This window comes from Oscillospiraceae bacterium (genome assembly GCA_035380125.1).
Classification (GTDB): Bacteria; Bacillota; Clostridia; order Oscillospirales; family JAKOTC01; genus DAOPZJ01.
In genome coordinates this window covers 1-48,838 of record DAOSWV010000025.1, presented here as the reverse complement: position 1 = coordinate 48,838, position 48,838 = coordinate 1, and the positions used below count along the sequence as shown (strand labels likewise).

Here is a 48,838-nt window from a genome sequence, read left to right as displayed (position 1 = left end):
TAGGGCTTTGCCCGTCTATGAAAAACCCCCGGTTTTACCGGGGGATATTTATTTTCTATAAATTACAGATTCTGCATCACATATTCGGCAAATTCCGCACAGGTTGCACCGGTGTCACGGCCTGTGATTTTCAGCTTTTTATCGGTGAACATACAGAAGTCGAGTGCTTTGGAAAGCCGGTCGGATTCCGCCTGATAACCGATGTGTGAAAGCAGCATCACTGTTGCGCGCAGCATGGAGCAGGGGTCGGCATATTGGGCGCGTCCCTCGTCAACCATACGGGGCGCCGAACCGTGGATAGCCTCGAACATGGCGTATTGCTTGCCGATATTGGCGCTGCCCGCAGTACCCACACCGCCTTGGAATTCGGCGGCCTCGTCGGTGATGATATCGCCGTAGAGATTGGGCAGAACAAACACTTGAAAATCGGTGCGGCGTTTTTCATCGACGAGTTTGGCGGTCATGATATCAATGTACCAGTCGGTCACGCGGATATCGGGATATTCCTTGGACATCTCCTGACACAACCGCAGGAACTTGCCGTCGGTGGTCTTAATCACGTTGGCCTTGGTCACAATAGCGACATGGTTCAGGTTGTTGTTTTTGGCATATTCAAACGCAAGGCGTGCGATGCGTTGGGTACCCTGTGTGGTTGTCACGGCAAAATCGACCGCGAGATCGTCGCTGACGTTGACGCCGTTGGAACCGAGCACATATGACCCCTCGGTGTTTTCGCGGAAGAAGGTCCAGTTGATGCCTTTATCAGGTACTTTGACCGGGCGGACATTGGCAAATAAATCGAGCTCTTTGCGCATTGCGACGTTGGCGCTCTCGATATTCGGCCACGGATCGCCGGCTCTGGGGGTTGTGGTCGGACCTTTGAGGATGACATGGCATTTTTTTAATTCGGCCAGCACGTCATCGGGAATGGCTTTATTGACTTTAACGCGGTTTTCGATGGTCAGCCCCTCAATGGTTCTGATTTCAACCTTACCCGCGGCGACAGCCGGCGCCAGAAGCCTGCGAAGGACTCTCTCGGATTCGGCGGAAATGGTCGGGCCGATCCCATCTCCTCCGCAGACTCCGATGATAATCTTATCGAGTTTGGAATAATCGATGAAATCCTGATCAGATTTCATTCGTTCGACTCTTGCAAGCTGCTTTTGGAGCAGTTCTTCAAATTTAGCACAGGCGTCTGTAATAGGCATTTTAAATTTCCTCCGTGTTTTTATCTGGATTTATTTTCTGACGGTGCTTTTTGACTGCAGAAGCAGATAAGTGGTGCCGTCAGCATCGAGCATCTCGTAAAACGTCAGTGTGATCTCGGCGGAGTTGGTCAGATCGGTTGTGACGGTATTCCCGGTGATAGCGGTCTTGATATCGGCAAGAGAGTTGTTATAAGCATCTTCCGTCGTAAAAATATCACGGTAGGCGTTGAAAACAGCGGTATACAGACCGTTTTCATCAACGGAGAGGGACTCGAGCCGATAATAGTGAGAATAACTCGGAAGCACAAAATCCGCATAGAGGATATTGTTTCCGCTGTTATAGATGAAGCCCGAGATATTGCTGGTGTAATTGATCTGAACACCGAGATATTTCTGCAAACTGCTCTGCAGTTCGAGGAAGTCAAACAAATACATTGAAGCGATCGTAGTTTGGGAATGCTGTAAAAATTCCGTAATACCCACTGCATAATTAACCAATTCGTTTGCGTTTAATTGACTAGGGGTTTCGAAATCGGTGAGAGGGAGGGTCTGAGAATAAAAACGCGACAGAATATCGTAATATTTCTCCCGAAGTTCGGTATTAACGGTAAAAACGGAAGCACCTGAAACCGGTGCTGCCTGACTGGATACCGCAGAGGGATCAATGGCGGGTGCGGCGATTTTATCCTCGGATACGGTTGAAGATTCCGATTCTGTGCTGACCGCAGAAGAACTTGTCTCGGATGAGGATTGTACAGATGAACTCTCTTCGGAAGACGATGTATCGCAGCCATAAAACACGCTTGTTGTCAAAATCACAACCAACATGGTACAAAATAATTTTTTTAACATGAGATTACCCCCTGACTTTGGATGTGTGATTGAGAAGACCGCCGTCAACAAGCAGTTCAATATCACGTTCGATGAAAGATGGTTTTAATGTGATGCTGGAGTGATTGGTTTCGTTAATCATTGTAATCGGTTTCTTTGCAAGGAGTTCCTTTTTACAGTTCGGCAGAGAAAGAACATCCCCCTGCGTAATCTTGTCATAATCCTCCGGGTCAGCGAATTCCAGGGGTAAAATACCGGAATTGATCAAATTGTCACGGTGCATCCGCGCGAAGCTTTTGGCGATCACGGCCTTGATACCCAGATAGAGCGGAACGAGTGCCGCGTGTTCCCGGGAAGAACCCTGTCCGTAGTTTTGTCCGCCGATAATGATGCTTGTACCGAGTTCTTTGGCGCGTTTCGGGAACTCGGGATCAACCTGAGAAAAACAAAATTCCGACATCTTCGGGATGTTGGAGCGGAACGGCAGGATTTTTGCACCGGCAGGCATAATATGGTCGGTTGTGATGTTGTCGCCGACTTTAAGCGCAACGGTTGCCCGCAGGGATTCCGAGACCGAAACGGCTTTCGGCAGTGCTTTGATATTGGGACCTTTGACAGTCGAAAGAAGTGCCGCGTCTTTTTCGCTTTCGGGTTTTTCAATCATATTGTCATCGATCAGAAAATGCTTCGGCATCTCAACGGTAGGGTTGAAGTCCAGTTCGGTCGGATCGGAAAGCACGCCTTTAATTGCTGAATAAGCCGCTGTCTCCGGGCTGACCAGATAGACCTGTGCGTCTTTGGTACCGCTGCGTCCTTCAAAATTCCGATTGAATGTACGTAGCGAAATACCGCCGGAATTCGGCGATTGGCCCATACCGATGCAGGGTCCGCAGGCGGATTCAAGGATGCGCGCACCGGAGGCGATGATATCAGCGAGCGCACCGTTTTGTGCCAGCATCGTCAGAACTTGCTTGGAACCGGGGGCGATTCCGAGCGAGACCGTCGGGCTGACGGTCTTGCCTTTCAAAATCTTCGCCACCGTCATCAGATCGGTATAGGAGGAGTTGGTGCAGGAGCCGATTAGAACCTGATCGATTTTGATTTTGCCGATCTTTTCAACAGTTTCGACATTATCGGGGCTGTGCGGTTTTGCGGCAGACGGTTTGATTTTAGAGAGGTCAAGTTCAATGGTCTCATCATAAGCTGCGTCTTGGTCGGCGGAGAGTTCCGTCCAATCCTGTTCGCGATTCTGTGCTTTTAAAAATTCTAGGGTAATCTCGTCGGAGGGGAAGATAGAAGTGGTAGCTCCGAGTTCCGCACCCATATTGGTGATTGTGGCACGCTGCGGAACCGAGAGGGTTTTGACGCCTTCGCCGCTGTATTCGATAATTTTTCCCACGCCGCCTTTGACGGTTAAGATCCGTAAAATCTCAAGAATGACGTCCTTTGCGCTGACAAAGGGGCGCAGTTTTCCATTCAAAACGATGTTAACGAATTTAGGCACAACGATGGTGTATGCGCCGCCGCCCATGGCGACTGCGACATCCATACCGCCTGCACCGATGGCCAACATTCCGAGACCGCCGCCGGTGGGCGTATGGCTGTCGGAACCCAGAAGAGTTTTTCCGGGGACGCCGAATCGCTCCAGATGCACCTGATGACAGATGCCATTTCCGGGGCGGGAATAGAGCAGACCGAATTTTTTAGCTGCGCTGCGGATAAATGCATGGTCATCCGCGTTTTCAAATCCGGTTTGAAGGGTGTTATGGTCGATATAGGCGACCGAGAGTTCGGTTTTTATGCGATTTACGCCCATAGCTTCAAACTCAAGGTAGGCCATTGTACCGGTTGCATCCTGCGTCAGCGTCTGATCAATATGAATTCCAACGCGGTTTCCCGGTTTCATTTCACCATTGACAAGATGGCTCGATATGATTTTCTGTGCAACGGTATAACCCAAATAAAACACACTCCAAACGTGATAAAATACTTCAAAATTATAACTGCGGTCCGTCGTTTTGTCAATACGCCGGAAATGTGATTTCAGTATAAAAGCTGCATGTGACAAAATCTTGATAAAATGATGAAAGAACCGAGACCGGCTAAAATAATAAAAAAAGACCAAACCCATAAAATAAAAATAATACCTTCACAAAATCTTCGCAAAGTGTTATTATTATGTATACAATATGACCGGAGGAGGATTTGTCATGAGCAATATTAATATTTTAATCGCAGACGATGAGGTGCGCATCCGCAAACTGCTTGCGGATTTTCTGCGCAAAGACGGATATATGGTGGTTGAGGCAAACGACGGGGAAGAGGCGCTTGAGAAGTTTTCTTCGAATAAAATCCATTTAATCATTCTCGACGTTATGATGCCCAAAATGGACGGTTGGGAGGCGCTGACCCAAATTCGGAAAATCTCCAGCGTCCCGGTCATCATGCTCACAGCCAAAACGGAGGAGTATTATCAGCTCAATAGCTTTCGTCTGGGCGTCGACGACTATGTCCCGAAACCCTTTTCACCGGGCGTCTTAATGGCAAGGGTAACAGCTTTACTCCGCCGCAGCGGTGCCATTAACAATTCCAAAAAAGTCTTCGGCTTATTGGTCATTGATGACGCCGCCAGAAAGGTCACTTTAGAAGGCGAAGCAATTGATTTGACGCCGAAAGAATACGATATGTTGAATTTCCTGGCTTCCAATTCGGGGATTGCACTTTCCAGAGAACAAATTCTCAATTCGGTGTGGAGCTTTGACTATTTCGGCGATCTGCGCACCGTGGACACTCATATCAAGCAACTGCGTTCCAAACTCGGCTCCTATGCCGATAAAATTTGCACCGTAAGAGGAATCGGATACCGATTCGAAGTCGAAAAAGATGCTTAAAAGAAGAGGTCAATAAGGATGCTTAAAAGCATACGCGCAAAACTCTATATTCTGTTTATATCCATAGTGTCGCTGCTTGTCCTATTGACGCTTTTACTCAACACTATTCTTTTACCCAAATACTATCAGTACCAGCGTGAAAGTGTTTTGCGCGAATGTTATGTTGATATTGCCAACGCCATATATGATCGATCAACAGACATGAAATTAAAACTTGGCGCTATTGAAAGCAAAAGTGGTGTTCGAATCTTTATCTCTGACAAATATTACAGAATTATATATGGCAATGACAACACCTATATGTTTCAATCGGCAAGCGAAGTTATATCCAGAAAAGAAGCTTTTTCTGAAGATACAACATCTGACGGCATTGATACCCAATACACGATAATCGAAATGCGATATGATAATAACACCGATTTGAAATATCTGACTTTGTCGGGATTTTTGGAATATCAGGATGATTATTATTGTATTTGGATTGACACAACCGTTGAAGCGATCAATGACAGCGTCCGGATTTCCAATACGTTTTTGATCTATAGTACGTTATTTACCATGGTTATGGCCGGTGTGGCATTTTATTTCCTTTCCACCAGATTTGTTAAACCGATCCAAGAGATTAATACCGTTGCCAAAAAGATCACAGTGCTTGATTTTTCCGATAAACTCGATGTCGGTTCAAAGGATGAGGTCGGGCAATTGGCTGACAGCGTCAACCATCTGTCGTCCCAACTCGAAGCGACGATTACGGATTTACAAAGAGCCAATATGCAGCTGAAACTCGATCTGTTAAATCGCGACAAAACCGATAAAATGCGAAAAGAGTTTATCTCCAACGTCTCGCATGAGCTGAAAACGCCGCTGGCGCTGATTTTAGGTTATTCCGAGGGATTGAAAGTAGGCATCAACGAGGATGACCGGGATTTCTATTGCGATGTCATTCAAGACGAAGCTAACAATATGAGCAAATTGGTTTCACGGCTGCTGTATGTGTCGCAGTTGGAATCCGAGGCCATGAAACCGGATATGTCCCGCTTTGAAATTAACGCATTGATTAATACCGTTCTTGAAACATTAAAAATACAGTTTGATGAAAAGCATATTAAACCGGTTTCGAATTACGAATTCGAAGGGGAAATTTACGCTGATATCGATCAGATTCGTCAGGTCGTAACAAATTATCTGACCAATGCCATCCACCACTGCGGGGGTGAGATGAAAGTGACGATCAAAACCGAACGTACCGATGCCGGCAGGTTGAAAGTGACTGTTTTCAACACGGGAGAACATATTCCCGAGGAATCGCTGCCCCATGTCTGGGAGAGTTTTTATAAAGTGGACAAAGCCAGAACGCGGGAATACGGCGGAACCGGTTTGGGTCTTTATATCGTCAGCCAGATTATCTCTAACCACAACGGCACCTACGGTGTTGAAAACGTCGAAAACGGCGTACAGTTTTGGTTTGAACTTGAAGTTTAAAGAAATAAAAAGTGACCAAGGAATCCCGGTCACTTCGAATTATACCTCCGGTTATGCCGGGAGTTATTTATTTCCAAAGAATCGGCTGAATTTGTTTTCCTTCGAGCGAGGATTCCAACGCCGGAATCATCATAGAGAAAATTGCTACAACGGAACGCGGCTTTTTTTCCGGATTATCCTGTGCCATCGGGATAAAATAGATGTTTTTTGCGTTCAGCAGCAGGCCGATGTTTTTAGCGCTCCCGGAAAGCGCGTCGTTGGTCGAAACCCCGATCAGCAGCGGTCTTTCGTTTCGAAGATGTGCTTTGGCAGCCAGTGTGACCGGTGTATCGGTAATACCGAGAGAAATTTTCGTCAAGGTATTACCGGTACAGGGCAGGATCAACAGGATATCCAGCAGCTTTTTCGGACCGATAGGTTCAGCTTCACCGATGCTGTTGATAATGGTTCTGCCGCAGATCTCTTCGATTTGTTTTCTAAAATCCTCCGCCTTTCCGAATCGCGTGTCAATGGAAGCGGCGTTGAACGACATGATCGGGATAATCTCACGACATTTTTCGCGTAGTGCGACCAGACATTCCAGCGATTGGGCGAAGGTGCAAAACGAGCCTGTCATCGCAAAGCCGACGACGGCGTCCGAAAGTTTCATTTTCTCACCTCACAGGTGTTTTCAAGAAATTTCAATATGGTTTGATACAAATACCCGGCCGCCGAAATCGGCGCAGTTTTGCCGGGCAAGGAGAGCGCCCAAATCGTCTTTCGCCCGAGCTGTACGGCTGCTGTAAAATCAATGCCGCCCGGCTTTGATGCCAGATCGACAAACAGGCAGTCGGATTTCGAAGCGGCGAGGATCTCTTTTGTGAGGATGACAGCCGGAACAGTGTTGACAACTGCGTTCATACTTTTGATCGCAAGCGGCAAGTCATCATACTTTACAGGGTGAATCCCGTGGACTTCCATCCAGGCCAAATCCGAATCCTTACGTGCGGCGGCACTGACCGTTGCACCGAAGAATTTTAAATACTCCGCCAGCGTTTTACCAATTTTACCATATCCGGTTATCAGGATATTACAGCCGCTGATCGTCTTTTTTAATTCGGAAATCAATATGCCGATACAGCCTTCAACGGTCGGCAGCACAGTGAGAATTTCAAGACGTTCGGAGGTATAGTAATCAATGGCCTTCAGCCCGGCGCTTTGGCATTTATCCAAAAACCACTGCGGCAGCAAGCCGCCCAAAATCAATTGATTTTTATGTAGCTTGAGCAGCAGTTCATACAAGGTCGGTATCTGTGAAATATCCGCTCCGGTACGTTTGAGATAGGGTTCCGACACATTGATGTGAGAGCCGTTGCTGACTGCGGGCAGGGGTAAAATCAACACATCGCAGTCGGTGACCGTATTAAAGAAGTCGGCGTCGGCGTTCTCGTGAAAAACGCCCGTCACATCGTATCCGTCTGTTTTGAATTTATCGGTCAGCAGTTCAAATCTTTTATCGCCCCCGATGACGGCGATTTTCGTTTTCATGTTCATCGCATCTTCCTCCCGGATTGATACCACATATTATGACCCGGCCAAAGATCGTGTGATTGAAATCTGCTGTAGGGCGGTGTATAATTTTATGGGGGTGAGATCATGACCGAACTCGGAAAACCGGTGCTGACGGCATTGATGCTGTTGGAGCAGGCGGGTTATCCGTCCTATGTGGTGGGGGGATGTCTCCGTGATCTGTTGTTGGGAAAATCTGCGCAGGATTATGACCTTGCCACCCCGGCTGCACCGTGGCAAACACTTTCTGTTTTCCATGGTTATACCTGTTTTCGACAGGGTGAGAAGTTCGGCACCGTCGGCGTTTTAATCGACGGAGAAAAACTTGAAATCACAACTTTCCGAAGCGACATCGGGTATGCCGACAATCGCCATCCCGATCAGGTCGTTTTTTCGGACAGTATTTATGAGGATTTGTCCCGGCGGGATTTTACGGTCAACAGCATCGCCTGCGGGCTCGACGGTCAAATGATTGATCCGTTCGGCGGCGAAATAGATTTAAAAGACAAATTGCTGCGGGCCACCGGTGATCCCGCAATCCGGTTTAACGAAGACGCACTGCGTATTCTGCGGCTGTTCCGGTTTGCGGCACAGCTTGGGTTCAATATCGAACAATACACGTTCGAGTCTGCCGTTCATTACCGAAAAAAACTTACGGCGATTCCGAAAGAGCGGATTACCGCCGAATTTCTGCGGCTGCTTTCTTATGACTGTGAAAAAACGTTACAGCTGATGTCCGACAGAGGTGTTCTTGAGGTGATTGGCATCGGTAAAATTGAAAACGCAACGCCGATACAGACCGCCCCGAATGACCCGATACTTCGGCTTGCGGAGCTGATTTATCTTTCCGAATCCGACTCTAAAATTGTTTGTTCCGCTTTTAAACTCTCTAACATTCAAAAACAGCTTTTAAACACGTTCTTGTCTGAGTTTTCAAGTGCTCCGTATCAAAGTAAATCGGCGTTTAAGCAAAGATATGGGGCGCTTTTACCCGAGCAGTGGAAAAAACTGATACAGGCGAAGATGATACTGGGACAAGACGTTGGGGATATTTCAGCTTATATCGACCAAATCGAACAAAATAACGAGCCGTATCTATTATCTCAATTAGCGCTGAACGGGGACGATTTGAGTCAAATGGGATATGAGGGCAGGGAAATCGGGAAAGCATTAAAAAAATGCCTTGCGTATGTTTTGGAACATCCTGAGAGCAATACAAAAAGCAAATTGACGGAATTTATAAAATGAAAGAAAGAGATTTGTCATCCCGAGTGAAGCATTGTTCGTGAAGCAAAGAAGAATCTCTGCCTGATAAAAGTTAAGGCGCTGACTAAAAAGTCAGCGCCTGCATCTGTCATCCTGAGCAAAGCGTCGTAAGACGCGCAGTCGAAGGATCTCAGATTTATCAAGTTTTAAACGTTGAATTAAAATAATTTATTTTGTTCCGAAAATCCGGTCGCCGGCGTCGCCGAGTCCGGGTACGATATAGCCGATGTCATTGAGCTTTTCGTCTACACAACCGCAGTAAATCTGTACGTCGGGATGCGCGGTTGCAAGGCGCTTGATGCCTTCGGGTGCGGCGATGATCGACATAAACTTGATCTGGCTGCAGCCGCGCTGTTTGATAAATCCGATCGCGGCTTCTGCGGAACCGCCGGTCGCGAGCATCGGGTCGAGAACGATGACGATGCGGTTTTGGATATCGTCGGGAAGTTTACAATAATATTCATGCGGTTCGAGGGTTTCGTGGTCGCGGTAAAGGCCGATGTGGCCGATCTTGGCTGACGGAACCAACGCCAAAACACCGTCCACCATGCCGAGACCTGCCCGCAAAATCGGGACAAACGCCAGTTTTTTGCCGGAGAGCGCTTTCGCCTTGGTCTCTGCCATCGGAGTTTTAATCGAGATTTCTTTCAACGGGAGGTCGCGCAGCGCCTCATATCCCATCAGCATTGCGATCTCGCTGATCAATTCGCGAAACTCCTTCGAGCCGGTGTTCACCGAACGCAGAATCCCGAGTTTATGGTGAATCAAAGGATGATCCAATACCGTCACATTATTAAACATAGCTACACGCCTCCTATCAAATTGTCGAAATTATAACAAAAAAGCACCATTCTGTCAATGTAAAATGCGTATATCGCCAAAATAAGTCAGATGCGTGTATCGAGCTTTTCCGCAAGGGCAGGGTAGAGATCAAAAAATGTCCCGTCGTCGAGCATCTTGCGGATATCGGTGAGCAAGCGGTTATAAAAATTCAGATTATGAATCACCGCAAGCCGCATCGCCAGCATCTCCTGCGCTTTGAACAGATGGCGCAGATAGGCACGCGAGAAATTTCGGCAGGTATGGCAATCGCAATGGGCATCGACGGGCGAATCGTCATTCTCATATTTGGCGTTGAACATGTTGATAATGCCTTCCGAGGTGAACAGATGTCCGTGCCTTGCGTTGCGCGACGGAAGCACGCAGTCGAACATGTCGATTCCGCGTGCGACGGCATTCAGAATATTGCCCGGTGTGCCGACGCCCATCAGATAGCGCGGTTTTTCGACCGGCATATGCGGCGTGACCGTCTCGATGATGTCATACATCACTTCCGCGGGTTCGCCGACCGCAAGTCCGCCGATGGCAAGCCCGTCCGGATTAATATCGGCAGTTGATTTCATGTTTTCAATGCGCAGGTCTTTGAAAGTCGCACCCTGATTGATTCCAAACAGCATCTGGTTTTTATTGACTGTATCGGGCAGTTCGTTCAGGCGTGTGAGTTCGATTTTACAGCGTTCTAGCCAGCGTACGGTACGCTCGCTCGAGGCCTTGGCATAGTCATACTGCGCGGGGTTTGCAACGCATTCGTCGAACGCCATGGCGATGGTCGAACCGAGATTGGATTGAATTTGCATACTCTCTTCAGGTCCGATGAAGATTTTTCGCCCATCGATATGGGAGGCGAAATATGCCCCTTCTTCTTTGATTTTACGCAGTTTTGCCAGTGAAAACACCTGAAAACCGCCGCTGTCGGTCAGAATCGGATGCTGCCAGCGAGTGAATTCTCGAAGGCCGCCCGCATTTTTAACGATTTCGTCTCCGGGACGCAGATGCAAATGATAGGTATTGCACAGCATCACCTGACAGCCGATCTGTTCAAGGTCAAATGCATCCAACCCACCTTTGATCGCCGCCGCGGTGGCCACGTTCATAAAGCAGGGCGTCTCAAAGCTACCGTGCACGGTCTCAAAATGGCCTCTGCGCGCACTTTCTACAGTTTTATTGACCTTAAACTCGTTTTTCATTCTTGTGATTCCTCTCGGATTATATAAATAAGCAGGCGTCGCCGAACGAATAAAAGCGGTATTCTTGCTCAATGGCATGCTGATAGGCCTTTAAAGTGTTTTCTCTGCCCGCGAATGCCGATACCAGCATAATCAAGGTGCTTTCGGGGAGATGAAAATTGGTGATCAGTCCGTCAATGACGTCAAATTGATAGGGCGGGTAGATAAAAATATCTGTAAAGTCGATATCATTTACAATCATGCCGTGCTTTTTATAAACCGATTCCAGCGTTCTGCAGCTCGTTGTTCCGACCGAAATCACACGTCCACCGGCCTGTTTTGTGCGGTTTATCGTATCTGCGGCTTGTCTGGGCAATACATAATACTCCGTATGCATCAAATGCTTTGTAATGTCATCTTCCTTTACGGGTCGGAATGTGCCGACGCCGACGTGAAGGGTGAGATAAGCAATTGAAACGCCGCTTTCTTCAAGCGTTTTCAACAATTCCGGGGTAAAATGAAGTCCCGCAGTGGGTGCGGCGACCGAACCGAGTTCGCGGCTGTAAACGGTTTGATAACGATCGGGATTATTCAGATGTTCGTGAATATAATGAGGCAGGGGCATTTCGCCGATTTTTGCGAGCAATTCCATAAAATTGCCTTCGTACGAAAACTCGACCAGACGATTTCCGTTTTCGAGCACTTCCAAAACAGTTGCGCGCAGTTCGCCGTCTCCGAAAATAAACTCCGCGCTGGGAATTGCCTTTTTACCGGGTTTGGTCAGCACTTCCCAGATGTCATTACCTCTGTCACGAAGCAATAAAAACTCGATTTTCCCGCCGCCCGTGGCTGTTTTTCCGTAAATTCTCGCGGGTAAAACTTTGGTGTCGTTCAGAACCAGACAGTCACCTTTATTCAAAAAATCACCGATTTCATAGAAGCGGCGATCTTGATAATTCCCCGAATTTTTATTGACAACCAGCAATCGGGAAGCTGATCGGTCGGCAATGGGTGTCTGTGCAATTCGTTCAGGCGGAAGGTCATACCAGAAGTCATGTTTGTGCATTTTAAGCCCCGTTTTCCGTTTGACATTGATGCGTATAGATGTTAAAATACTGTCAATCAAAATATTGGCCGCATATACTGTTTTTGCGGCGCGCTTTGATTATACAACACCCTATCAAAAAATACAACCAGCAGCGGAATTTGGAGGAAACACATGAAAACCTATCGAGTGGGCATTTTGGGATGCACCGGCATGGTCGGACAGCGGTTTTGCTGTCTGCTGGCCAAACATCCATATTTTAAAATAGCGGCTCTGGCCGCCAGCCCCCGTTCCGCCGGCAAGAAATATACGGATGCGGTTGCGGGCCGCTGGGCAATGACCGGTGAAATCCCCGCCGAAGTCGCGGATATGACTGTGTTCGACGCATCCGATATCAAGACCGTCACCTCGATGGTCGATTTCGTGTTCTGCGCGGTCGATATGAAAAAAGACGAGATCAAAGCGCTTGAGGAGGCCTATGCCAAGGCCGAGTGCCCTGTGATTTCAAACAACTCGATCAACCGTATGGTTGACGATGTGCCGATGATCATTCCGGAATTAAACCCTTACCATGCCGATATCATTCCGTTCCAGCGAAAACGGCTCGGAACGAAACGCGGTTTTATCGCAGTTAAATCCAATTGTTCCATCCAGAGCTATATCCCTGCTTTGATGCCGCTTGACCCTGTTTACGGATTGAAAGATGTCTTGGTCTGCACCTACCAGGCTATTTCCGGTGCGGGCAAGACCTTTGAAACCCTCCCGGAGATGGTCGATAACGTGATCCCGTATATCGGCGGCGGCGAAGAAGAAAAGAGCGAGGTGGAACCGCTCAAAGTCATGGGTTCGATTATCGACGGTAAGATCGTTCCGGCTGCGAACATCAATATTACCGCGCAGTGTATTCGCGTACCGGTCACCGACGGCCATCTTGCGGCGGTATATGCGCGTTTTGAAAAGAAGCCGAATATCGAAGAAATCAAAAAGATTTGGCATGAATTTACCGCAGAACCGCAAAAGTTGAATCTGCCGTCTGCGCCGAAACAATTTTTGCACTATTTCGAAGAGCAGGATTATCCGCAGACAAAACTGCACCGCGACCTCGAAAACGGCATGGCGGTCTCAATCGGCCGTCTGCGTGAGGATTCGCAGTATGATATCAAATTTGTCGGACTTTCCCATAACACCCTCAGAGGAGCGGCGGGCGGCGGCGTACTGTGCGCCGAACTGCTCTGCGAAAAAGGGTATATCTAGACCGTAGGGAGCGACGCCCTCGTCGCTCCGTTCCGAAAATCTACATAGGAGTGATATACTTGAAGAAGCTTATATTTAAAGGCTCCGGCGTCGCGATCGTTACGCCGTTCAATGCGGACGGCAGCATCAATTTCGATGTCTTTGCCCAATTAATCGAATTCCAAATTGCCAACGGCACCGATGCGATCATTGTCTGCGGTACAACAGGCGAATCTGCAACGCTCTCCAACACGGAACAGGCACAGTGCATTGAATTCGCCGTAAAGCAGATAAACGGACGGGTACCGGTGATTGGCGGCGCAGGCACCAACTGTACTTCGCATGCGGTGGAACTTGTCAAAACAGCTGCTGCTTTAGGTGTCGACGGCCTTTTAAGCGTGACTCCTTATTATAATAAGACCACGCAGGAGGGACTTTACCGCCATTTCACAACGATCGCAGACGCTGCCGGCAACGTTCCCGTGATCGTCTATAACGTCCCGTCCAGAACGGGATTAAATATCCTTCCCGAGACCTATGCACGGCTGGCCAAACATCCGAATATCAATTCCATCAAAGAGGCAAACGGAAATCTGCCCGCCGTCATCAAAACCCTCGATCTGTGCGGTGATGACATCAATATCTACAGCGGCGAAGATCCGGTTATTGTTCCGATGCTCTCTGTTGGCAGCGTGGGCGTGATCTCGGTGCTGTCGAATATCTGCCCCAAAGAGACGCACGATATGTGCGCACTCTGGTTTGAGGGAAAAACCAAAGAATCCGCAAAACTCCAGATCAAATACAGCGAACTGATTGCGGCGTTGTTCTGCGAAGTCAATCCGATTCCGGTGAAGGCGGCGCTGAAACTTATGGGTTACGACGTCGGAGGCTGCCGTCTGCCGCTGTGCGACATCGGCGATACAGGTAAAAAGCAGTTGGTATCGGCCATGCAAAAGGTCGGCCTGATCGGTTAAAAGACTGAAAGGACGTTTAAACTAAATGACGGGAATATTGATCAGCGGTGCAAACGGCAGAATGGGCTCAATGCTTGCCGAGGTCATCTCTTTGCGCAAGGATTGTTTTGTCTGCGCCGGAATGGATGCCAACACCACAAAACGGCACGAATTCATGGTGTTTGCACCCGAGCAGTACGAAGGCGATGCCGATGTGATTATCGACGCCTCAAGGTGCGAGGGCACTTCGGCGCTGCTTGAATATGCTATTCGCCGCAATTTACCGCTGGTGATTATGACGACCGGTCATGATGATGAGCAGCTTGCGCAGATCAAAACCGCTTCGGAAAAGATTCCGATTTTCAAAAGTGGCAATATGTCTGTCGGAATCAACATCATGTCGGCATTGATTAAAAAAGCCGCCGAAATTTTAGGTGAAAATTTTGATATTGAGATCGTTGAAGCGCATCATAATAAAAAGGTGGACGCGCCCAGCGGTACTGCGCTGATGCTGGCCAAATCCGTGAGTGAGGGATTGAAGGAAACGCCCGTCTATACTTATGATCGGCATTTACAGCGAAAGCCCCGAGACCATGAGGAGATTGGCATCCACAGCATTCGCGGCGGCACAATCATCGGCGAGCACTCGGTCATTTTTGCCGGAGAGGATGAGGTTCTCACTTTTTCTCACAGTGCCGGCAGCCGTAAGATGTTCGCGGCCGGCGCAGTCAATGCCGCTTTGTTTTTGATACACAAAAAGCCTGGAATGTATGATATGAACGATTTAATCGGAGGGAAGATTTAATATGAAAAAATTCATTATGACCACATTAACGATGCTCTTGATTGCTTGCTTTGGATGCTCCTATGTTTCCACCCCTGTGATTTCAGAGGAATCTCAACCGAATTCATCCGTTGCCTCTGAAGTGTCCGATGAGACGTCTTCGGTGGGTTCGGATCTCAATTTACCGTCCTGTGAGTTTTGTTTAACCACGGAGTATACATTTGAAGTCAATGTGATGACAACTTCCGACTGGCAGTCCTATGAGGATTCCGCTGGTTCCGAGACAAAGACCTTTGCATTGACCTTTCCGGAAAACTGGATTCGTGATGCAACTGATGCGCCCACATTCCATGATCAATATACCGACATTAAGATATTCGAATCCATCGCCGCTGTAAAACTCCCCGCCGGATTTGATTTTGCCGGCAGTTTTATCAAAGAAAATTTTGAAGATTCCATGTCCGACACCACGGTTATCGGCGATGTGACAATCGGAACATTGGCGCTTTCAAACGGTGAAAGGACTTATGCACAAGTTGTTCAAAGCGTCGTTCCCGAAGGCGGGGGAGAGATTCAAATCGATCGTTGGTATCCGTATTTTTGTGTGATTGTAGACGGCGATTATGCCTATTGCGTGCAGTTTTACAGCTTGGATGATCCCACATCGGATGATATGAATGCCGGATTATTCAAAGAAATCATGAATACTTTCAGACCAATTTCTTGAAAAAGTTGCACGAATATTTTTTGACAATTTATGCACAATTCATAAAAACTGCCACATTTTTCAATAAAAATGTGCGTTTTTAACAACGGAAAACAGGTTAACTTCACTCGGTTGTTGACAAGGTGAGAGTTTTGTGATACTATGTTTTTATGCCACTGATCGAATGCGAATGTGTTCCCTTGGTGTGTTTCACACGGGTGTCAATGCTGTTGTATCCGCAGGGCAAATTATTTAAAGCGAGGAAAATCCATGTACGAAGACAAAACCCTTATTTGCAAAGATTGTGGCGCTGAGTTCGTGTTCACAGCTGGTGAGCAGGAATTTTATGCAACCAAAGGCTTTGTAAACGAACCGCAGAGATGCAAGTCCTGCCGTGACAACCGCAAGAATGCCGCCAGAGGTGAGCGCGAGATGTATGATTGCGTCTGCGCAGAGTGTGGCGCTCCGTGCAAAGTCCCCTTCAAGCCGCGTGACGATCGTCCCGTGTATTGCAGTGATTGCTTTGCCGCGAGAAAAGGTAACTAATCTAATTACCTGAATCAGCATTCAAGGCTCCGCTATAAGCGGGGCCTTTTGCATTGTACAAAATTTATGATTCGTTTAAAAATGAATAAGCGACACTTTAAATAAGTTAAGCAGAAGGGCATGGATAATTGCGAAAGGAAAGAATAAAAAACCGAAAAAGATCATGCTTATTTCATAGAGAAATCCGCTTCTCGGATCGGGCTTTCCTCTCAGACGGTTGAAAAAGGAACTCCAGGCGATTCCGTATGCATTTCCCATCATAATGGCTCGTGTTGCGCCCAATATTCCTTTTGCGGCAGAAAGGCCGTAAATCTCAACAATTCTCTGCCAGGTATCTTTTGAGGGATATCCTCTTGTATCGGCATAATGCTGTGAAAACAGAACTGCCGGAATTTCATTTTCCGGGACGTCAGCGCTGAGGCCCGAAAGCATGTTTTTAATTTCAACATCGGTCAAACCGGCTTCCAGCGCAATTTTTGTATGCGCATAGGAACAAATGGCGCAGCCGTTCACCTCAGTCACTGCAAGCATGATGCGTTCGATGAATGAATCGTCTAAATCACCCTTCTTTTTGGCGCGTTGCAGTTGCGGCATTGTGCGCAATGCCTGAATCGTAATCAGATATGTTTCAAAAACTGAGTATAATTTTTTGTTTTTATTGATCTTCATTTGACGCTCCCGATAAAAAGATAAGGAAACTATAAATCTATTATAATTCATAAAATGCATTATTTTTGTGACTCTGTTACATTAAAAACAAGGAAAAAGTGTTAAAAAAACTCTAAAAGAGGAGATTTGAATTTTATATAGAAAGACGAAATTAATACAACAAAAAACAGTAAAAATATAAGATTTCAATTGACATTTGTTAAAATTTTATGTATAATTCCCTGAGAAATGGGGAAGCCGCTGCACCCTTTCAAATCACATCTGCAGCGGCATAAAAATTTTAGGAGGAAAAAACAAACATGAGATCAACCCTCAAGAAGATGTCTGCAATGATGCTCGCATTTCTGATGGTCGTGACAATGGCTTCCGTGCTTGCAGTCTCCGCCGAACTTAAAACCGGCGCGAGAACACTCGGTTTACAGGAAGGCACGACTCTTGGTACATCCGCGAACTATGCAACATTGGGGACATCAATGGACGGCGCATTCTTTGCGGATGCAATTGCGGTGTGGGGCTGGAACGGCATCACATCTTATGCGCCTCTGAGCAACCAGAACGGTATTGATATTTTTGTCGGAGAAGGGAATTTTTTTGATAATTCTCTCGATGGCGGCTTTAGCCTCGATTCAATTAAAAATATCTATATTGATCTGAATGCATGGTCCAATCCCACAGATTCATCCAAATGGGCCAAATACGGTACAAAGACCATCACCATCGGCTTCAATGCATGGACTGACGATGACGGTAATCTGGTTTGGGCCAAGGTTCCGGCTTCGGGAGCTGACGGAAGCAAAATGCTTCAGTTCTTCACCTTCCAGGTGGATGCCGGCGTTGCTCAGATTCAATTGTTTGATACCGATACAATCGAGAACATTGAAAACGGCGGCGATAACGGTATCTGGAATGTGTATTTCCAGGAGTGCACCAAGACCTACACAGAAACAAACGGCACAGCCACGACAGCTGACGATTTCGTGATCAGAGGTCAGGTTCTGATCGGACGCGGTTATGTTCGCAATTTCGATGCAGAGACAGCACTTTGGCTTGACTTATTCCATGGCACACATGAATATACAAAACTGTTCGGATATGATTTTAGTCTTGAGGGACAAAAGAGCTATAATACCAGCGGCACCAATGCCTCTGTTGATTTTTGTTTGACAGCCGGCAGCGTTGATGTTACTCAGTGGGATGTTGTTTCATCTCAATATGTAACAACCACAAAGAGCTTGGCAGGCACCTCTTTTGATATCAATTTATTAAAAGAATTACTGACAACGGTTTCAAGTCCAATGTTGACAGATTCAATTGCTGCTGAGTCAAAGGGGTTCTTCTGGGGAACAGATACAAGTATATACAACGCATTTGCGTATATGTTCTTCCTTAATATGAGATACAACTCGCTGGGTTTCAATGCAAATACCGCTGATCCGAGAATCGGTACTTCAACATTGGTTCCGTCCGATGCTAAAGTTTATTATGAGTTTGGGAATCTTCAGGGATATCTGCGTTTGACCTGGACAACTTCCAATGCGGTTTCCGGTCTTCAGACCACCACTGCCTCCGGCGGTGAACTTGGCGGTCAGGTTGAAACGATGTGGCCGGTATCGGATTATCTCGACGGACGCTTGGTTGCCAACCAAACCCAAACTTTGACCGCATCAGAGCTTGAAGCCGGTAAGGTTCTGCTCTGGGAGTATATGACATATACATCCAACTACCAGCCCTTCGGAGATTCTTTCTCTTATCCCGACAACCAGAATGACTATGCTGCCTTTATCTACGAGACCAGCCGTGGCACACAGTCCGACTGGAACTTCGACACCAAGATCGTTGCTCTGGCAGCAGACATGAACTTGGTTGACGCAGGCGGTAAAGTTGACCTCCAGCTGGTTCCGACCATCGGCGGCGCCGATCTGGTTGCGGGCCTGAGCGAAACCGATAAAGCGGGCAAATCGCTGCGCGATTACGGTTACACGCTGAACTACTATGTCGATTACACCACAGACTTCATGACCCAGATGACAATCGACATCCATGACAAGACCCTGAATGACATCACCACCGCTTACGGCACAGCGAATTTCGTCGTCAGCATCGCAAAGGGCGCCATTGTCAGCGCATACAGCTGCACCATCACCCAGTATGACGAGACCTTCGTGATCCCGCTGCAGGATGGCACATTCACACTGATGCGCATCAAGGTCAAGACAAACTATGACGACGCAGTCAGCCCGTTGGCCGACAGCGACATCACCGATTTCAACTACAGCCGTCTGACATTTGTTGAGCAGATCAAGCTGTACAACGACCGTCTGGTCGACGCGAACGGCACAAGAGTGTACAACAGCAACGCGAACAAGGTTATCTACGTTGACTTGATCAACGCGATCCCGGGTTCCGGTGATGCGTACTTCTTCAGCAGCGGCGCGTTCAAAGCTGACGGTTACAACGGCATCAAGTATTACACCAAGTTGACAGCGCTGCTGTCCTATGTCGGATTCAACAAGGACGGCTCCAAGCCGGTCCGTAACCCGGTCGGATATTCCAAGTTCTACAACACGATCGACGAATCCGTCTCGCTGACAGCGAAACAGCTGTGGGATACCTCGTTCCGTCTGGTCTATGTCAAGGGCACAGGCGATGCGGTCGAGACCATCACAGAAGTTTACTATCCGCTGACCCCGGCACAGACCTTGAATTACGAAGCAGCAGACGGCAACACCTATGTATACTCCGTGTTCTTCCACACGCAGTATGGTGATATGCCTGTTGCGGCGGCATCCTTGGGCGTTGCACAGAAGTCCGATGCTAAGATCACCTCGATGGGTCAATATTCTTACGCAATCGGCACAACCGGCAGCGATACCGGCGACGGTTATTCGGTTGGCACAGTGACCAAGACCGAGACCAAGGGCACCATCACAATCACCAACTACTGGGATAACACCCGCGGCATGAACAATGCGGCATCGGGTCTGTCGAACTACAACAAGGCGATCACCGTTCTTGCAGTTCGTATCCCGGCAGGCGCGACCCTGTCCGTGAGCGGCACAGGCACAGGCGTCAAGGCGAGCGTTGTCGGTTTGGAATACGGCACATTGGGCCTGAACTCCACCGACGGTTTGGTCGACGCGTATGTCACGATCGAATACTCGACCGTGAGCAGCACAAGCTTCACCCTGACAGTCAACTATGACGATGGTCCGAACGACGGTGTCAAGGGCGTCAGCGCATTCAGCAGAAGCTGGACAGTCACAACCAACTGGGTTGTCAGAACTGATGCGAACCCCGACACGACGAATGCTGCTTCGAAAGCGTACAACGCATTCACAAGCACACTGGGCAAGACCCTGACCCCGGCCGCGGCAGTTATGCCGTCGAACCCGAATGAGGCTCAGGAAGTCAGCTCGACTCCGTCGGTTGCTCCGTCCTCCACCGTGTCTGTTGCTCCGTCCGACACAAGCACCCCGGCGATGGGCAATCCGTTCAACGCGATTGCATACCTCATCACCATCGGCGCTTCTGCCATCGGCGGCATCTCCACGCTGGTTATCCGCAAAAGAAAGTAAACTTCCGTTCTGAAGAATTTCCCTGACGGAAAATTCTTCTCGGATTAAAAGCAAGGCCCCACCGCAAAAGCGGTGGGGCCTTTCCTTGCAAGTTTTCATCATGGGGCTCCGAAGAATTTCTTTGACGAGCAATTCTTCTCCGGAAAAAATAAACTGAGGTTTCATTAAACTTAGGTTTAATAATTACGGATTAAGAGAACCCCCGCTCTGAAAAGAGCGGGGGTTCTCTCATAAAACAAAAGAAAACTGCTGTATTTGAACGAAAGCGAGAATCATTCACCGTAGCCTTTCTGACTGTTTTTGGATTCATCCCGTATTTCTTTTCTCATGTCTTTTAAAGCGGTTTCACGGCGTTTGTTTTTCTCTTCAAGTTCTTTTTTCGTATTTAGATTATCGGTTTTTGCCATCATGTCCCGTGCGGCTTCCATATTGAAAAGGGTATGATTGATGTTTCTTTGAATCTTAGCCGCATTGTCGCTGCGATCATCCGGTTTGTTTTTCATATAAGTGAGCTCCTTTTAAAATTTTTTGCGTTATATTTATTTCCTGACATCCGAAAAAAATTCAAAAAAATTAAATTCACCGGTTTCTCGTCTTTAAAACATTATTATATTAAACAATTCGTGTTGGGCGAATGAAAAATCATTGTTTATGAATGCGTTGAAAACCACATTGATGTGTGATAAGATATAAATATGATATCCAAACATAAGCAGGGGGCAGATTATGAACATACACGGAATTCAAAAGCTTACATTGATTGATTATCCGGGTAAAGTTGCATGTACCTTATTTGCAGGCGGCTGTAATTTTCGCTGTCCTTTTTGCCATAATGCCGGACTTGTTCTGAATCCGGATGCCGATGAGGCATTGGACGAGAAAGAAATCCTGGCCTTTTTAAAAAAGCGAATCAATTTGCTCGACGGCGTCTGTATTACCGGCGGAGAGCCGCTTTTGCAGAAGGACGTCGTCCGTTTTGCCGGTGAGATCAAAAAGCTCGGATACGCTGTTAAAATCGACACCAACGGCTCTTTCCCGGATCGGTTGAAAGAACTGGTTGAGAGTAAAAATATCGATTATGTTGCCATGGACATTAAAAATGCACCTTCAAAGTATGCCCTTACCGTCGGCATCGACGATTACTTTTTGTCTGCAGTTCAGGAAAGCGTTGAGTATTTGAAATCGGGCGTGATCGATTTTGAATTTCGGACAACCGCTGTCCGACAGTTTCACACGCCGCAAGACTTTATCGAAATAGGGAAGTGGATTCAAAGTCCGCATACCAAATGGTATCTGCAAAATTTCTGCGATTCGGGAAATATTATCGCCGGAGGTCTTTCGGGTTTCGAGCGATTTGAGCTGGAAAACTTCCTTGAAATCATGAAAAAATACGTTCCGAAGTCCGAATTACGTGAAATTCGATAAAAACTATATGTAGTGGTTAAATTTAAAAATATTTCAACATATTGTGTTTTAGGTATTGACAAGCGTCAGTGCCTGTGCTATGATTTTTCTACGGTGCGACCGAAAGCTTATTATTTATAAGGAGAAAAGCCATGTATCAGGTTATCAAAAGAGACGGGAAAGTTGTCGAATTTAATATTTCCAAGATTGCGGCAGCGATTACCAAGGCCTTCGAAGCGCAGAACAAACAATACAATTCCGACATCATCGATTTATTGGCTTTAAAAGTCACGGCGGATTATGAGTCCAAGATCAAAGACGGAAAGGTCAGCGTCGAAGATATTCAAGACAGCGTCGAAACCGTACTGATCAAGTCCGGCTACGACGATATTGCCAAGTGCTATATTCTTTACCGCAAACAGCGCGAAAAGATCCGTAACATGAAGTCCACAATTTTGGACTATAAAGAGCTTGTCGACAGCTATGTCAAATCCATCGACTGGCGCGTCAAAGAGAATTCCACGGTCACCTATTCGGTCGGCGGCCTGATTTTGAGCAACTCCGGCGCGATCACGGCCAACTATTGGCTGTCCGAAATTTACGACGAAGAAATCGGCAGCGCCCATAAAAACGGCGATATGCACATTCACGACTTGTCGATGCTCACCGGTTACTGCGCGGGATGGTCGCTGCGCCAACTCATCAAAGAGGGCTTGGGCGGTATCCCTGGCAAGATCACATCCTCTCCGGCCAGCCATTTGGCCACATTGTGCAATCAGATGGTCAACTTCCTCGGTATCATGCAGAACGAATGGGCGGGCGCACAAGCGTTCTCCTCATTCGACACCTATCTTGCACCGTTTGTCAAAGCCGATAACCTCTCTTGCCGCGAAGTGAAAAAATGCATCGAGTCCTTCATCTTCGGCGTCAACACACCGAGTCGCTGGGGCACGCAGGCACCGTTTTCCAACATCACATTAGACTGGACAGTCCCCAATGATCTCGCCGAACTGAACGCCATTGTCGGCGGCAAAGAGATGGATTTCAAGTATAAGGACTGCAAAAAAGAGATGGATATGGTCAACAAGGCGTTCATCGAGATTATGATTGAAGGCGACGCCAACGGCCGCGGTTTCCAATACCCGATCCCGACCTATTCCATCACCCGGGATTTCGACTGGTCCGACACCGAAAACAACAAACTGCTGTTTGAGATGACATCCAAATACGGCACGCCGTACTTCTCCAACTACATCAACAGCGATATGGAACCCAGCGACATCCGCAGTATGTGCTGCCGCTTGCGTCTTGATCTGCGCGAACTGCGCAAAAAGTCAGGTGGTTTCTTCGGCAGCGGTGAGAGCACCGGTTCGGTGGGTGTCGTCACGCTCAATATGCCGCGCATTGCTTATCAGGCGACCGACGAGAAGGATTTTTACCGCCGTCTTGACAAGATGATGGATATCGCTGCCCGTTCACTCAACATCAAGCGTACCATTATTACCCGCCTGCTCAACGAAGGGCTGTATCCCTATACAAAGCATTATCTCGGAAATTTTGAAAACCACTTTTCGACGATCGGTCTGGTCGGTATGAATGAAGCCTGCTTGAACGCAAATTGGGTCCGCGCCAATCTGACCGATGAAATGGCTCAGCAGTTCACCAAAGACGTACTCAACCACATGCGTGAGCGTCTGTCCGATTACCAAGAGAAATACGGCGATTTGTATAATCTCGAGGCCTCACCGGCAGAGTCAACCTCTTATCGGCTGGCCAAACATGACGTGGACAGATATCCCGATATTATCACCGCCGCCGAACCCGGCGGAACGCCGTATTACACCAACAGTTCGCATCTGCCGGTCGGCTTTACCGAAGATATCTTCGAAGCGCTCGACATTCAGGACGAACTGCAGACGCTGTATACCTCGGGCACGGTCTTCCATGCGTTCTTAGGCGAAAAGCTGCCCGGTTGGCAGGCTGCCGCAGCGCTGGTCAAGAAAATTGCCGAGAATTATAAACTCCCGTATTACACTCTCTCGCCGACTTACTCGGTGTGCCGTACCCACGGCTATCTCGAGGGCGAGCAGTTCGAATGTCCCGAGTGCGGTGAAAAGACCGAGGTCTACAGCCGCATCACCGGCTATTACCGCCCGGTGCAGAACTGGAACGACGGCAAAGCGCAGGAATTCAAAGATCGCAAGCTCTATGACATCCCGAGCTCCAAGCTTAAGACCGAGGGCAGGGCACCCAGGACCGCTGAAGCATCTCAGACGGCGACGAATTGCAACGATGATTCAATCCTGTTGTTTGCAACAAAAACCTGTCCGAACTGCAAAATCGCGGCGGCACTGCTCGACAAAGCGGGCATTCACTACGAAAAACTCTATGTCGAGGACAACGGCCAAAAAGCAAAGGATCTCGGTTTGAAACAGGCTCCGGCATTATTGGTCACCAAAGAGGGTAAGACCGACCGCTATCTCAACGTCTCTGAAATCAAAAGATACCTCGGCGCGTAGCGGGTAGTACCCGCATCCATACGCGTCATTGAATCTGCGAAATTTAAGCTTCGCAGCGCGCGGTTCATATCTTTGTGTGTATCCTCAATGCACATACCTTTCAAATCACCGCGAAAGGATTTACATAACCATGCATGACATCATCATCATCGGTGGAGGCCCTGCCGGACTTACGGCGGCGATTTACGCCCGGCGTGCCAACAAAAGCGTTCTTGTGCTCGAAAAGGACGGCTTCGGAGGCCAGATGACCCATTCCCCGAAAATCGAAAATTTCCCGGGTTTTATCAGCATCAGCGGTAACGAATTAGCCGATCATATGCTGGATCAGGCGATGGCGCTCGGTGCCGACATCGAGATTGAGGAAGCGCTTGAGATCACGGCTGAAGGTGATAAAAAAATCATCAAGACCGATTTCGGAACCCATGAAGGCAGCTGCATCATCACGGCTATGGGCGCCAAACATCGTTTGCTCGGCGTACCGGGCGAGGATAAATTCGTCGGCGACGGAATTTCATTCTGTGCAGTCTGCGACGGCGCGTTTTATGCGGGAAAAAGCGTGGCGGTCATCGGCGGTGGCAACTCCGCATTACAAGAGGCCATCTTGTTATCAGAACTCTGCACTGAAGTGACGATCATTCAAAATCTCGATTTCCTGACCGGCGAAGAAAAACTGCAGGAATCCGTGCGCTGTAAGGCAAACATCAAAATCATCTTAGGTACGGTTATCAAGGAGTTTTTCGGAGAGAATGAATTCGAAGGTCTGGTGACCCACCGCGATTCAGACGGACACGAGGAGACGCTCAGATTCAACGGCGCTTTCGTCGCCATCGGATTAGCGCCCGAAAACGGTATTGTGAAGGATATGACCAAGCTCGATCAAATCGGTTACATCATCTCTGATGAAAATTGCCTGACCGACGACGAGGGCATTTTTGTCGCGGGCGACTGCCGCACCAAACGCATTCGTCAGATCACGACCGCGGCGGCGGACGGCGCAACGGCTGCGCTTGCCGCCTGTCGGTACCTCGACCGCCAAAAGGAATGTGCCGTTAAAAATTAAAATTAAAAGGAGCAATCGCTTGAATCTGCCGTACGCCGATCTGCATATCCATTCGCTGTATTCCGACGGGACGATGACGCCAAAAGAAATTCTCGACGAAGCGGTGAAAAACGGCGTCGGTTTGCTCGCGGTTGCCGACCATGACATCTTGAAAGGGTCTTCCGAGTTGAAGGCCCTTTCTTTGCATTCACCGGTAAAATGCATTCCAGCTGTTGAAATTGACGCTTATGACCACGGACAAAACGTCCATATTCTGGCCTATAATCCCGATTTTTCAAACGCCGAATTCATACGTTTTGTCGCCGAGACAAGGCAAAAGCTCGACCAAATCAGCAAACGGTTAATCGAACGCATGCAACCAACGATTCCGGAGGTTTCTTTAGAAGACTTCAATCGGTTTGACTATCCGCCATCAGGCGGGGGCTGGAAAGCGCTGCATTATCTTCTGTCAAAGGGTTTGACCCAAACGCTGATGGAAGGCGTCAAATTCTATCCCGAGTTCGGCTGTACTTATGAAGAAAGCGGTTATTCTGCCGTTTCCGAGGTTTGCCGCGTCATTCATAAGGCGGGAGGAAAAGCGGTATTGGCACATCCGGGTCTATATCGTTTCGAAGAGCCATTGAAAATGATATTGGAACAATTCCGAGTCGACGGCATCGACGGGCTTGAGTGCTATTACCCGAAACACAGCGAAGAAATGACCACACAGTGTTTGGCTTTTTGTAATCAGCATCGTTTGATGATTACCGCCGGTTTGGATTGCCACGGTACTTTTACCGGTGCGCCTATCGGCTTTACCAAAACCCCGATATCCGCACTGTTTTTAAGTGATTTGGCAAAAAATGCTTGACAAGGGGCTTTTCCTTATGCTAATATAACGCCGGAAGTGGCGCTTACAGGTGTCACCGACTATTTTAAACTTTAACCGAGGAGGGATTTTTCATGAAAGACACGATGAATTTCGGCAACACAAATATCATGACAAAAGCCTGCCTCGGAAATTGTGATTAAGCGATAACTACACATATCGTTCAATCCCGATCCGCAGTTGCAAGCTGCGGATTTTTTCGTGTCTGTGTGCGCCGAAACCGTGTTAACCGTTAATGGCAGGCCCGAAGGGGAAATAAACCAATGTCAGACATCCGTTTATATTTTAACGGATATAATCAATCGGGAGAAAACCCGAAAAACATTTCGGGTGAGACAAATCTCGCAAGGGTGACCGCAGTACACCGCGAACGGTACGAGATTTACTGCGAACAGGGCGAGGCGTTTGCGCGGCTGAAAGGTGGGTTATTCTTCGGTAAAGACACCATCTATCCCACAGTCGGCGATTTCGTCACCATCGTCTATAACGAACTCGGCGATTCACTGATTACCGAAACGCTTCCGCGCAAGACTTTCTTTTCCCGCGCTGATCCCGACCCGGTCAAACCGGCGCAGGCCGTTGCGGCCAATTTCGACTTCGTTTTCATCCTCAGTTCGCAAAACCGCGATTTCAATCTGGGCAGAATTGAACGCTACCTCACACTGGCCTACCACAGCGGAGCGCAGCCGGTGATTCTGCTTACCAAAGCCGATCTTTGCGAGAATCCCGAGGAAAACATCGAGGCCGTTGAAGAAATTGCGTTCGGTGTTCCGGTGCATTCGGTCAGTGCCGTCACCGGAGAGGGCATGAATGCTTTAAGCGAATACCTGAAACCCGGGAAAATGATTGTCTTTCTCGGTTCATCCGGCGTCGGAAAATCATCGCTGATCAACGCGATTTCCGGCGAGGAATTGATGGAGACCGGGGCAATCCGCGAAGATGATGACCGGGGCAGGCACACGACCACGCACCGCCAATTAATGCTTTTAAAAAGCGGCGTCATGGTCATTGACACACCCGGGATGCGTACCATGGGCATGTCAGACGCCACCGACGGCCTTTCCGGATCGTTTTCGGATGTCGAAGTATTTCTTGGGAAATGCCGTTTTACCGACTGTCGACACCGAAGCGAGCCTGGCTGTGCAATTCGGGAGGCCATCCGAACAGGAAAGCTGACACAGGAACGCTGGGAGAGCTTTGAACGGTTGAAACGCGAAACCGGATACGGCGAGCGCAAAGCCCGCCTGACCGCCAACCGCTATGAAAAAAACGCCGAGCATGAGAAGTTGGAACGCTTGAAGAGCAAACAAAAGAGCAGGGAGGAAGAAGACCGATGGATTTAAGTTATATACCTCTTGAGCAAAACAACCCGGAGCAGTTCGCATTATTTTGCGAACTGCTCCGGGAATACGACGCCGAGATTGATATCGGGAAGAGACCGGAACCGCTCAGTGATGAACGCATTCATAAAATCGTACGGTATATTCTTGGCTGTGCCGAAAGAGCAGACAGTTGGCTGGAACTAATCTATGCACAGGATCAGCCTGCGGGCTTTCTGTTTTATGAAATCGACGACGGTTCCTACGGCGCGCCCGAAACACTCGGTTATGGCTTCATCCGCGAGTTTTATATCCGACCCGAATACCGGAAAAAAGGACTCGGAAGCAGGTGTTTTGAAAAAATTGAAGATACCTTCCGAAATCGCAATGTAAAGCAGATATGGCTTACATGTGAAACGCAAGCAGGCGCTCCATTCTGGCGATCTTTGGGCTTTACAAACACCGGAAAACGCTGTCAGAGAAACAATATCGACATCTATGTAAAGCCGATTGAATTTACACGTGCCAAAAGAGAGTTGTCCGGCTTCGGAATTCATTTCGGTGAAATTCAAGAACTGCAAGCAAAAGACGGTGTGTTTGTTTACCGAATCAAAGGTGAAAATCCCTGCGTGTTGAAGTGTTTTGAGAAAGATGCTTATAAACGCGAAATCGAAAACTACCGGCTGCTGCAATCGTTCGGAATCGAAACCATTCATTTGCTTGCCAAAAGCGAAGACGCAATCTTGATGGAAGACATCTCAGACAGCAAAATCTACCGGCTTGCCATAAGAGATGACATGGACGATCCCGAGGTGATGCGGGCATTGGCCAAATGGTACCGTGATCTGCATAAAAAGAGCGGGGCGTATATCCGCGATTACGGCGCAAAATTATATTGCGAGACCGACGACGTCACACTCGAAAATATCCGCATGATTAAAGAAAAGACGCAAACGGTGGGCGAACCGGTCTGGGCGTTGATTGAAGAGCATTATACTAAACTGCGGGAATTGATCGACAGTACGCCGAAAACGCTGACATATAACGACTTTTATTACACCAATATGGTTGTGGCAAAAAATAAAAGCGAGGCGTTTATGTTCGATTATAATCTGCTTGGAAAAGGTTTTGCCTGCGCGGATCTCGTCAATGTCACCTATGAATTGTCAGAACCCGCAAAAACGGCATTCTTGAATGAATACGGCGAATATGACCCGAAAGAAATGACGCTCGTCAAAATCACCGGAACCCTGTTCGCGCTAATCACCGCCTGCAAGCGGACCGTCTTTCCCGATTGGGCCGAGCAGGAACTGGAAGCAGTCAAAAACGGGGAACTGATAAAAGCGGTAGAAGAACTATTCGTTGGCCTTCATTGATTCCACCATATTAATCGCCCGCAGCTTCCCGAGCATGATCAGATCCACCAGTGCCGTGAACAAAATCGTCAGAGCGGCGGCGAATAAGTAGCTGCGCGGGGTGGCCGTGCGTCCGAACATGACCGCGTCCACCTCAGCGGTTCTGACGACAAAACTGTGCAGCCAGGCGCCGAAGCCGAAGCCGAACAAGATGCCGATCAGACAGAGGATGTTGGTCTCGCGGTAGATATAGGAGGCGACCTCGCGATCGTAAAATCCGAGCACTTTGATTGTGGCGAGCTCCTTGCGGCGTTCGCAGATGTTGATGTTGGTGAGGTTGTAGACCACGATCACGGCGAGAAGACCGGCAGAGATGATCAGTACGGCTACGATATAATCAATGCTCTTAACCGTATTTTCGAAGCTTTCACGAATGGTCTGGGAGAACTGTACCAGCAGGATATTGTCGCTTTTCAAAATGCGTTCGGAAATGGATGTCCGCGACGGTTCGCTATCGTCTTTGACGTCGGCCAATACCAGCGTATATTCGGGATTTTCTCCAAATGCTTCGGCGTATGCCGAAGAGGGGATGAAGACAAAGTTTGTGATATAGTTTTCGCAAATTCCCGATACTGTAAAGTCATAAGGCTTGCCATCTGAATTTTTTAAAGTAAATATGTCACCTACCGACAAACCGAGCTTTTCGCAGAGTTTTTCGGTCAAGACGATGCTGTTTTCGCTGAACGAAACGTCTTCGCCGGTCTTGCGTACACGAAGGGTGAATTGCTGTTTCAGTTCATCAGTGTTTTTGGGGACATAAATGCTGACTTTTTCGGAATTTCCGCCGACTTCGGCGGTTCCGTTTTCGTTGTGAAGAACGGCATAGCCGTTTACATTGTCGGTATCAGTTAAAAATCCGGATATAATGGGGTCATTTTCGGCGTCTCCGTCGTTTTTCAGATACAGTGAGAGGTTGAATTTGTAAATTTCACCGAACTGTTTTTCAACAATAGCATGAATCGAATCCCGCAGCCCGAATCCGGTCACCAGCAGTGCGCAGCAACCGGCGATACCGATCACCGTCATCCAGAAGCGCTTTTTATAACGGAGAATATTTCTCGCAGTAACCTTTTGGATAAATTTCATCCGGTTCCAGATAAAGCTTATATACTCCAAAAACACCCGTTTCCCGGCTTTGGGAGCACGCGGCAGCATCAGCGTGGAAGGCTTTTCCGAGAGTTGGTCGAGACACGCGGCAAGTGTCGCAGCGGTTGTGCATATAACGGCGGTCGAGATGATGATCAAGCTGTAATCCCAATAAAAAGCGGTAACGGTGTCGGGCAGGGAATACATCATACGATAAGCGTTGATAATGAGGGTGGGAAACAGTTTAAACCCGACGATCATGCCGATAACAGAGCCGATCAGGGTCGCAAGCACGCTGTATCCGATGTAATATGCGATAATAGAGCCGTTGGAATACCCGAGTGCTTTCAGCGTCCCGATCTGAGTGCGTTCCTCTTCGACCATACGGGTCATGGTGGTCAGTGCGACAAGTGCCGCGACCAGAAAGAAGAAAATCGGAAAGACCTTTGCGATGGCGGCGATTTTTTCGGAATTGCTCTTGAAGCTGTTAAAGCTGACGGTATCTTCACGGTCGAGAATATACCACTCGGGATATTCGATTTCGGCCACTTTTTGGCGGGCGTCTGCAAGCTTATCCGCCGCGTCCGAGAGCTTTTCATCGGCTTCGGCCTTTGCATCGGCATATTCTTTTTCGCCGTCGGCGAGTTTCTTTTCGGCTGTTTCGATATCGGCATATCCGTCGGTTAACTTCTGCTTGGCGTTTTCGAGTTCAAGGCGTTTGTCATTGATTTTGCTTTGCGCATCGACACGGGCCTGTTCAATCTCCTGCATGGTCTCGCCGTGTTTTTCACTGCGCGCATTCATGATTTCGTCATAGGCCTGTGTTTTTGCGTTTTTGATCTCGATTTCAAAATCATATAACGCTGAAGTGAGGTCGTTTTCGGCCTGATTCAATTCCTTTTCTTTTAAATCCAGTTCCTGCAGTCCGGCTTCGGCCTGAGCCAGCCCCTGCGCGACGGCGGCTCTCTGCGTCGGATCGACCGGAATCCCGTGGGCGTCTGCATAATCAATCTGCTGCTGCATTGCAAGAAGCTGTTGTTTTTGCGCGGCGAGATCGGACCGGGTGATTTCGATTTGCCGCAGCCCGCTTTTGATTTCATTGCTTTGCGCTTGAAACTGCCTCTCGGCGTCAATGCGTTCGGCGTCAATCTGATCATAGGCATTTTGCAGTTCTTCGGCGATGGCTTTGTCAAGCTCCTCGTCGAGTTCTTTTTCTTTATCGGCAATTGTTGTCTTCAGCGTTTTTTGAGCATCGGTCAGCTTTTTTTCTCCGTCGTCGACATCTTGCTGTGCGTCGGCGAGTTTCAATTTAGCCTCGTCGAGTTCAGTTTGGCCGTCGTCAAGTTTCTGACGGGCATCGGCGAGTTTTTGGTCGGCTTCTGCCTGCGCGTCGTCATATTCTGCCTGCGCGTCGTCGATCTTTTGATTGGCCTCGAAGACCACGTCGTTGTATCTGATTTCACATTGGGAAACGCCGAAATCCTTCAGTGGATCTTCGACAGACTGCACCAGATCGGTATATTGATCGGAAAAGGAATTGAGTGCTTTAGATCCCCGAACGGTCAGATAGATGTCTGTATAGGCCTCGAGGGAATAACTCTCCTCAGGGACAAAGATCACCAGCGTGACGCGGCCGGTGCCGACGGTGCTCGGTTCGCTTTCGATGGACATATAGTAAGGTGTTCTGACCATACCGACTGCGGTCAGTGTATTAAAATTATAAGTATCGTTGATCGTGTCCGGATTTTTGTTTTCATCGGAGATCATATAGACCTCGCCGACCTTATGATCTGACGTATAGCCATCGGGAGAGGCGATCAGGCATTCGTTTTCATTTTCCGGCAGTCTGCCTTCAAGCAGCTCAAAACCGTTGATGTAATCATCCGTTCCGTATTTCTCAAGATCAGTACCGTAAATTCTGGCGACGAATCCGCCTTCGTCGTCCTGAAGTACGAGATCGGTGACGTATGACGGCATCGCATTGGTGACGTTATCGAGCCCGCATAATGCTTCAACATCTTTGTCCGAGAGGCCGAGTGTCCCCTTAATTTGAATATCGAAAAAACTGTTATTGTCGTAATAAGTGTCCGCCGTGCGCTGCATATCCGGCGTGGTGGCAAGAAGGCCGCCGAGAAATCCGCAGCCCAAAGTGACGATGGAGAGAATTGAGAAAAATCGTGCTCGGGTGCTTTTCACAGCGCGCCGAATCAATTTTCCGTATGTCTTTTTTACCATTCGATTTCCTCAATTGGCAGCGGATGTTCATTGGTGACGATTTTGACGACCCGGCCGTTTTTAACGCTGACAATACGGTCAGCCATTTGTGTAATGGCGTTGTTGTGTGTGATAACGATAACGGTCTTTCCGGTATTACGGCAGATATCCTGCAGCAGTTTCAAAATCTGTTTTCCGGTATTGTAATCGAGCGCGCCGGTCGGCTCGTCGCAGAGCAGAATCTTTGGATTTTTTGCGATTGCACGGGCGATTGCAACGCGCTGCTGTTCGCCACCCGAAAGCTGAGCGGGGAAATTATGTATTCGATCTGCCAATCCGACATGGTTCAGCGTCTCTTCGGCGCTGATCGGATTTTTACTGATTTCAGACGCCAGTTCTACGTTTTCTAGAGCGGTGAGATTTTGCACCAGATTATAAAACTGAAAAACAAAACCGACATCGTAACGACGGTAATCGCAAAGCTGTCTTTTATCGTATCCGCTGATCTTATTGTCGTCGAGGCGGATTTCGCCCTCGTCGCAGTTGTCCATGCCGCCGAGGATGTTGAGCAAAGTGGTTTTTCCGGCGCCGCTTGGACCTACGACAACGCAGAATTCTCCTTTTCCGACGGAAAAGGAGATGTGATCGGCGGCGGCAACGGTATGGTCACCGGATTTGTAGTATTTGCAGACGTTGTCAAATGTGATATATTCCATTTCTTGAATCCTCTTCATGTGAAAAATCATGCAAAAGTTGAATACCGGAAATTCGGTATTTTATCCGTGGTTTTATACTGCTTTTTCGGCAGTGGTAAAATCATGTAAATATTATAATACAAATTTCGAAAGATGCAACTCTGTTGCAAAAATGTATTTAATTTATCTCATTTATATGGTATGATTAAGAAAACCGATTTCGGAGGGGAAGAAATAGAATGAAGGCAATCATCTTTACATCAAACACGGGATATACCCGAAAATATGCGCAAATATTATCACAAAAAACAGGATTTCCGGCCTATGAATTATCACAGTCAAAAGCGTTATTGTCCGAGTTGGACGAGGTTGTCTATATGGGTTGGGTGATGGCAGGTTCGGTAAAAGGGTACAAAGCGGCTGCAAAACACTATAAAATCATTGCCGTCTGTCCGGTCGGAATGGCCCCGAACGACGATGGTCTCGGAAAACAAGCTTTGGAGGACTTCAAACAGATCGGCGTGCCGGTATTTTACCTGCAGGGCGGTTTCGACATGAAGAAGCTTCGGGGAATGAATAAACTGATGATGAAGCTCATGAAAAACGTACTCGTCAAACAAATTAATAACAAGCCGGATAAAACCCCGGAGGATGACGAGATGCTGAAGGCACTTGATGACGGCGCCGACTTTGTAAAGGAAGAAAACCTTACGTCGGTGATCGATTTTATTGCGAAAAAATAAAGACCTACATACCGTTTGGTATAAAGGAGAGATATAGATGAAATCTGTATTGCACCAAACCGATCTGTTCCATTATCATCAAGACCCTGACGATCATTGGGACTTGGCCTGCCAGTTTGCGCTTGCTTATTTCGGGGAGACAGATTTAAAGGGCATTGTGATTGATTATCCCGAAAATAATCCTTTTGGGGATCCGGCACTTTTGTCGGTGGGACAGCTAAACCGTATCACCGGAAAATATGTATCGGTCGGCACGGGGCTGTCGGCAAGTCAGGCTGCGTGGGAAAACGAGATCAAGCATAACAGTGCGATCCGGCTGATTTTAGATACCCTTGAAAACGCTCCCGAACCGGTATCGATTCAAATTGTCGGTTCCTGTCGGGACGTTGCGGCTGCCGCACGGGAAAACGGTGATTTGTTCCGTAAAAAATGCAGCGGCGTTTATTTGAATGCGGGAAGTGCATTTGAGTCGGAGCATCTTGAATTCAACGTAGATCTTGACCCGGCATCCTACCGTGCGATGTTTTATTTACCTTGTCCGGTGTATTGGTCACCCTGTTTTGAAAAACTCGGCGTCAACAAAGGGGAGGGTGTCTATGGAACGGTGTACCGCTTTCGGCAAGATGTGATTTATCATGATTTATCCCCGTCCATGCAGCGATATTTCGATTATGCCATCGGGCGGGAAGACAGCCGAAAATGGCTGCGTTATCTCGAGCGTCCCGCAGACGAGAAAATTTCTGCTTATGTGCGTAATGAAATCCGGCATATGTGGTGTACGGGGCCGATTCTTCACGCAGCCGGCAAAACCGTCACGACGGACGGCGAAATCACCGATTTATTAAACCCGTCCGCAAAGCCGATTTTTGAATATGTTCCCATCGAGATCACCTGCAGCGAAGAGGGAAGGACCAACTGGAATGAGACAAAAGAGCCGACCGATCGATATATCTTCAAAATCACAGACAGAAGCAAATATCAGGACGCCATGATTCGCGCAATGAAAACCCTGCTTTGTAAATTACCGTAAGAAAGAAGTATAAATATGAACATAAATAAAGAAGAAATTTTCAAACAATATGAAACCGTATTAAACCGCATTAAAAACGTCCATATCAAATGTTTTCCCGGCCATCCCGAGCCGTTGTTTTTGATCTCGGATGCTTATCCGGGCGTTTGGCTGGAACATGCCTACGATGCGATTGCATGGGCAAATTATTGCCCGGAGATGGCCTATGTTGCGCGTGCACAGGTCAATTTGTTTCTCGACAATCAAAAAGAAGACGGTCAGTTCCCTTGTTATGTGCTGGATGAGTCCAATCCGAATACAAAGAATTACGGAAGAATGATCGGTTTCGGACAATTGCAGGAATGCGTCTCTTTCACCCGCTTGTGTTATGAAGCGGCAATACTCAATCATGACGACGAGTTGATGGAACGGGCTTATCGGAAATGCTCTGCCTGGGACGCATGGATGTGCAAAAATCGAATGACCACTCAAAATCGGCTGATCGAAATGTTTTGCCTGTTCGATACCGGACACGATAATAGTGATCGACTGGCGGGAATTCACGGTGGCTGTCCGAACGGCGATGCCAAAAACTGCAATGAGGGCGACTTTATGCCGTTGATCGCGCCCGATTTAAATGCGGTATTTTACGGTTCCAGAACGGCGCTTGCAGAGATGGCTGCACACCTCGGAAAACAAGAGGAGAGCGCAGCCTGGTACGAAAAAGCCGAATTGGTTAAACAGGCAATGATCGAGATCTGTTACGATCCCGAAGACGAATTTTTCTATGATGTCGACCGACAAGGTAATAAACGCAAATTTAAGACGATTCACATCTCCAATCTGTTTTGCGAGCATGTTTTGGACAAAGATATGGCGGATCGCATTTACAATCGATATCTGAAAAATGAAAAAGAATTTTGGACACCCTATCCGTTTTCATCGATGTCTGTTTCCGACCCCCATTTCAAAAAGGAACGCGAGGGCAATGACTGGAGTTATTTTTCGCAGGGTCTTACTTCATTGCGTGCCTTGCGCTGGATGGACGACTATGGATACGGTAAGGACCTCGAGGAATTGATGCGCATATGGACGGACGCACTTGTCCGTTCCGAAAAGATCAAATTTTCACAAGAACTCGATCCGTTCACAGGGGAGATGTCAAAGGGCTGTGAATGGTATTCAGCCACCATGCTGTTTTTCATTCATAGTGTCAGACGGTTATACGGAAAATAAAAATCGGGAAATATTGACATAAAAATTCAAATCGCTTATAATGTTCTCACAATTATAAATTGGAGGGAACAACCATGTATTGTCCCAAGTGCGGTACCGAATTATCTGAGAACGCAAAGTTTTGCCACAAATGCGGAGCAACGATCCAATCCGGAAAAAACACAGAACCCGCAACGCCGCCTGCAACGTTTCAACCGTCTGTACAGCAGGTGACGTCTGTTATTACGCCAAAAAAGAAAGTAAAGCCCACCGGCATTATCATTGCCGCAGCTGCGGTTGTTATCGTCGCCGTAATCATTGTCATGCTCGTTCTTGCAGGCGGTTCACCGGAGTACAAGGCAGCGGTTGCACTGATGAAAGACGGGCAGTATGAACAAGCGGTCACGGCTTTTTCCGAACTTGATCCCGAATACAAAGACGTCAGTGAAAAAATCGATGAATGCAATAACATCCTCGACTATCAAGAAGCTGTCGATCTTATGAATTCGGGAAAATATGCCGAAGCAGCGGACGCATTTATGGCACTCGGTGATTATGAGGACAGCACACAGCAGGCAAAAACCTGTGCCGACAACGCGGCTTATGAAGATGCCGTAGAAGCGATGAACGCAGGCGAATACGAGACTGCCAAAACCGCGTTTACCGAACTCGGGGACTTCAAGGATAGCGCTTCTTATCTTGCGGAATGTGAAAAAGGAATTCAATATGACCAAGCGGTCGCTTTGATGCAAAAGGGAGATTACGATGCGGCGATAGCCGTTTTGCAAACCCTCGGGGATTATAAAGATGCCAAGGAATTGATCGAGCAGGGCAGTATGGAAAAGCGTTATGGCCAGGCGTCGGACTACATGGATGACGGTGACTACGAGAAGGCGAGAACGATTTTCCTCTCACTCGGCGATTATGAAGACAGCGCGTCAAAAGCCCAGAAGTGTAAAAACATTCTGGATTATAAGGCCGCCACAGCTCTTTACGAATCGGGCGATTATGAGGCAGCAAAAACCTCTTTTACGGCACTCGGCAGCTATTCCGACGCCAAGGAAATGGTGACTGATTGCCAAAACAACATCGATTATAATAAAGCGGTGGCTTTGATGGAGTCGGGAGATCTCGACGGCGCTGCCAAAATCTTTGCCTCTTTGGGGAACTTTAAAAACTCGGCCAATCAGGCAATTGAATGCCGGTGTTCGGCTGATTATGATAAAGCGGTGGCTTTAATGGCTCAGGGCGATTATGACGGCGCCGCAGTGTTGCTCTCCTATGCTGCTTCTGTGAGATATAAAGACGCAAAAGATCTGTTGGAAGAATGCAAAAGCAGGGATACTTATTACGAAGCGGTCGCCGCCTTTAATTCGAAAAAATTCTATACCGCTTACGGATTATTTAATAAAATCATCGGTTATAAAGATGCCGAAAGTTATGCCGACAGGTGTATTCAATCCAAGCCGTCGACTGGTGAAACGTATCACAACAGCGCTTATTACGGAGGGCAGAATAAGCTAACCATCAAGGCGTCTTACAGCGGCTGTACCTATATCAAAATCTACTCCGGCACCACACTGGTTTCGACGATTTTCTTTAACGGAGCGAAAACAGTCTCTATCACATTGCCAAACGGCACCTATAAAATCAAAGAGGCTCTTGGCAGCACTTGGTTCGGCACGGAAGAGATGTTTGGCGACGAGGGTTATTATGTGGTTCTCACCTTTAACGGCGGTGCGGATACATATGCTTTCTCAAACGGGGAATATGAATTGACGCTTGGCGGTGTCTCGAACGGAAACGTCGGAAGCAAAGATCAAAATTGGAATAATTTTTAAATTACAGAACCCGGCAGCCGGAGAATTCCGGCTGCCGGGTTTTTAATTTAAAAGACTTTTCAGAGGGAACAAAATGTATTGTCCAAATTGCGGTCAAGTATAGAGAAAATGATATTAAAATAAAGTCAATTGTTCATTATGTGAATTTTCATTAGTTAATGGTAAACGCCATAAAGTTGCACTACTCCTTGTCCCGGGAACGATTTCAAGTTTGTTTTGTGATTTTAATCTGTTAAACACACGTTTCATTTTATTGGCATCAGTAATTCCAGTCAAGTATCGTGCTTGTGAATTACTAATAGTTTCATGAGTTCTCATATAATCTAAAACCGATGTTTCGGCATCAGCAAGTCTTTCATGTTTAATAATTACAAGAACGCTTGATTCGGTTTCGATAATCTGTGGTTTTTGTAATTGCATTTTCATCATTGCTTCAAAAGCAGTATTTAACCCTTCACCAACATCCTTATTTGGAGGAGATGGGAATTTAGAGATTAATCTTACTATTTTGGGATTTCGTGAGAATTGTTCTTTTAATATATTATCAACAGTAATGTGACCTGGAAGCAATCCAGGACTTTCAATTTCTATCCTGTTAGAGAAAATTCGAACTTGAATATCCTTGCGAACACTATAGTCTCTATGTAATATTGCGTTTGCAATTATTTCATGTAAAGTTACTTCTGGATATTCTTTTAGTTCAATTTTATTGTTACTAACCACCTGAGTTAATTCTACTATTTCACAAACTTTGGCTACTGTTTGCTTAATTAGTGTATATAAATCGCCTTCAATGGAAATCGGATAACCGTTTTCTAACGTATCACGAGTCCCTTCTTTTTCGTCAGTATGATATCTAAGTATTCTAACAGCAGATTGTTTTGGCAAAATAACCTGTGGGCATTCATTATAAAGTAAAACGCCTGCAACCGAAATCTTAGTTGAATCATTCATTAATTTTTGACTGTGTAACCAATCATAATTTGAAGTTTGAGGAACAACTTGATTAATAAAACCGATTAGAACAGTTGATGAATTTATTTCATTAAATGGACACGAGGTAAATTCATCTTCATAAGAAGAAATTCCCTTATCCATTCTTAATTTAATAAGCTTATCGCCTGTATTACAAGGTAAATTTTGAACACCATGCCGGACATAAGCTGTTTTATCTGTTGCATAAATTATGCATTGAGTTTTATGTACTGTTAAATGCAAAATTATAGACGAGTAGGATTCACATGTTAAAATTTCGATTATACAATAATCATTAGTTGGTAATATATCATTAAGCATTGTGAAATATGGGTTCATTTCTTCTTCTGATAGAAATCCATCCCAATAGTATTTCATTTTATCCTCTGTGTGACTGATACCAAGATATATTTCTCCGCCATTACTATTCGCAAAGGCAGATATAGTTCTAGATAATTTGGCGGGTTTTATATCTTTACCTTTTTTATCAATTAACCAACTTTCTTGTAAAGAAATTATAACATTTACATCATCAAATGATAGTTTTTTGCTTGAATAATTACTCATAAAATTCACCGTAGTTTTATAAATTAATTTCGATCTTTTTAAGCGCCTTCAGTTGAGCGGGCAGATCGGCTTGGTTTACCGTGTAGCCGGTGCTGTAAATCATATCACCCGAAACCAACTTGCTCAGCTGCCCGAGCCGTTCGGGTTCGCACCAGATATAGATCTTCTTTCCCGCATCGGTGATGCGTTTATAAACCTCGGACCAATCTTTATCGCGATTCGGGCCGTCTCCCGGGACCCATTGAATGCCGACAAACGCATCGATGTCCAAAATGGAATCCAGATGGTTTAACTCACCGATGCCGTCAAGATGATAAAACGGGCGGTGCAGGCGTTCGGCGGAGGATTTCAATTCCGGTCCGACGAACGTCTTAAACATATCGTTGCCGATCATGTAGCAAAAATCGGACTGCAGAATATAGGTCGGCTTTGGGTCGTAGATTCCACACCAGGAAGAATAACCCTTTGTCTCACCTTTGATAATGTCGGTGATTTCGTCAAAAAATCGGAACCACATGGCTTGAATTTCGCCAACACAGCGAAGCACTTCATCTGGATTGTCATAGAGATCAAATAAAAGCCCCTCAGCCGTACGGAACGAGGACAGAATATCGAGGATGCCGCCGAGGTCGGTCATGGCCATCACGACGTTCCCATGCCATTTTTCCATGCCTTCGATATAGACGTCCTTAACACGCCGCAGCCAGATGTTCTCGGGATCGTATTCGAAATGCAGTTCATCAATGGGAAGTTCTTTTACAGGCGAAAACCAGGTTGTCTCCTTGCGGGCATGCAGTTCACAGCCTAAAAATGCAGCCGCAACGCCCGCCCCGAACGCGTGCATTCCGACATAGGGATATCCCTCGCCGAGAAACTCTGTTTTTGAGAGTTCATAATCCAGCCGGTCGATCAACTGTTTCGGCGTAACCGAGAGATCGCCCGCTGAGACAAAATTTAAAATCGGGTAGGGGGATTCCGCGCGATCCGAGGTCTCTTTTTGAATTTTGATCGGCATAATCGGCCGCCCGAGTTTATTGTGGTGCCATAACTCGTAGTTTTGGCGGAGTTTTCCCCAATCAAAATCGTCAAATCTGGCCATGTTCGATTCCTCCTTGAATCGGATTTTTTAACAGCGCTCTCCGCGCTTTGTAATCGGGCATATATTTTTCAATCAGTGCGTAAAAACGCTTTGAATGGTCTTTATATTTGATATGTGCCAGCTCATGTACCACGACATAATCAATCGCCTCGTCCGGATAAGCCATCAGTCGCCAAGAAAAACAGATTGAATTTTTGGTATTGCAGCTTCCATATCTGGCTTTGGCCGAAGTGATTTTGACTGCGGATGGGAAAAGGTTCATCATGCGCGAAAAGCTGTTTACCTTTACAGGCATGATTTCGGCTGCTTTTCGGCGCAGAATGCCTTCGTTTTCAATGATCAGGGTTTCGCTTTGGTTTTGCACAACCCTTTTTTCAAGCTGTTTTGCAATCCATGCGGAATTTTTTTCAACAAAGGCGTTGATTGTTGATTCCGGCATCAAAAACGGCGCCCTCACGACCGGAACGCAGTCATTTGAAATTTTCAGCGACATGGTTCTTCGATTCGCTCGAATCAACCGATACTTATACATAAAAACGCTCCGAATAAAAGTTCGAGACTCAGTATAGCATAAAAAAGTAGCGCCCGCAATACGCGAGCGCGTGGTTCACAGATAAAAACAGTTTATCAGAAAATAATGCAGATGAGGCCGTTGCAGCCGTCGTTGATGATCTTTTGAACGGTATCCTGCAGTTTGACTCTGGCCTGTGGCGGCATGTGGGTGAGTTTCGAGTGAAGCCCTTCGTTCACCAATTCGTGCAGCGATTTTCCGAAGATGTTGGATTGCCAGATTTTCTCCGGCGACTCCTCGTAATCTTGAAGCAGATACATCACCAGTTCCTCGGATTGTTTCTCCGAGCCGACCACGGGACGAATTTCGGTGCTGATGTCGGCGCGGATCATGTGGATCGAAGGTGCTCCCGCTTTAAGTCGGACGCCATAGCGGCCGCTCTGTTTCATAATTTCAGGCGGATCGAGCGAGAGTTCATCCATCGTGGGCATCACGATCCCGTATCCGGTCGCGTTGACCTCTTCGATGGCGTTGCGGTATTTATCATAAGTGCTCTTGACCTCCGAGGCGGCTTTGATGAATTCGAATAGCGTGCCTTCGTCATTAATCTGCTGCCCGGTAATTTCGCTCATCACGCGGAAAAACAGTGTTGGCTGCAAACCCACTTCAACTTTTGCGCTGCCATTCCCGTAATCGCGTCCGACGATTTCTGCTTTTTTGATGTGTTCATTTTCGGCAACGACGAGGGGGAAAGCGTCGAGTTCCTTGATCTTGGTCACCGCTTTAGCGGTCTCTTTCATCGTCGAGAGGAGTTCGGTTTTCAGCCAGAAGTCGGCCGGAAGCTTCATCAGCCAATTCGGAACGTCGACCCAGATCTCACGCAGTGGGAATTCATAGAGCACACTGCGCAGAATCTCCAGAATCTCCTCCTCGTTCATCGTCATGCAGTTGACGCTGATCACGCTGATTCCGTATTGTTGTTCGATCTCCGCTTTGACCGCAAGCGCCCGTTCGGAGGAAGGGTCGGTGCTGTTCAAAACGATAGCGAACGGCTTGTTAATTTCACGCAGTTCGTTGATCACCCGCTGTTCGGCCTCGGCATATTCGGCGCGCGGGATGTCGCTGATGCTGCCGTCAGTGGTGACGACCAGCCCGATGGTGGAGTGTTCCGTGATGACCTTTTTCGTACCGACCTCCGCCGCCATATTGAAGGGTACTTCCTTGTCAAACCACGGTGTCATGACCATACGCGGTGCTTCGTTTTCGATGTAGCCGATCGAACTCGGAACGATGTAGCCGACGCAGTCGATCATACGTACCTTGAATTCGCCGTCGTCGTCAATACGGACCTTGACGGCCTCCTCCGGGATGAACTTCGGTTCCGTGGTCATGATGGTGCGTCCTGCCGCCGCCTGCGGCAGTTCGTCGGTGGCGCGTTCTTTACGGGCGGGGTCAATGATGTTCGGAACGACGAGGGTCTCCATAAAGCGTTTGATAAAGGTGGATTTGCCTGTTCTGACCGGACCGACCACGCCGATATAGATATCCCCGCCGGTCCGTCTTGCCATGTCTGTGTAGATGCTGCTTCCCATGTTCTGACTCTCCTTTCTAAACGGTGGGGATCAACAAAACTTCATCGTGGGTTAGCCGATCCGAATCAATGCCGTTTTGCGTCTTTATGATGTCGGTCGAGGTGTTGTAGGTCTTGGCGATTTCCCATAAATCCTCGCCGGTGCCGGCAAAACACAGTACCAGCGGAGTCAGAGGCGGCTGCTTTTTAACCTCTTCGTTGACTTTAAGATCCGTCATCAGTTGAAAATCAATGCTCTCACATCTCGTCACAACCGCTGCGACATCCGCGCGAATCTCCATCCCCGAGCCGGTCTGAACGGTTTTGCTGCCGCTGACGGCTGCTTTGACCGATAATTCACCGCCCTCGCCGGAGGCGTTGACTTTTTGTTCGAATTCGAGTTCTTTTTCAATGAAGGATAATTCGCCGTCTTCATCGGAGGCCATCACGACCGCTGTCACCGAACCGAAGACGGTCACTTCGCCTTTATCGGTCGAGAGCGATACCGAGTTGACTGTGCAGCGGGTATCGAGTACCTTTTCGATGGTCTGCTCGCCGAAATCGACGCCGCCCGAAGCGGAGCAGGGTACCTCGAAGCGCTCACAATTGGTCACCGCAGTAAAATTCCCGTATTGCGCTTCGGTGGCAAATTCGCGGCTGTATCCGTCGAAAAGCAGATCGACGGTCTCAATGAGGTTGTTGACGGCGGTGATTCCCAAAATCAGGTCGAGCGACATCCGGCGGTTGTCGCCGTCCGGCTGCGAGACCACGTTCAGCGCATAGGAGACTACCGAGACAGAGACCTCGATTTCGCTGTTGTCGGTCGAATCCAGTTCGGTAATCTGACTGAACGGGATTGTGAATTTGATGGTATGCGGCGCGGAGGAACTGACGTCACCCAAGTAGAGGGCCTCCAAAATCGCGTCGCCGTTGACCACAACCCGCCCCGAGACCGTCTTGAAGTCACTGTCTGCGATATACAGACGCGAACAGAGCAGCTTCATCACAGACGGCCTCGAATTCTCCAGTTCCAGATCCTCACTGATGGTGAACTGGCGGTTGTAGGTTGAGACGAACCGTTTGATCGAAACGGTCTCTTTTTTCAATTCGACGTCCGCCCCCTCGACGCCGTCCAGCAGTTCTTCGCGTTTTGCGCCCTTGATCTCGGTTTCTAAAAGAAAAGAACCGAACAAGTCAATCTTGCGTGACGAAATCGGCTGTGCGGAGCAACGAAGTATCCGAGGTGTTACGAAAACCGCGCTGTCGGGCGGTACTGCGGCGTCGATGGTCTGCCGCCAGGCCGTAGTCTGGTTAGTGCTGCAAAGTTCGCCGTCGGGCGACCGGTAGAGCGCACAGAACCGGATATTTCCCTCCACAATGATTTTTTGTTCCGCAATCTGTCTCCCTGTGACGAAAACCTCTGCGTCGGACCGCAGCACGCGCTGAACCTCGGGGAGATAATCGGGGATCACCGCCTGCGAATCCACGTGCGCTTCCGGTTTGGCCGAAAACAGCATAACAGAGGAGCCGATGCCTTTCTTAGTCATTTTCATCTGCATATATTGTCTCTCCTTTACACTCGTATGTGCCAATTGTTATGCTTTGAGTTGCGTTTTTATGTAAGTTGATATAAAATTACATCGGGTTCGGAGGTGGAATTTTGTCGAAAGCCGTCAAAATCGTCTGTATCGCGCTTGCGGTATTGTCCGTAGGCCTGATTGCGCTTTCGGCTTACACGATAAAAACCGCCGCTCCGCACATCGGAGCGACGATTTATGCCTCACAATGGACACCCGCTATCATTCTTCCGAACGGAAAAGTAGACATTAACACCGCCCCCAAAGAGGAATTGATGTTGCTGCCCGGAATCGGCGAACTGCTTGCAGAACGGATTATCACTTATCGCGAGGAAAACGGCAGGTTTATCTCCAAAGGAGAACTCAAAGAAGTGCAGGGAATCGGAGACGGGAAATATGAGTCTGTTCGCTTCTATATTACAATCGGACAAAGTTAATGAGGTGATAAAATGATTTATAGAAGTTCAAAACAGGCGAAAATCCAGTGGGAAGTTTCAATTGACTTGGAAAACGACCTTGAAAATGTTTGCGAAAAATATTTAAATCTTCTTGGAGTTTCACATGAAAGTAAACAAGATTGTGTAATCACGTATTTAAAATATCAGATGCGAGTGATTTCACAAATTCCAAGGAAAGTGTTATATTCAAAAGAATTTAAATGCCCTGCCGGGTATGAGCAAATCCTTGATCAAATTGTTTATAAAATAGAAAAAGGGTGTTCGTTAAAAGAATATCAAAGTAAAATGATTGCAAATGCTGATTACAATGATACTCTTTTTAATCAGTGGAAAATTCAACACTTACATTTAGGACAAGGATATGATAAAGATGGTTTTATAAATCGAAGCGATTATTTGCTATTTGCACTTTTTGAAGACGAATATGCGTATTTAATCAATATATATCCTCATAAAGATAATTTGGTTTTTTATCATAAGGAACTACTTGAAATTATAGATTTTAATTGGCCACAATTCACAAAAAATTCATTTGAGGGTAAGTTATATACAGGAAATTCAAGTGGATTTATTATTGGAGATGAAGATCGAAAAGAACTCTGGAAATCAAATATTTCTACTCCGACCCAATTAAGCAATGATCGATTATTTCTTTCAATAAATGGAGGTTCATCTTCTGATTGGACTTCAACATCTGCTATTTTAGATTCAATTAAATCTAGAAAATATATAAAAGAATGCCAAAAAAGGATTATTAGTTGTTTGGATTCGATAATTATGCAAGTATATAAAGATATTGAGTATAAACAAAAAGTTATTTTGAAACTAAACATGTTAGATTTTGATAAATTTAAAATGAAACTCTATGATTCAATTAATAAAGTGATTTTATTTATCGACTTTAATAATGCGAGTCAAACCAAATGGGCATCAAGGATTATACAATATCCAGAAGATTTTTAACTCAATACTAATCATAATATAGTATGTTTAAGGAGAATTATCATGGTCAGACACATCGTCATGTGGAATTTCAAAGAGGAATTTACCGAAGAAGAAAACATCAAAAACGCGCGGAAAATCAAAATGGAGCTGGAAGCGCTGCCTTCAAAGATCGAGGGCGTCGTCTCGCTGAAAGTCACAGTTTCAACTTTAAAATCCGGCAATCGTACCGTGGTGTTAAACAGCTTGTTTATCGACGAAGAAGCGCTTAAAAATTACGTCATTCATCCCGAACACGTTCGCGTCGGCGGTTTCGTCAGAGCGGCTTTCACCGACCGCGCCTGCGCCGATTATATTGAATAATCTCGTAAAATGTAGGGGCGGATATCATCCGTCCGAAACATATCGCAGGGGCGATTACGAATCGCCCGAACTTCATGTTACATTTACCGTCTTTGCGATGGAGCAAGCGAGGGGCAAAAGCCCCACGCAAGACGAAGCAATCCAGAGAATAAGTGTCCGAGTTACTGCTGCAATCTCGTTAACCTTCTGTCTGGATTGCTGCGCTTTGCTCGCAATGACGGTAAAACCATCAAAAACATAACAGGGGCGGTAAAAAACCGCCCCTGTTGATATTAGTGCAACTGTTAAAATGTTCCATGTGGAACATTTTTGTCATCCTAGCGAAGCGCAACGCGCGCAGTCGAAGGATCTCGGGTTGATAACGGTTATCGGGTAATTACAGTTTTAAATCCGCAATCTGCTTTCTCAAAAAGTCCACTGCGATCTTGATGTCTTTTTCCGGTGAGGCGCCGGCTTCGCGTTCGACTGTGAGGAAGCCATCATATCCGGCGGCTTTGAGCGCGGGCAGATATTTTTCAAAATGCACGTCGCCGGTTCCGAGTACGACCTCGCGGAAATATTCGGGGCGCTCGCCCATCTCTTCGTGCTTGACCAGGCCGTATATGATCTCGGGATCTTCTTTTTTTAACAGAATGCCGTCTTTGGCGTGGGTATGAACCGAAAGCGGACCGAGAATCTTGGCAGCCTCGACGCTGTTTTCGCCGATGACCATCGCCAGATTCGCGGGATCGAGATTGACCGCAACGCCCTTAACACCCAACTCACCGATGAACCGTGCAAGCGTGGCCGCGGGTTCCGGACCGGTCTCAACGGCAAAGTAAGCGCCGTTTTCCTCGGCATATTTTCCGAGTTGATAGCAGGCGCGCTGCATGATGTCGTAGCGGGGATTGCTGCGGTCGGCGGGAATCACGCCGATGTGCGTCGTCACGACCTTGCAGTCAAGTTCGAGCGCCATATCGATGATGCGCTTGGAACGCTCGATGCGGTCGGGGTTTTCATCCTCATGCATAAAACCGTGACCGCCGAAGTCTCCGCACAGCGCGGAAAAGACCAGCCCGTTGGAACGGACATAGTTGAGCGCTTCACGCCGTTTGGCGGCATCAAGGTTTTGCGGACTGAAAGCACCGGTCGTGGCGTAGGCCTGAATGCCGTCAGCCCCTACTTCTGCCGCTTTCAGTACCCCTTGCTCAAAACCGACCCTGAAAGAATCGACAATAACACCGATTTTCATGACGTCCTGCCTCCTCTATTTTAAAATGGGAAATACAGCTGCTGCAATCGAGAGATTGTTCAACTTTTTCTTTAATTCGGTATTGGTAAAAGGCCCCACAATATAGCCGACAGCGCCGTCGTCGGTGACGATTCGGCGAAGCTCACCCAATTGTGCGAGTTTTTTCATATCGTTTTTAAGTGGCTTGAGTAAAAATTCGTACGTTCCGTCATCCTCAGTAAAGGAGGTCGTATCCTCCCAGCGGATATTGCGTTGGCTCTGTTTTTCGCGTGCGCAGTCAATGATATCTGAGATCACAGCGCTTGCGGTCGGGAACTTTCCGGCGCCCTTGCCGTAAAACATCACGTCACCGGTGGCGTCGCCGTCGACGATCACGCCGTTAAAGACGTCGCTGACCGAGAACAGTTGATTGGACTGATCCACGACCATCGGCTGAACACAGGCACTCACGCCGTCTCCGACCGGTTTGGCTCTTCCGATCAGCTTCATACTGCCGCCGCAGGCACGGGCCAGCTTGATGTCGTCCAGCGTGATCTGCCGGATGCCGGTGGTGGGAATGATATCGGGATGCGGGTGCTTTTTGAAGGCGAGTCCGCTCAGAATCGAAATTTTACGCGCACAATCGTGACCGTCGACGTCCGCCGACGGGTTTAACTCGGCATATCCGAGCCGTTTTGCGGTATCAAGAGCGTCTTCAAAGCTCATGTTGTCGGTTTCCATCTTGGTCAGAATAAAGTTGGTTGTGCCGTTCAGAATACCATAGATACTGACAAATTGATTGGCCGCAAGGCATTGATTAATCGGCTTGAGCAATGGAATACCGCCGCCGACGCTGGCTTCGAATTTCAGCATCGCACCGGACTGTTTGGCATAACCGAGCAGCTCGGTTCCGCGTGTGGCGATCAGTTCTTTGTTGGAGGTCACGACGCATTTGCCGGCTTTTAAGCAGCGCGAGACGAATTCATAGGCGACACCTGCGCCGCCGATGGTCTCGACGACAACCGATATTTCAGGATCATTTTCGATGATCGAAAAATCCTTGATAAAAAGGTCGGTGTAATCCAGTCCGGTGAAATCCTTGATGTCTAAAATATATTTCAGGCACATGGATTCTCCGGCCGCCATTTCTATTTTGTCTTGGTTGCGCATGAACAGCTGTGCCGTCCCCGAACCGACTACGCCGTGACCCATGATTGCAAATTTCACCATAACAACCTTCCTTTCGTGAAGCGTTTAAAATGTTCAAACGCTTTCTCTTTTTATAAAGCAGACGTATGCGACGAACGCCTGTGTCGCTTTAGTAAGCGCAATTATAGCATATCGGAGGCTTGATGGCAAGTAAAACGAATTTAAAAAATTCTGTAGGTTTGTCAATGATGTGTTACAAAAAGGATAAAGAAAAAAGGATTACGGA

Annotated in this window: 41 protein-coding genes; 22 read left to right on the top strand and 19 right to left on the bottom strand. The window is 47.5% G+C overall.

Translation table 11 applies throughout. The annotated features are described in order from the left end of the window. Positions 1–62 precede the first annotated feature (62 nt). Genes PK629_10435 through PK629_10425 form a run of 3 tightly spaced genes read right to left on the bottom strand, consistent with a single transcriptional unit; the run spans position 63 to position 3,999 of the window. Positions 63–1,208, bottom strand: a complete 1,146-nt coding sequence (locus PK629_10435) for an isocitrate/isopropylmalate family dehydrogenase (protein ID HOP11896.1) — start codon at positions 1,206–1,208, stop codon at positions 63–65. 30 nt (positions 1,209–1,238) lie between these two features. Beyond that, positions 1,239–2,060, bottom strand: coding sequence for a hypothetical protein (locus tag PK629_10430; GenBank protein HOP11895.1), 822 nt, complete (start codon positions 2,058–2,060; stop codon positions 1,239–1,241). Between the two features lie 4 nt (positions 2,061–2,064). Beyond that, complete coding sequence (locus tag PK629_10425; GenBank protein HOP11894.1) at positions 2,065–3,999, bottom strand: aconitate hydratase; 1,935 nt, start codon at positions 3,997–3,999, stop codon at positions 2,065–2,067. Between the two features lie 250 nt (positions 4,000–4,249). Here PK629_10425 and PK629_10420 point away from each other — a divergent pair, with 250 nt between their 5' ends. After that, positions 4,250–4,930 (top strand): response regulator transcription factor, encoded by a 681-nt coding sequence (locus PK629_10420; protein ID HOP11893.1) that lies wholly within the window; start codon positions 4,250–4,252, stop codon positions 4,928–4,930. Between the two features lie 18 nt (positions 4,931–4,948). Then, positions 4,949–6,412, top strand: coding sequence for a HAMP domain-containing sensor histidine kinase (locus tag PK629_10415; GenBank protein HOP11892.1), 1,464 nt, complete (start codon positions 4,949–4,951; stop codon positions 6,410–6,412). 67 nt (positions 6,413–6,479) lie between these two features. On the opposite strand, the gene PK629_10410 is transcribed toward PK629_10415, so the two are convergent. After that, complete coding sequence (locus PK629_10410) at positions 6,480–7,061, bottom strand: dipicolinate synthase subunit B (protein ID HOP11891.1); 582 nt, start codon at positions 7,059–7,061, stop codon at positions 6,480–6,482. Continuing rightward, the gene (locus PK629_10405; protein ID HOP11890.1) at positions 7,058–7,945 is read right to left on the bottom strand and encodes a dipicolinate synthase subunit DpsA; all 888 of its coding nucleotides are present in this window, start codon (positions 7,943–7,945) and stop codon (positions 7,058–7,060) included. Before PK629_10405 ends, PK629_10410 begins: the two co-directional genes overlap by 4 nt. 102 nt (positions 7,946–8,047) lie before the next feature. On the opposite strand from PK629_10405, the gene PK629_10400 reads away from it, so the two are divergent. Further along, a complete protein-coding gene (locus tag PK629_10400) occupies positions 8,048–9,208 on the top strand; it encodes a hypothetical protein (GenBank protein ID HOP11889.1) in 1,161 nt (386 codons plus the stop codon). 186 nt (positions 9,209–9,394) lie between these two features. Here the strand turns inward: PK629_10400 and upp are convergent, their stop codons facing one another. The 3 genes from upp to queA form a co-directional block, all read right to left on the bottom strand. Continuing rightward, complete coding sequence (upp, locus tag PK629_10395) at positions 9,395–10,027, bottom strand: uracil phosphoribosyltransferase (GenBank protein HOP11888.1); 633 nt, start codon at positions 10,025–10,027, stop codon at positions 9,395–9,397. 86 nt (positions 10,028–10,113) lie between these two features. Further along, the gene (tgt, locus tag PK629_10390; protein HOP11887.1) at positions 10,114–11,253 is read right to left on the bottom strand and encodes a tRNA guanosine(34) transglycosylase Tgt; all 1,140 of its coding nucleotides are present in this window, start codon (positions 11,251–11,253) and stop codon (positions 10,114–10,116) included. Between the two features lie 19 nt (positions 11,254–11,272). Next, entirely contained in the window at positions 11,273–12,298 is a 1,026-nt protein-coding gene (gene queA / locus PK629_10385; GenBank protein HOP11886.1) for a tRNA preQ1(34) S-adenosylmethionine ribosyltransferase-isomerase QueA, read from the bottom strand. A 153-nt stretch (positions 12,299–12,451) separates the two neighbouring features. Between queA and asd the strand changes: the two genes are divergently transcribed. The 5 genes from asd (at position 12,452) to PK629_10360 (ending at position 16,499) form a co-directional block, all read left to right on the top strand. Beyond that, the gene (gene asd, locus PK629_10380) at positions 12,452–13,531 is read left to right on the top strand and encodes an aspartate-semialdehyde dehydrogenase (GenBank protein HOP11885.1); all 1,080 of its coding nucleotides are present in this window, start codon (positions 12,452–12,454) and stop codon (positions 13,529–13,531) included. Positions 13,532–13,590: 59 nt separating this feature from the next. After that, the gene (dapA, locus tag PK629_10375) at positions 13,591–14,484 is read left to right on the top strand and encodes a 4-hydroxy-tetrahydrodipicolinate synthase (protein ID HOP11884.1); all 894 of its coding nucleotides are present in this window, start codon (positions 13,591–13,593) and stop codon (positions 14,482–14,484) included. 25 nt (positions 14,485–14,509) lie between these two features. Continuing rightward, complete coding sequence (gene dapB / locus PK629_10370) at positions 14,510–15,268, top strand: 4-hydroxy-tetrahydrodipicolinate reductase (protein ID HOP11883.1); 759 nt, start codon at positions 14,510–14,512, stop codon at positions 15,266–15,268. Position 15,269: 1 nt separating this feature from the next. Beyond that, a complete protein-coding gene (locus tag PK629_10365) occupies positions 15,270–15,974 on the top strand; it encodes a hypothetical protein (protein ID HOP11882.1) in 705 nt (234 codons plus the stop codon). A 249-nt stretch (positions 15,975–16,223) separates the two neighbouring features. Then, positions 16,224–16,499 (top strand): zinc-ribbon domain containing protein, encoded by a 276-nt coding sequence (locus tag PK629_10360; GenBank protein ID HOP11881.1) that lies wholly within the window; start codon positions 16,224–16,226, stop codon positions 16,497–16,499. 75 nt (positions 16,500–16,574) lie between these two features. On the opposite strand, the gene PK629_10355 is transcribed toward PK629_10360, so the two are convergent. Beyond that, positions 16,575–17,228: a carboxymuconolactone decarboxylase family protein gene (locus PK629_10355; GenBank protein ID HOP11880.1), complete on the bottom strand. Its 654-nt coding sequence runs from the start codon at positions 17,226–17,228 to the stop codon at positions 16,575–16,577. A gap of 239 nt (positions 17,229–17,467) precedes the next feature. On the opposite strand from PK629_10355, the gene PK629_10350 reads away from it, so the two are divergent. Then, positions 17,468–20,743: a hypothetical protein gene (locus PK629_10350; GenBank protein ID HOP11879.1), complete on the top strand. Its 3,276-nt coding sequence runs from the start codon at positions 17,468–17,470 to the stop codon at positions 20,741–20,743. Between the two features lie 272 nt (positions 20,744–21,015). Here PK629_10350 and tlp read toward each other — a convergent pair whose 3' ends face one another. Further along, positions 21,016–21,246, bottom strand: a complete 231-nt coding sequence (gene tlp, locus PK629_10345; protein ID HOP11878.1) for a small acid-soluble spore protein Tlp — start codon at positions 21,244–21,246, stop codon at positions 21,016–21,018. A 223-nt stretch (positions 21,247–21,469) separates the two neighbouring features. Between tlp and PK629_10340 the strand changes: the two genes are divergently transcribed. The 6 genes from PK629_10340 to PK629_10315 all read left to right on the top strand — a co-directional run bounded on the left by PK629_10340 (position 21,470) and on the right by PK629_10315 (position 29,289). Continuing rightward, complete coding sequence (locus PK629_10340) at positions 21,470–22,168, top strand: anaerobic ribonucleoside-triphosphate reductase activating protein (GenBank protein ID HOP11877.1); 699 nt, start codon at positions 21,470–21,472, stop codon at positions 22,166–22,168. Between the two features lie 131 nt (positions 22,169–22,299). Then, entirely contained in the window at positions 22,300–24,666 is a 2,367-nt protein-coding gene (locus PK629_10335) for a ribonucleoside triphosphate reductase (protein ID HOP11876.1), read from the top strand. A 130-nt stretch (positions 24,667–24,796) separates the two neighbouring features. After that, the gene (locus tag PK629_10330; GenBank protein HOP11875.1) at positions 24,797–25,726 is read left to right on the top strand and encodes an FAD-dependent oxidoreductase; all 930 of its coding nucleotides are present in this window, start codon (positions 24,797–24,799) and stop codon (positions 25,724–25,726) included. A 19-nt stretch (positions 25,727–25,745) separates the two neighbouring features. Then, entirely contained in the window at positions 25,746–26,576 is an 831-nt protein-coding gene (locus PK629_10325; protein ID HOP11874.1) for a PHP domain-containing protein, read from the top strand. 281 nt (positions 26,577–26,857) lie between these two features. Then, positions 26,858–27,937, top strand: a complete 1,080-nt coding sequence (gene rsgA / locus PK629_10320) for a ribosome small subunit-dependent GTPase A (GenBank protein ID HOP11873.1) — start codon at positions 26,858–26,860, stop codon at positions 27,935–27,937. Continuing rightward, entirely contained in the window at positions 27,928–29,289 is a 1,362-nt protein-coding gene (locus tag PK629_10315; GenBank protein ID HOP11872.1) for a GNAT family N-acetyltransferase, read from the top strand. Before rsgA ends, PK629_10315 begins: the two co-directional genes overlap by 10 nt. Here the strand turns inward: PK629_10315 and PK629_10310 are convergent. Together PK629_10310 and PK629_10305 are read right to left on the bottom strand one after the other, a co-directional pair. Then, the gene (locus tag PK629_10310) at positions 29,269–32,649 is read right to left on the bottom strand and encodes an ABC transporter permease (protein ID HOP11871.1); all 3,381 of its coding nucleotides are present in this window, start codon (positions 32,647–32,649) and stop codon (positions 29,269–29,271) included. The genes PK629_10315 and PK629_10310 overlap by 21 nt on opposite strands. Next, entirely contained in the window at positions 32,643–33,344 is a 702-nt protein-coding gene (locus PK629_10305) for an ABC transporter ATP-binding protein (GenBank protein ID HOP11870.1), read from the bottom strand. The genes PK629_10310 and PK629_10305 overlap by 7 nt, the downstream gene beginning before the upstream one ends. Positions 33,345–33,562: 218 nt before the next feature. On the opposite strand from PK629_10305, the gene PK629_10300 reads away from it, so the two are divergent. The 4 genes from PK629_10300 to PK629_10285 all read left to right on the top strand — a co-directional run bounded on the left by PK629_10300 (position 33,563) and on the right by PK629_10285 (position 38,131). Then, a complete protein-coding gene (locus tag PK629_10300) occupies positions 33,563–34,066 on the top strand; it encodes a flavodoxin domain-containing protein (GenBank protein ID HOP11869.1) in 504 nt (167 codons plus the stop codon). A gap of 37 nt (positions 34,067–34,103) precedes the next feature. After that, positions 34,104–35,096, top strand: coding sequence for a hypothetical protein (locus tag PK629_10295; GenBank protein HOP11868.1), 993 nt, complete (start codon positions 34,104–34,106; stop codon positions 35,094–35,096). 15 nt (positions 35,097–35,111) lie between these two features. Next, a complete protein-coding gene (locus PK629_10290) occupies positions 35,112–36,311 on the top strand; it encodes a trehalase family glycosidase (GenBank protein HOP11867.1) in 1,200 nt (399 codons plus the stop codon). Between the two features lie 74 nt (positions 36,312–36,385). Then, positions 36,386–38,131 (top strand): tetratricopeptide repeat protein, encoded by a 1,746-nt coding sequence (locus PK629_10285; GenBank protein ID HOP11866.1) that lies wholly within the window; start codon positions 36,386–36,388, stop codon positions 38,129–38,131. A gap of 114 nt (positions 38,132–38,245) precedes the next feature. On the opposite strand, the gene PK629_10280 is transcribed toward PK629_10285, so the two are convergent. The 5 genes from PK629_10280 to PK629_10260 all read right to left on the bottom strand — a co-directional run bounded on the left by PK629_10280 (position 38,246) and on the right by PK629_10260 (position 44,406). Further along, positions 38,246–39,673, bottom strand: a complete 1,428-nt coding sequence (locus PK629_10280) for an ATP-binding protein (GenBank protein ID HOP11865.1) — start codon at positions 39,671–39,673, stop codon at positions 38,246–38,248. Positions 39,674–39,689: 16 nt separating this feature from the next. Next, positions 39,690–40,772: a hypothetical protein gene (locus PK629_10275; protein ID HOP11864.1), complete on the bottom strand. Its 1,083-nt coding sequence runs from the start codon at positions 40,770–40,772 to the stop codon at positions 39,690–39,692. Continuing rightward, on the bottom strand, positions 40,759–41,304 hold the full coding sequence (locus tag PK629_10270) for a SprT family zinc-dependent metalloprotease (protein HOP11863.1): 546 nt from the start codon (positions 41,302–41,304) through the stop codon (positions 40,759–40,761). Before PK629_10270 ends, PK629_10275 begins: the two co-directional genes overlap by 14 nt. A gap of 95 nt (positions 41,305–41,399) precedes the next feature. Then, positions 41,400–42,875 carry a stage IV sporulation protein A gene (spoIVA, locus tag PK629_10265; protein ID HOP11862.1) on the bottom strand — a complete coding sequence of 492 codons (1,476 nt, stop codon included), beginning with the start codon at positions 42,873–42,875 and terminating at the stop codon, positions 41,400–41,402. A 16-nt stretch (positions 42,876–42,891) separates the two neighbouring features. Next, complete coding sequence (locus tag PK629_10260; GenBank protein ID HOP11861.1) at positions 42,892–44,406, bottom strand: DUF3794 domain-containing protein; 1,515 nt, start codon at positions 44,404–44,406, stop codon at positions 42,892–42,894. A 107-nt stretch (positions 44,407–44,513) separates the two neighbouring features. Here PK629_10260 and PK629_10255 point away from each other — a divergent pair, with 107 nt between their 5' ends. Genes PK629_10255 through PK629_10245 form a run of 3 tightly spaced genes read left to right on the top strand, consistent with a single transcriptional unit; the run spans position 44,514 to position 46,193 of the window. Beyond that, entirely contained in the window at positions 44,514–44,867 is a 354-nt protein-coding gene (locus PK629_10255) for a helix-hairpin-helix domain-containing protein (GenBank protein HOP11860.1), read from the top strand. A gap of 12 nt (positions 44,868–44,879) precedes the next feature. Further along, complete coding sequence (locus PK629_10250; protein HOP11859.1) at positions 44,880–45,851, top strand: hypothetical protein; 972 nt, start codon at positions 44,880–44,882, stop codon at positions 45,849–45,851. Between the two features lie 42 nt (positions 45,852–45,893). Next, on the top strand, positions 45,894–46,193 hold the full coding sequence (locus tag PK629_10245; protein ID HOP11858.1) for a Dabb family protein: 300 nt from the start codon (positions 45,894–45,896) through the stop codon (positions 46,191–46,193). A 376-nt stretch (positions 46,194–46,569) separates the two neighbouring features. On the opposite strand, the gene PK629_10240 is transcribed toward PK629_10245, so the two are convergent. Together PK629_10240 and PK629_10235 are read right to left on the bottom strand one after the other, a co-directional pair. Beyond that, positions 46,570–47,424, bottom strand: coding sequence for a sugar phosphate isomerase/epimerase family protein (locus PK629_10240; protein ID HOP11857.1), 855 nt, complete (start codon positions 47,422–47,424; stop codon positions 46,570–46,572). A gap of 15 nt (positions 47,425–47,439) precedes the next feature. Beyond that, a complete protein-coding gene (locus PK629_10235) occupies positions 47,440–48,633 on the bottom strand; it encodes a homoserine dehydrogenase (protein HOP11856.1) in 1,194 nt (397 codons plus the stop codon). Positions 48,634–48,838: the final 205 nt, after the last annotated feature.

Excerpts from the sequence above, each read along its gene's own strand:
- PK629_10235 (HOP11856.1), bottom strand. The coding sequence starts at position 48,633 with ATGGTGAAATTTGCAATCATGGGTCACGGCGTAGTCGGTTCGGGGACG.
- PK629_10260 (HOP11861.1), bottom strand. The coding sequence starts at position 44,406 with ATGAAAATGACTAAGAAAGGCATCGGCTCCTCTGTTATGCTGTTTTCG.
- PK629_10250 (HOP11859.1), top strand. The coding sequence starts at position 44,880 with ATGATTTATAGAAGTTCAAAACAGGCGAAAATCCAGTGGGAAGTTTCA.
- spoIVA (HOP11862.1), bottom strand. The coding sequence starts at position 42,875 with ATGGGAAGCAGCATCTACACAGACATGGCAAGACGGACCGGCGGGGAT.
- PK629_10240 (HOP11857.1), bottom strand. The coding sequence starts at position 47,424 with ATGAAAATCGGTGTTATTGTCGATTCTTTCAGGGTCGGTTTTGAGCAA.
- PK629_10290 (HOP11867.1), top strand. The coding sequence starts at position 35,112 with ATGAACATAAATAAAGAAGAAATTTTCAAACAATATGAAACCGTATTA.
- rsgA (HOP11873.1), top strand. The coding sequence starts at position 26,858 with ATGTCAGACATCCGTTTATATTTTAACGGATATAATCAATCGGGAGAA.
- PK629_10430 (HOP11895.1), bottom strand. The coding sequence starts at position 2,060 with ATGTTAAAAAAATTATTTTGTACCATGTTGGTTGTGATTTTGACAACA.
- PK629_10335 (HOP11876.1), top strand. The coding sequence starts at position 22,300 with ATGTATCAGGTTATCAAAAGAGACGGGAAAGTTGTCGAATTTAATATT.
- PK629_10315 (HOP11872.1), top strand. The coding sequence starts at position 27,928 with ATGGATTTAAGTTATATACCTCTTGAGCAAAACAACCCGGAGCAGTTC.
- PK629_10300 (HOP11869.1), top strand. The coding sequence starts at position 33,563 with ATGAAGGCAATCATCTTTACATCAAACACGGGATATACCCGAAAATAT.
- upp (HOP11888.1), bottom strand. The coding sequence starts at position 10,027 with ATGTTTAATAATGTGACGGTATTGGATCATCCTTTGATTCACCATAAA.
- PK629_10295 (HOP11868.1), top strand. The coding sequence starts at position 34,104 with ATGAAATCTGTATTGCACCAAACCGATCTGTTCCATTATCATCAAGAC.
- PK629_10435 (HOP11896.1), bottom strand. The coding sequence starts at position 1,208 with ATGCCTATTACAGACGCCTGTGCTAAATTTGAAGAACTGCTCCAAAAG.
- tgt (HOP11887.1), bottom strand. The coding sequence starts at position 11,253 with ATGAAAAACGAGTTTAAGGTCAATAAAACTGTAGAAAGTGCGCGCAGA.
- PK629_10400 (HOP11889.1), top strand. The coding sequence starts at position 8,048 with ATGACCGAACTCGGAAAACCGGTGCTGACGGCATTGATGCTGTTGGAG.
- PK629_10285 (HOP11866.1), top strand. The coding sequence starts at position 36,386 with ATGTATTGTCCCAAGTGCGGTACCGAATTATCTGAGAACGCAAAGTTT.
- PK629_10405 (HOP11890.1), bottom strand. The coding sequence starts at position 7,945 with ATGAACATGAAAACGAAAATCGCCGTCATCGGGGGCGATAAAAGATTT.
- PK629_10330 (HOP11875.1), top strand. The coding sequence starts at position 24,797 with ATGCATGACATCATCATCATCGGTGGAGGCCCTGCCGGACTTACGGCG.
- PK629_10245 (HOP11858.1), top strand. The coding sequence starts at position 45,894 with ATGGTCAGACACATCGTCATGTGGAATTTCAAAGAGGAATTTACCGAA.
- PK629_10305 (HOP11870.1), bottom strand. The coding sequence starts at position 33,344 with ATGGAATATATCACATTTGACAACGTCTGCAAATACTACAAATCCGGT.
- PK629_10270 (HOP11863.1), bottom strand. The coding sequence starts at position 41,304 with ATGTATAAGTATCGGTTGATTCGAGCGAATCGAAGAACCATGTCGCTG.
- PK629_10420 (HOP11893.1), top strand. The coding sequence starts at position 4,250 with ATGAGCAATATTAATATTTTAATCGCAGACGATGAGGTGCGCATCCGC.
- tlp (HOP11878.1), bottom strand. The coding sequence starts at position 21,246 with ATGAAAAACAAACCGGATGATCGCAGCGACAATGCGGCTAAGATTCAA.
- asd (HOP11885.1), top strand. The coding sequence starts at position 12,452 with ATGAAAACCTATCGAGTGGGCATTTTGGGATGCACCGGCATGGTCGGA.
- PK629_10350 (HOP11879.1), top strand. The coding sequence starts at position 17,468 with ATGAGATCAACCCTCAAGAAGATGTCTGCAATGATGCTCGCATTTCTG.
- PK629_10415 (HOP11892.1), top strand. The coding sequence starts at position 4,949 with ATGCTTAAAAGCATACGCGCAAAACTCTATATTCTGTTTATATCCATA.
- queA (HOP11886.1), bottom strand. The coding sequence starts at position 12,298 with ATGCACAAACATGACTTCTGGTATGACCTTCCGCCTGAACGAATTGCA.
- dapB (HOP11883.1), top strand. The coding sequence starts at position 14,510 with ATGACGGGAATATTGATCAGCGGTGCAAACGGCAGAATGGGCTCAATG.
- PK629_10340 (HOP11877.1), top strand. The coding sequence starts at position 21,470 with ATGAACATACACGGAATTCAAAAGCTTACATTGATTGATTATCCGGGT.
- PK629_10355 (HOP11880.1), bottom strand. The coding sequence starts at position 17,228 with ATGCATTTTATGAATTATAATAGATTTATAGTTTCCTTATCTTTTTAT.
- PK629_10365 (HOP11882.1), top strand. The coding sequence starts at position 15,270 with ATGAAAAAATTCATTATGACCACATTAACGATGCTCTTGATTGCTTGC.
- PK629_10310 (HOP11871.1), bottom strand. The coding sequence starts at position 32,649 with ATGGTAAAAAAGACATACGGAAAATTGATTCGGCGCGCTGTGAAAAGC.
- PK629_10275 (HOP11864.1), bottom strand. The coding sequence starts at position 40,772 with ATGGCCAGATTTGACGATTTTGATTGGGGAAAACTCCGCCAAAACTAC.
- PK629_10410 (HOP11891.1), bottom strand. The coding sequence starts at position 7,061 with ATGAAACTTTCGGACGCCGTCGTCGGCTTTGCGATGACAGGCTCGTTT.
- PK629_10360 (HOP11881.1), top strand. The coding sequence starts at position 16,224 with ATGTACGAAGACAAAACCCTTATTTGCAAAGATTGTGGCGCTGAGTTC.
- PK629_10280 (HOP11865.1), bottom strand. The coding sequence starts at position 39,673 with ATGAGTAATTATTCAAGCAAAAAACTATCATTTGATGATGTAAATGTT.